Source organism: Microbulbifer sp. SE14 (assembly GCF_059834885.1).
Genome location: NZ_JCBAJA010000033.1, coordinates 1 through 55,619 on the forward strand (window position 1 = coordinate 1; position 55,619 = coordinate 55,619).

General features: G+C 61.9%; 46 protein-coding genes and 2 pseudogenes. 18 read left to right on the forward strand and 30 right to left on the reverse strand.

Going from position 1 to position 55,619, the window contains the following annotated elements; all coding sequences use genetic code 11:
- The 3 genes and pseudogenes from AC6R19_RS18930 to AC6R19_RS18940 form a co-directional block, all read right to left on the reverse strand.
- A pseudogene (locus tag AC6R19_RS18930) lies at positions 1 to 148 on the reverse strand (transposase); the annotation flags it as partial.
- Between the two features lie 168 nt (positions 149 to 316).
- Entirely contained in the window at positions 317 to 565 is a 249-nt protein-coding gene (locus AC6R19_RS18935; RefSeq protein ID WP_500581419.1) for a hypothetical protein, read from the reverse strand.
- Between the two features lie 134 nt (positions 566 to 699).
- The gene (locus AC6R19_RS18940; protein WP_230438157.1) at positions 700 to 942 is read right to left on the reverse strand and encodes a hypothetical protein; all 243 of its coding nucleotides are present in this window, start codon (positions 940 to 942) and stop codon (positions 700 to 702) included.
- Positions 943 to 1,337: 395 nt separating this feature from the next.
- Here AC6R19_RS18940 and AC6R19_RS18945 point away from each other — a divergent pair, with 395 nt between their 5' ends.
- Positions 1,338 to 2,276 carry an integron integrase gene (locus tag AC6R19_RS18945; protein WP_500581461.1) on the forward strand — a complete coding sequence of 313 codons (939 nt, stop codon included), beginning with the start codon at positions 1,338 to 1,340 and terminating at the stop codon, positions 2,274 to 2,276.
- A 227-nt stretch (positions 2,277 to 2,503) separates the two neighbouring features.
- On the opposite strand, the gene AC6R19_RS18950 is transcribed toward AC6R19_RS18945, so the two are convergent.
- Positions 2,504 to 3,280 (reverse strand): ferredoxin--NADP reductase, encoded by a 777-nt coding sequence (locus AC6R19_RS18950; RefSeq protein ID WP_500581420.1) that lies wholly within the window; start codon positions 3,278 to 3,280, stop codon positions 2,504 to 2,506.
- Between the two features lie 124 nt (positions 3,281 to 3,404).
- Here AC6R19_RS18950 and AC6R19_RS18955 point away from each other — a divergent pair, with 124 nt between their 5' ends.
- Together AC6R19_RS18955 and AC6R19_RS18960 are read left to right on the forward strand one after the other, a co-directional pair.
- Complete coding sequence (locus tag AC6R19_RS18955; RefSeq protein ID WP_500581421.1) at positions 3,405 to 4,286, forward strand: LysR family transcriptional regulator; 882 nt, start codon at positions 3,405 to 3,407, stop codon at positions 4,284 to 4,286.
- 260 nt (positions 4,287 to 4,546) lie between these two features.
- Positions 4,547 to 5,311, forward strand: a complete 765-nt coding sequence (locus AC6R19_RS18960; protein WP_500581422.1) for a FadR/GntR family transcriptional regulator — start codon at positions 4,547 to 4,549, stop codon at positions 5,309 to 5,311.
- 276 nt (positions 5,312 to 5,587) lie between these two features.
- Here the strand turns inward: AC6R19_RS18960 and AC6R19_RS18965 are convergent, their stop codons facing one another.
- Positions 5,588 to 8,623, reverse strand: a complete 3,036-nt coding sequence (locus tag AC6R19_RS18965; protein ID WP_500581423.1) for a TonB-dependent receptor — start codon at positions 8,621 to 8,623, stop codon at positions 5,588 to 5,590.
- A gap of 519 nt (positions 8,624 to 9,142) precedes the next feature.
- Here AC6R19_RS18965 and AC6R19_RS18970 point away from each other — a divergent pair.
- The 8 genes from AC6R19_RS18970 (at position 9,143) to AC6R19_RS19005 (ending at position 22,314) form a co-directional block, all read left to right on the forward strand.
- On the forward strand, positions 9,143 to 11,419 hold the full coding sequence (locus tag AC6R19_RS18970; protein WP_500581424.1) for a chondroitinase-B domain-containing protein: 2,277 nt from the start codon (positions 9,143 to 9,145) through the stop codon (positions 11,417 to 11,419).
- Positions 11,419 to 13,671 (forward strand): heparinase II/III domain-containing protein, encoded by a 2,253-nt coding sequence (locus tag AC6R19_RS18975; RefSeq protein ID WP_500581425.1) that lies wholly within the window; start codon positions 11,419 to 11,421, stop codon positions 13,669 to 13,671. Before AC6R19_RS18970 ends, AC6R19_RS18975 begins: the two co-directional genes overlap by 1 nt.
- An 11-nt stretch (positions 13,672 to 13,682) precedes the next feature.
- Positions 13,683 to 14,024: a cupin domain-containing protein gene (locus tag AC6R19_RS18980; protein ID WP_500581426.1), complete on the forward strand. Its 342-nt coding sequence runs from the start codon at positions 13,683 to 13,685 to the stop codon at positions 14,022 to 14,024.
- Between the two features lie 15 nt (positions 14,025 to 14,039).
- On the forward strand, positions 14,040 to 15,341 hold the full coding sequence (locus AC6R19_RS18985) for an MFS transporter (RefSeq protein WP_500581427.1): 1,302 nt from the start codon (positions 14,040 to 14,042) through the stop codon (positions 15,339 to 15,341).
- A gap of 62 nt (positions 15,342 to 15,403) precedes the next feature.
- Entirely contained in the window at positions 15,404 to 16,153 is a 750-nt protein-coding gene (locus AC6R19_RS18990) for an SDR family NAD(P)-dependent oxidoreductase (RefSeq protein WP_500581428.1), read from the forward strand.
- Between the two features lie 55 nt (positions 16,154 to 16,208).
- On the forward strand, positions 16,209 to 17,189 hold the full coding sequence (locus AC6R19_RS18995; RefSeq protein ID WP_500581429.1) for a sugar kinase: 981 nt from the start codon (positions 16,209 to 16,211) through the stop codon (positions 17,187 to 17,189).
- Positions 17,190 to 17,355: 166 nt separating this feature from the next.
- A complete protein-coding gene (locus tag AC6R19_RS19000; protein ID WP_500581430.1) occupies positions 17,356 to 20,241 on the forward strand; it encodes a TonB-dependent receptor in 2,886 nt (961 codons plus the stop codon).
- Between the two features lie 318 nt (positions 20,242 to 20,559).
- Complete coding sequence (locus AC6R19_RS19005; protein WP_500581431.1) at positions 20,560 to 22,314, forward strand: polysaccharide lyase family 7 protein; 1,755 nt, start codon at positions 20,560 to 20,562, stop codon at positions 22,312 to 22,314.
- Between the two features lie 75 nt (positions 22,315 to 22,389).
- Here AC6R19_RS19005 and AC6R19_RS19010 read toward each other — a convergent pair whose 3' ends face one another.
- Entirely contained in the window at positions 22,390 to 23,862 is a 1,473-nt protein-coding gene (locus AC6R19_RS19010) for a RimK family ATP-grasp domain-containing protein (protein ID WP_500581432.1), read from the reverse strand.
- A gap of 147 nt (positions 23,863 to 24,009) precedes the next feature.
- On the opposite strand from AC6R19_RS19010, the gene AC6R19_RS19015 reads away from it, so the two are divergent.
- Positions 24,010 to 25,161, forward strand: coding sequence for a peptidase C39 family protein (locus tag AC6R19_RS19015; RefSeq protein ID WP_500581433.1), 1,152 nt, complete (start codon positions 24,010 to 24,012; stop codon positions 25,159 to 25,161).
- Positions 25,162 to 25,268: 107 nt separating this feature from the next.
- On the opposite strand, the gene AC6R19_RS19020 is transcribed toward AC6R19_RS19015, so the two are convergent.
- From AC6R19_RS19020 to AC6R19_RS19065, 10 genes are all read right to left on the reverse strand, one after another.
- The gene (locus tag AC6R19_RS19020; RefSeq protein WP_500581434.1) at positions 25,269 to 26,891 is read right to left on the reverse strand and encodes a M28 family metallopeptidase; all 1,623 of its coding nucleotides are present in this window, start codon (positions 26,889 to 26,891) and stop codon (positions 25,269 to 25,271) included.
- A 106-nt stretch (positions 26,892 to 26,997) separates the two neighbouring features.
- Complete coding sequence (locus AC6R19_RS19025) at positions 26,998 to 28,344, reverse strand: SLC13 family permease (protein ID WP_500581435.1); 1,347 nt, start codon at positions 28,342 to 28,344, stop codon at positions 26,998 to 27,000.
- A 73-nt stretch (positions 28,345 to 28,417) separates the two neighbouring features.
- Complete coding sequence (locus AC6R19_RS19030) at positions 28,418 to 29,161, reverse strand: hypothetical protein (protein WP_500581436.1); 744 nt, start codon at positions 29,159 to 29,161, stop codon at positions 28,418 to 28,420.
- Between the two features lie 20 nt (positions 29,162 to 29,181).
- The gene (locus AC6R19_RS19035) at positions 29,182 to 29,592 is read right to left on the reverse strand and encodes an ACT domain-containing protein (protein WP_500581437.1); all 411 of its coding nucleotides are present in this window, start codon (positions 29,590 to 29,592) and stop codon (positions 29,182 to 29,184) included.
- A gap of 30 nt (positions 29,593 to 29,622) precedes the next feature.
- Positions 29,623 to 30,345 carry a hypothetical protein gene (locus tag AC6R19_RS19040; protein ID WP_500581438.1) on the reverse strand — a complete coding sequence of 241 codons (723 nt, stop codon included), beginning with the start codon at positions 30,343 to 30,345 and terminating at the stop codon, positions 29,623 to 29,625.
- A gap of 66 nt (positions 30,346 to 30,411) precedes the next feature.
- Positions 30,412 to 30,900, reverse strand: coding sequence for a hypothetical protein (locus AC6R19_RS19045; RefSeq protein ID WP_500581439.1), 489 nt, complete (start codon positions 30,898 to 30,900; stop codon positions 30,412 to 30,414).
- Positions 30,901 to 31,114: 214 nt separating this feature from the next.
- Positions 31,115 to 31,579, reverse strand: a complete 465-nt coding sequence (locus AC6R19_RS19050; protein WP_500581440.1) for an ecotin family protein — start codon at positions 31,577 to 31,579, stop codon at positions 31,115 to 31,117.
- Between the two features lie 53 nt (positions 31,580 to 31,632).
- Positions 31,633 to 32,826: a hypothetical protein gene (locus AC6R19_RS19055; protein WP_500581441.1), complete on the reverse strand. Its 1,194-nt coding sequence runs from the start codon at positions 32,824 to 32,826 to the stop codon at positions 31,633 to 31,635.
- A 216-nt stretch (positions 32,827 to 33,042) separates the two neighbouring features.
- A complete protein-coding gene (locus AC6R19_RS19060; RefSeq protein ID WP_500581442.1) occupies positions 33,043 to 33,741 on the reverse strand; it encodes a thiol:disulfide interchange protein DsbA/DsbL in 699 nt (232 codons plus the stop codon).
- Positions 33,742 to 33,979: 238 nt separating this feature from the next.
- On the reverse strand, positions 33,980 to 34,639 hold the full coding sequence (locus tag AC6R19_RS19065) for a c-type cytochrome (protein ID WP_500581443.1): 660 nt from the start codon (positions 34,637 to 34,639) through the stop codon (positions 33,980 to 33,982).
- A gap of 142 nt (positions 34,640 to 34,781) precedes the next feature.
- Here AC6R19_RS19065 and yihA point away from each other — a divergent pair, with 142 nt between their 5' ends.
- The gene (gene yihA / locus AC6R19_RS19070) at positions 34,782 to 35,408 is read left to right on the forward strand and encodes a ribosome biogenesis GTP-binding protein YihA/YsxC (RefSeq protein ID WP_500581444.1); all 627 of its coding nucleotides are present in this window, start codon (positions 34,782 to 34,784) and stop codon (positions 35,406 to 35,408) included.
- Between the two features lie 236 nt (positions 35,409 to 35,644).
- Here the strand turns inward: yihA and AC6R19_RS19075 are convergent, their stop codons facing one another.
- The 6 genes from AC6R19_RS19075 to AC6R19_RS19100 form a co-directional block, all read right to left on the reverse strand.
- Complete coding sequence (locus tag AC6R19_RS19075; protein WP_500581445.1) at positions 35,645 to 35,833, reverse strand: hypothetical protein; 189 nt, start codon at positions 35,831 to 35,833, stop codon at positions 35,645 to 35,647.
- A 16-nt stretch (positions 35,834 to 35,849) separates the two neighbouring features.
- On the reverse strand, positions 35,850 to 36,296 hold the full coding sequence (locus tag AC6R19_RS19080) for a hypothetical protein (protein ID WP_500581446.1): 447 nt from the start codon (positions 36,294 to 36,296) through the stop codon (positions 35,850 to 35,852).
- A gap of 560 nt (positions 36,297 to 36,856) precedes the next feature.
- On the reverse strand, positions 36,857 to 38,674 hold the full coding sequence (locus tag AC6R19_RS19085; RefSeq protein WP_500581447.1) for an adenosylcobalamin-dependent ribonucleoside-diphosphate reductase: 1,818 nt from the start codon (positions 38,672 to 38,674) through the stop codon (positions 36,857 to 36,859).
- Between the two features lies 1 nt (position 38,675).
- Positions 38,676 to 39,644, reverse strand: coding sequence for a ribose-phosphate diphosphokinase (locus AC6R19_RS19090; protein WP_500581448.1), 969 nt, complete (start codon positions 39,642 to 39,644; stop codon positions 38,676 to 38,678).
- Positions 39,622 to 40,302: a dienelactone hydrolase family protein gene (locus tag AC6R19_RS19095; RefSeq protein ID WP_500581449.1), complete on the reverse strand. Its 681-nt coding sequence runs from the start codon at positions 40,300 to 40,302 to the stop codon at positions 39,622 to 39,624. Before AC6R19_RS19095 ends, AC6R19_RS19090 begins: the two co-directional genes overlap by 23 nt.
- On the reverse strand, positions 40,299 to 40,955 hold the full coding sequence (locus AC6R19_RS19100) for a phosphoribosyltransferase (RefSeq protein ID WP_500581462.1): 657 nt from the start codon (positions 40,953 to 40,955) through the stop codon (positions 40,299 to 40,301). Before AC6R19_RS19100 ends, AC6R19_RS19095 begins: the two co-directional genes overlap by 4 nt.
- 77 nt (positions 40,956 to 41,032) lie before the next feature.
- On the opposite strand from AC6R19_RS19100, the gene AC6R19_RS19105 reads away from it, so the two are divergent.
- Positions 41,033 to 42,043, forward strand: coding sequence for a hypothetical protein (locus tag AC6R19_RS19105; protein ID WP_500581450.1), 1,011 nt, complete (start codon positions 41,033 to 41,035; stop codon positions 42,041 to 42,043).
- Between the two features lie 279 nt (positions 42,044 to 42,322).
- Here AC6R19_RS19105 and polA read toward each other — a convergent pair whose 3' ends face one another.
- Positions 42,323 to 45,058: a DNA polymerase I gene (gene polA, locus AC6R19_RS19110; protein ID WP_500581451.1), complete on the reverse strand. Its 2,736-nt coding sequence runs from the start codon at positions 45,056 to 45,058 to the stop codon at positions 42,323 to 42,325.
- 257 nt (positions 45,059 to 45,315) lie between these two features.
- Here polA and AC6R19_RS19115 point away from each other — a divergent pair, with 257 nt between their 5' ends.
- Positions 45,316 to 45,729 (forward strand): hypothetical protein, encoded by a 414-nt coding sequence (locus AC6R19_RS19115; protein WP_500581452.1) that lies wholly within the window; start codon positions 45,316 to 45,318, stop codon positions 45,727 to 45,729.
- A gap of 9 nt (positions 45,730 to 45,738) precedes the next feature.
- On the opposite strand, the gene AC6R19_RS19120 is transcribed toward AC6R19_RS19115, so the two are convergent.
- Positions 45,739 to 46,608: a metal ABC transporter solute-binding protein, Zn/Mn family gene (locus tag AC6R19_RS19120; RefSeq protein ID WP_500581453.1), complete on the reverse strand. Its 870-nt coding sequence runs from the start codon at positions 46,606 to 46,608 to the stop codon at positions 45,739 to 45,741.
- Positions 46,609 to 46,673: 65 nt separating this feature from the next.
- Between AC6R19_RS19120 and AC6R19_RS19125 the strand changes: the two genes are divergently transcribed.
- The 3 genes from AC6R19_RS19125 to AC6R19_RS19135 all read left to right on the forward strand — a co-directional run bounded on the left by AC6R19_RS19125 (position 46,674) and on the right by AC6R19_RS19135 (position 51,142).
- Positions 46,674 to 47,489: an ATP-binding cassette domain-containing protein gene (locus AC6R19_RS19125; protein ID WP_500581463.1), complete on the forward strand. Its 816-nt coding sequence runs from the start codon at positions 46,674 to 46,676 to the stop codon at positions 47,487 to 47,489.
- Positions 47,490 to 48,299: an iron chelate uptake ABC transporter family permease subunit gene (locus AC6R19_RS19130; RefSeq protein ID WP_500581454.1), complete on the forward strand. Its 810-nt coding sequence runs from the start codon at positions 47,490 to 47,492 to the stop codon at positions 48,297 to 48,299. It begins immediately after the preceding gene.
- Between the two features lie 224 nt (positions 48,300 to 48,523).
- On the forward strand, positions 48,524 to 51,142 hold the full coding sequence (locus tag AC6R19_RS19135) for a TonB-dependent receptor (RefSeq protein WP_500581455.1): 2,619 nt from the start codon (positions 48,524 to 48,526) through the stop codon (positions 51,140 to 51,142).
- A gap of 320 nt (positions 51,143 to 51,462) precedes the next feature.
- Here the strand turns inward: AC6R19_RS19135 and AC6R19_RS19140 are convergent, their stop codons facing one another.
- From AC6R19_RS19140 to AC6R19_RS19165, 6 genes and pseudogenes are all read right to left on the reverse strand, one after another.
- Positions 51,463 to 52,419, reverse strand: a complete 957-nt coding sequence (locus AC6R19_RS19140) for an alpha/beta fold hydrolase (protein WP_500581456.1) — start codon at positions 52,417 to 52,419, stop codon at positions 51,463 to 51,465.
- A gap of 107 nt (positions 52,420 to 52,526) precedes the next feature.
- Positions 52,527 to 52,847, reverse strand: coding sequence for a heavy metal-binding domain-containing protein (locus AC6R19_RS19145; protein WP_500581457.1), 321 nt, complete (start codon positions 52,845 to 52,847; stop codon positions 52,527 to 52,529).
- Between the two features lie 26 nt (positions 52,848 to 52,873).
- Positions 52,874 to 54,100, reverse strand: coding sequence for a dipeptidase (locus AC6R19_RS19150; RefSeq protein WP_500581458.1), 1,227 nt, complete (start codon positions 54,098 to 54,100; stop codon positions 52,874 to 52,876).
- Positions 54,101 to 54,151: 51 nt separating this feature from the next.
- On the reverse strand, positions 54,152 to 54,589 hold the full coding sequence (locus tag AC6R19_RS19155) for a nucleoside deaminase (RefSeq protein ID WP_500581459.1): 438 nt from the start codon (positions 54,587 to 54,589) through the stop codon (positions 54,152 to 54,154).
- A gap of 118 nt (positions 54,590 to 54,707) precedes the next feature.
- On the reverse strand, positions 54,708 to 55,061 hold the full coding sequence (locus AC6R19_RS19160; protein ID WP_500581460.1) for a hypothetical protein: 354 nt from the start codon (positions 55,059 to 55,061) through the stop codon (positions 54,708 to 54,710).
- A 14-nt stretch (positions 55,062 to 55,075) separates the two neighbouring features.
- Positions 55,076 to 55,495, reverse strand: a pseudogene (locus AC6R19_RS19165) (AAA family ATPase); the annotation flags it as partial.
- Positions 55,496 to 55,619 lie beyond the last annotated feature (124 nt).

The window sequence follows — 55,619 nt, forward strand, 5'->3', positions numbered from 1 at the left end:
TGTACTTGTTGTAGAAGGGGGAGAGATCGATATGGCCATCGATCAGACGATGGAGGGTGAACTCGAAAGTGCCGGGCTGGAGCTGGTCTTCGAAGTTGATGACGACCATCGCGTCCTGGCTATAGCTGTATTTTCTGAAATTTGGCATATACCCTCCCTTTGAGGGTCAAATTTTACCAAAAAACGCTGGGTTTTAAGAGTTTTTCTACAGCCTGAACGTTGCCAGCAGGGGCGGCCTACGCTGTTTATGCGCGCAGCGCATAGCGTAGGCCGTCCCGCGGAGGCGCGCAGCGCCGGAGCGAACTGCCTGGCCTTGTTATACATCTTTGGCCGCTTTGAGAGCTGCTTTAAGCTTCTCTTTGGAAGCACAAATTTCCATCAACTCTTTCCACTTGATTCTTGTGCCTTTCGCTTTTCCGGTTTTACCTTGACACCACACAAGCCCTGTCATGGTTACGTAGCAATCACCATGAAAGTTTTTACCATCAGGGCTCCTTACTTCGAGCTCGACTCCCTTTTGCTTAACTTCCATTGCTACGTCAAAAGACTTGATGTTCACTTTCATGATGTGATTCCTATTGTGATGTATAACGCCCAGCGCAGGCGCAGCCAGCGCGGAGCACATTTTGTGTTAATGTTTGAGCGCCAGCGAGTAACACAAAAGGTGCGTAGCGTTGGCTGTCGCTCTGCCGCTGTTTGTTAAGCATTGGGCACGCTAGAAGCTACCTGATACGCAAAATAGCCCAAAGCTACCACTAGAATCCAGAATATAACACTTACAAAAACTACCCAGAACCCGCTTGGCTCCTGCCCCTGCTTTGTGAAGGGTTTGCACAGTAGTTGGCCGGGTATCTGAAACATTACTTCAGCCGCTGTAGTGAAAATAATTTCAAAGATAAAGCGACCGAGAACTCGAAAAAAACCACCAACTATTTCTTCCATGAAAAAACCTAAATACTCAAGATGCTTAACATTTATATCGTAGCCCTGAAGGCCGATTTCCCCGCGCCCCATATTTCAAGGCGCAATTGACGCCAGCATGCTCTGAACCCCTTTGAACGTCAACCCTGAGTCCAACATGGTTCGATCGTACAATTTTTGGCAAACGATCCTCGCGACTCATATCCGCATTTTCAACGTCCCTCTATAACCCTTTGATTTTGCTCGGCCCTTCGACCATTTCCAGCGCCATTTCATAAATATCGGCCCCGACGACCGAAATCTTTCCGGCTATTTGGTCACAAAGATAGAATACTGTATAAATACACAGCTTTTCGAGCGAGGGACTGCCCGTGAATGATATACCCGTACCAATTCCCGATCGCCCTACCCGGTTTATGGACCGCTTCAGGGCCTTTATACGCTCGCGGTACCTGGCCTATCGAACCGAGAAAACCTATTGCTTCTGGGTTCGGGACTTTATTCGCTTTCATCAGATGCGCCGCCCTGAGGAAATGGGGCCGGCGGAAGTGGATGCCTGGCTGGGGCACCTGGCCACCCGGCGTTCGGTGTCCCTCAATACCCAGAAGACCGCACTCAATGCGGTTGTGTTTCTCTACAAGCAGTTTCTGGGCATAGACCTCGGCAATCTGCAGTTTGACAAGACCACCAAGGGGCGGCGCTTACCGGTGGTGTTTACACATGAAGAGGCCATGGCTGTGATCGAGCAGCTGCAAGGGCACCATAGGTTGGCGGCGTCATTGATGTACGGTTCCGGCCTCAGGGTCATGGAGGCAGCGCGGCTGCGGGTTCAGGATGTGGATTTTGCCCAGCAGTGTCTTTTCGTAAGGGAGACGAAAGGGGAGAAGTGGCGGCGAACGTTGCTGCCCAAGTCTCTCATCCAGCCCTTGCGGGCGCAGATAGACCTGGCCCTGGCCTTACACCAGCGGGATCTGGAGGAGGGTTTTGGTGAGGTGTACCTGCCCTATGCCCTGGCGAAAAAGTATCCCTCCGCGGCCCGCAGTCCCGGCTGGCAGTATGTATTCCCGGCCCCGGAGCGGTCGGTGGATCCCCGCAGTGGCACAGTCCGCAGGCACCACATCGGCGAGCAACAGATCCGGCGCGCTGTCGCCAGGGCATTGGCGGCCATCGGCATTCGCAAGAAGGCGAGCTGTCACACATTCCGCCACTCATTTGCCACCAATTTACTGGCTGCGGGAACGGATATCCGCAATATTCAGGAGTTACTGGGCCACAATGATGTGAGCACCACAATGATTTACACCCATGTGGTCGGCGCGCATGAGCGAGGCGTAACCAGTCCCCTGGACAGTTAAAAAAACCACCCGGGCGGGTGGTTGGAAAAGGTAGAAGACAACTTCACTGGAAATGTGATTGGCGCCTGTGGGGTGACAAAACACCGGGGTCGACACTCCGAAAACGCGCGGCACCCGTGCCTTTCCCTGTGCGCAGTCCCTGGCGCAGGCGCTCTCGAAGTACCGACTCCGGTGTTTTGTCGAGGTGGGCAGAGCGCGAGCCAGTGTCGCGCTCCGCGAGGAGAGGGTTACTTCTCTACAAAAGCCCGCTCGATCACGTATTCGTGCGGGATACCGGCACGGGTCTCGCGGAAGCCCCAGTCGTCCAGTATCGCAGTCAGGTCCTTCAACATCGCCGGGCTGCCGCAGAGCATAAAGCGGTCTTCCTCGACGTTCGGCTGGGGCACGCCCAGGTCTTTGAACATCTTGCCGGACAGCATCAGGTCGGTCAGGCGGCCGTTGTTGCGGTAGGGCTCGCGGGTCACGGTCGGGTAGTAGAGCAACTGGTCGCGCACCATCTCACCGAAGTACTCGTGGTTCGGCAGTTCGTTTTCGATATGGTCCTGGTAGGCCAGTTCGGACTTGAAGCGCACGCCGTGGGTCAGGATCACTTGGTCGAAGCGCTCGTAGACGTCCGGGTCCTTGATGATGCTGAGGAAGGGCGCCAGGCCGGTGCCGGTGGACAGCAGCCACAGGCGCTTGCCGGGCAGCAGGTGGTCCGCCACCAGGGTGCCGGTGGGCTTGCGGCTGACGAAGATCTCGTCGCCGGGCTTGATCTTCTGCAGCTGCGAGGTCAGCGGGCCGTCCGGCACCTTGATGCTGAAGAATTCCAACTCGTCCTCGTAGTTGGCGCTGGCGATGGAGTAGGCGCGCAGCAGCGGGCGGCCGTTTTCCTGCTGCAGGCCGATCATCGTAAAATGGCCGTTCTCGAAGCGGAAACCCGGATCGCGGCTGGTCTTGAAGCTGAACAGGGTGTCGTTCCAGTGGTGGACTTCGAGCACCTTCTCTATATTCAAATTAGACATAAGTTTAGAACCACTTATTCCTGAATTCTCTTAATGGTTGAATTTTAGCCCTGGAATATCTATTGGCAAAATGGGATATTTCGATATTCGTTATCGATTTTATCAATCGACCTGGGAGAGGATTTTGCGCTATTCCCTTCGCCAGCTGGAAGTCTTCCTCGCCTGCGCCCACTACCAGAACGTGAGCCGCGCGGCGGAGAGCCTGAATATGTCCCAGTCCGCCGCCTCCAGCGCGCTGAAGGAGTTCGAGCAGCAGTTCGAACTACGCCTGTTCGAACGCACCGGCAAGCGGCTGCGCCTGAACGAACTGGGCCGCCAGCTGTGGCCGCGGGCGGAGGAGTTGCTGGAGCGGGCACGGGAGCTGGAGCAGGCCCTGGCCGCACACCGGGACCTGGGGCGGCTGAAGATAGGCGCCACCCTGACCATCGGCAACTACCTGGCCGCCGGGGTCATGGCCCGCTATATGGAGGAGCAGCCGGGGGCGCGGGTGGAGCTGGAGGTGGCCAACACTTCGGCCATCGCCGAGGGGGTGCTGAACTTCGAACTGGACCTGGGCCTGATCGAGGGGGAACTCAATCACCCGGACCTGGAGATGATCCCCTGGCGCGACGACGAACTGGTAGTCTTCTGCGCGCCAGGGCACCCACTTGCCGGACGCAGGCGCCTGTCCGACAAAGATCTGGTCGAAGCCACCTGGATCACCCGCGAACCCGGCTCCGGCACCCGCCAGACCTTCGAGCGCGCCATGGCCGGCCTGCTGCCGCAGCTGCACATACTGCTGGAGCTGCAGCACACCGAGGCGATCAAGCGCGCGGTGGAGGCGGGGCTCGGAATCAGCTGCCTGTCGCGGGTGTCGCTGACCGATGCGCTGAAACGCGGCTCGCTGGTGGAGCTGCCGGTGCCGCAGCGGGATTTCAGCCGCGAATTCTACTTCGCGCTGCACAGGCAGAAATACAGAAGTGCCGGTATCGAGCGCTGGCTGGAGTTGTGTCGGCAGGTGACCTGACACCGGCACGAGAGGTTCGCTGGCCCCCACGTCGGGCATCCGGGCTTCGGAAGCAGTGGTCGACAACCTGCCACCATCAGTCATCAGACCAATGGAAATTGCCTGTAAGACCAATCGTGGTAATATCTTGCCCTATATCCGCCGCTGCCGCTTCCATCGAAGCGGCCGGATTTCAGTCGCCCGGCGTTTCCAAGGGATTGTCGTCCGCTTTCCGGCTGCGCTTTTTAACTGCCAATTTGCTGATGTTCCGGACAGAAACCATGAAAACTGAACCTATCGGTAACGGCCGCCGTATTTATCAGCAGGTGGTCGAGAAGATGCTGGCCCTGCTCGACAGCGGCGAATACCCGCCCGGCGTGCGGCTGCCTTCCGAACGCGAGCTGTCGGAAATGTTCGACGTCAGCCGCCCCAGTATCCGGGAGGCGATCATTGCCCTGGAGGTCATGGGCCGGGTTGCCGTGCGCACGGGGGCCGGCGTGTACGTTACCAAGCCGGTCAGCACCTTCGATGACGCCAAGGATTTCAGCCCATTTGAACTGACCGAGGCACGGGTACTGGTGGAAGGCGAAGCGGCGGCCCTGGCCGCCACCATGATCACCGAGGAGCAGCTCGAAGAGCTGCGCGAAGCCTACCGGGACATGGTGCGCGAGAACGAAGCGGGCAACCTGACGTCGGAACGCGCCGACCGGAAATTCCACGAAGCCATCTCCAAGGCCACCAACAACCGGGTGCTGATGAGCACCATCGATAAACTGTGGGATATCCAGGAACATTCCCCGGATATCCTCACGGTGCACAAATCCGTTTGCAAAAAGGACGGGCAGAAACGCCTCACGGAACACAGGGCCATCCTGCAGGCCCTGGAAAACCGCGACCCCCAGGCCGCCCGCCAGGCGATGCGGCGGCACTTTTCCCGTACCATCGATGCCCTGCATGAAGCCACGGAAGCCAAGGCCGTCGAGGTGGTGCGCCGCGAGGTGTACGAGCGCCGTAAGCGTTTTTCCATCGATCGCCTCGGAGAGTAACTCTCCGCCTTACCACCTTCACAGAAGGTAGCTGCTCACCCCGAAGCCTGGAGAAGAAAGCCGAACTCCAATACAAAGCCCCTGATGTCGGTGGCCATTTGGGAAATGTCTGCCGATGAGGCTTTTTTCCAGATGGCCACCGACAGCAGGGCCGCCCCAGCCTCGGCTTAGTGCCACAGGGATGGGCAGTCAAGTAAAAAAGCCCGCATGAAGCGGGCAAGTTCGTACCGGCGGAAGGTAACGCTGCCGGCGGAGAAGAGACAACGGGAAACCGACTCAGAACTTTGCCTGCAGCCCCAGGAAGACGCGGGGGCCGTAACTGTTCACCTCGCCCAGGTAATCCCTGGTATAGAAGTACTGCTTCTTCGGTTCATCAAACAGGTTGATGGCCTCCAGGCTCAGCTTGAGATTATCGCTGATGCGATAGGAGGCGCGCGCCTCCCAGACACCCACATCGCCCACGTAGCGCAGCCGCGTGCCGTTGCTGGTATACGGCTGGAAGTACTCACTGCGGTACTTGTAGATCAGGCTCGTGTCCAGTTCGCCGATCTGGTAGTAGATCTGGCCGGAGAAAACATGTTCGGAGAAACCCGGCACATTGCCCGGTGCAATGATGCCCCGGGTCTGCGAGTGGACAGAGCCATCATCGGCCAGGACGGTGACGCTGCCGTAGTTGCTGTCTTCAAACTCGAAGTCAGAATCGGCCAGGTTGTAGCTGGCCTTGACACCGAGACCGCTCAGGTAACCCGGCAGATACGAGAAGCGGTGTGTACCGGTGATCTCGATACCGTTCAGGTCGTTGGTCTCTTCATTGGCCCGGGTAATGGTGAAATCCGCTTCAACAGTCTGGCCGTCAACGATAAAGCTTTCGGTGGTGCGCGCCTGCTCGAAGCCGCCCTGGAATTTCTTGTGGTACACACCGAAGGCGAGCATGGTGTCATCGTTGGGATACCACTCGATGGCGGCATCGAAATTCCAGGAGGTCAGCGGTTTCATGCCCGGGTTGCCATCCCCCTCGACATCCTCGATCAACTCACTGATATCGGTGATTTCTTCGGATGAATTGGTGTCGAAGGTGCGCTTGTAACCCAGGTCGCTGGGATCTGGCCGCGACAGGCCGCGGTAGATGGCACCGCGCAACAGCCAATTTTCATCGATATCGGCCACGATATTGAAGCTCGGCAGTGCCTCAACATAGTCGCCGCCGGAGGCAACGCGCTCCAGTTCGTCCCCCTCCACAGCCTGCATGGACAAGGCACCTCCGTCGCCGCTGACGATTTTATAGGGCGTGCGGTAACCAACTGACTCCACTTCCGTCTGCACCACGCGCACACCGAAATTACCGTGAACCGGCTTGTCCATCAGCGCACTTTCGAAGTTCGCCATCACATAGGCGGCCTTGGTGGTTTCGGTCACATCGGTGACTCCGGCACTTCTTTCGTCCAGCTCGGGATAGGCGAAGTCGGCACCTTCCGCGGCGAGAATCATATTTGTCACGCACATGGTGTCGAAGGTGGCCCAGCTGTTGCCGGTTCCGGAGGTCGCCGAACCGGTGGAGGAGTCGACGTTGGTAATCAGGTTGCCGTCACGCTCAGCGCCCATGAAGTCGCTCTCCGGGAATGCGATGGCACAGGCCTCATTGATATCGGCGATAGTTGCGGCACCCGCGTCAGATCCCCGGCTTATGCTGTACTCGGCCCGGTCGGAACCGAGATCGAGATATTCCAGCTCGGAGAAACGCAGGCCTCCCTGCAGGCTTGTGACAAAGCCGCCGTCCAGTTTCCAGTCAAAATCGGTGCGGAAGGCATTCACGGTGTTGCGGCGGTCGACGTCGTTGTCGATGCGCGTGCGGTATGCATCGGAGAACAGGGCGTGGTCGGTAACATCGAAGTCGTTGATCGCATACTGGCGAATACCGGAATCCATATTCCAGCTCACCAACGGCCGATAACCCCCGGCCGTGCTTTCACCTGCGATATTCTCCTTGTCCGACTGGGTACGTACGGAAACCTGCAGTTCTTCCCTCGTGGTTTCAGAGAATGAAACGTCTGCAGATACGCTCAGGTTGTCGGTGAAATCGTAAGAGACGTTGAGGCCGTAACCCAGGTATTCCTCGGTACGGGAGTAGACCTCGCTGTTGGACTCGATGGCAGTCTCCCCCGCCCAACCGAGAACCGCGCCGTTTTCGCTGACCACCAGGGATTCCGCGGTTACGCCCGGGGTGACCCGGCGCATATTGGCAAAATTCAGGTCGTGGCGCTGCTCCGCCTGTATCCGCTCCGACTGCTGCAGATCAAAGTTGATGTCGGTCCTTTCGTTAGGCTGGAACTGCAGGGCCACGAAGACCGAGTCCCTTTTGTCCGACGTATCGTTTTGCCGGTAGCCGTTGGAACTCGGGGCGAACGCAAAGGCGCTGCCATCGCTGTAGGCCCTGCCGGTCTCCGGATCGACATCGGTGTCGTATTCACCACCGGATTTGTGACAGTCGTTGGCGTCTTCACGATAGAAGCCGCTGGTAACCTGGGGATCATTCAGACAGGCATAGAGAGAGCTGCCACTCGGGCTGGAAGAGCGCATCTCCGATTCCGGCTGGGAGATGTCGCTCTTCTGGTAACCCAGGGACACTCCCAGTGCCATGCCGTTGTCGAACTCGAACTGATCCACATAGCTGGCGGTACCGCGGAAGCCGTAATCACCGGCCATGGGGTCGTCGATATTGGATTGATTCGGATTGTAGTTGGCCTTGGTATCGAGCTGGATGCGCTGTTTGCCGTACTCGAGCGGCTTCAGCGTTTCCAGTGCAATCACACCCGCAACACCACCCTCCACGAGGCTGGCGTCCTGGGTCTTATAGATGGCCACCTTGTTCATCAGCTCCGAGGGAAACTGGGAGAAGTTAACCGAACGGTCACCGCTGCCGTTGGTGGCTTCGCGGCCGTTGAAAGTCGAGGCGCTCAGGTATGGCCCCAGGCCGCGGATGGAAATTTCCGTGGCACCGCCATTCTCCCGGTGAGACGCCGCACCGGTCACGGACTCCAGAGCCTCACCGATGGAGAGAGCGGGCATCTCGCCGATCTCTGTGGCCGAGAGGCCGTCGACTATCGTGATCGAGTTGCGCTTGATATCGATAGTGGTCTGGATGGTGGCCCGTGAACCGGTCACCACTATCTCTTCCAGCTCCTGCTGCACGGAGTCCTGGGCCTGGACAGCACTCATATAGGGCACTGCCGCGATTGCACTCACCAGGACCGATTTCTTGAATTTTCTCTCGATCGCCAATAGATCTTTCGCGTCTTTATTATTATTACGCATTGATACCCCCAAGGAAGTCTGCGTTTACGGGTGTGGATATAAATTAGTCCCCGTCCGGGAATGGGACCTACTGCGTGCCCAGAATGCTCTCACTGCGGTTCCATTCCTGGATGTAGACCAACCAGCGCCGCACTCGGGCAACATTTTCTGCACTGCGGGTACGCACATTTCCGGACGACCTCTAACCAATTCCCATCGGCCATCCAGTCCGAACCTACCCTCGGCAGGACCAAACTCTCATCTGCAAACCAGACAGTCAACCAATTTTCCGTTTGAATTCATTTATTGGTCTTACCTCTGAACAAATAATGGTCATTTGTCGCAAAAATATACGGCAGATCGCATAAACTTCACGCGAGACACAAATATTGGTCTGATCTATTGGTTGACAATAAATTATGGCCAATTTACGCTGGCTTCATAACAACAGCGCTGGCCATGGCAATGACCCGGCACCCTGCATATCCGGGCCGGGCCTCGTCCGCATCTGGGCAGGAAAAAAATAATATTCAGGTGATCATGAAAATTTCAGCAACCCAAAAGCTGCTCGCCTCAGCCGTACTTATGTGCGGCCAGGCATCCCTGTTAAGCGCACCGGTATCTGCGGAAGAGTTTTTTGTCAGAACTCAGGAGGAATACGCCCGGGCCGCCAAGGACCTTGCGGCCGGTGATACCATCATCCTTGCCACCGGCACCTGGCGCGACTTCGAGATACTGTTCACCGGCAGAGGTACGAAAGACCAACCCATCACACTCAGGGCAGAGGAAAAAGGCGGGGTAATCCTGTCCGGCCAGTCGAACCTCCGCCTCGCCGGGGAGCACCTGTTGGTATCGGGCCTGGTATTCAAGGACGGCTATTCCCCGAGCAGCGAAGTGATCGCCTTTCGGCGGAACCGGGAGCAGCTGGCCAGCCACTCCCGCGTCACCGAAGTGGTCATCGATGACTTCAGCAAACCGGAGCGAATGGAGTCGGATTACTGGGTTTCCCTCTACGGAAAGAACAACCGCCTTGATCACAGCCACTTGGCTGGCAAGCGCAACAAGGGGGTTACGCTGGCAGTGCGCCTGGACAGCCCGGAAAGCCAGGAGAACCGCCACCGCATAGACCACAACTATTTCGGCCCCCGCCCGGTGTTGGGCTCCAACGGTGGGGAAACCCTGCGCATCGGCACCAGTCACTACTCCCTGACGGATTCCCTGACGGTCGTGGAGAACAATTACTTTGACCGCTGCGACGGCGAGGTGGAGATCATCTCGGTCAAATCCGGCAGCAACCGGATACTCAATAATACCTTCTACCAGTCCCGCGGCACCCTGACGCTTCGCCACGGCAACGGCAACGGCAACCTGGTAGAGGGCAATGTGTTTTTCGGCAACGGGGTCGATCACACCGGCGGCATTCGCGTCATCAACCGCGACCAGCGGATTCGCAACAATTATCTCGAAGGTCTCACAGGCTATCGATTTGGGAGCGGGTTCACCATCATGAACGGTGTGCCCGACTCTCCCATCAACCGCTACCACCAGGTGGTCAACGCGGAGATCGAGAACAACAGCTTTATCAATGTGGAGCATATCCACCTGGCGGCGGGCAGCGACAGCGAGCGCAGTGCGGTGCCGGTGAATTCCCGCATCGCAGACAACATCTTTTATAACGAAAACCGGCGTTCGCCCTTCTCCGTGTTCGATGACATTTCCGGAATCCGCTTCTCGGCCAATGTCTCCAACGGCTTCACAGAGCAGAAAATTCAGAGCGGAATCAGCGCTGGATTGCGCGATCTGCGCCGTGCCGAAAACGGACTCCTTTACCCGGGCGGAACAAAAATGGCGAGTAAAGGCGTCAGTCGCGATTTACAGCCCGTTTCCAAACGTGAAACCGGGGTCAGCTGGTATCCGAAAGCGGACCCGGAAGTGCCTTTCGCCAGCGGCAGGGTCATAGAAGTATCGCCGGGCGAGGATGCCCTGTTCAACGCCATCCAGCAGGCCCGGGATGGAGATACCCTGGCACTGCAACCCGGCACCTACACCGCGCGCAAGCGGCTCAATATCCGGAAAGTGCTGCGTATAGAGGGCACCGAGGCAGCCGAGGTCATTATCCAGGGAGAGCGCCCGGTACTGTTTGAAATTGCCGACGGCGGCAGCCTGGAACTGGAAAGACTGACACTCTCCGGCGCCGCAAGCCCCGACTCTGCCGGCAACACCCTGATCCGCACCGCCCGGTGGGGCATGCTGAAGAACTACCGCTTCACTCTGAGAAACAGCAGCGTACAAGACCTCGACATCAATCACTCCTATCACTTTTTCGACTCCGGCAGCCGGGCATTTGCCACCGATTTTGTGATCGAGAACAGCGTATTCCGGGATATTTCCGGCGACCTGATCAAACTCGACAAGGAACGCGATGATCTAGGGGTCTACAACGCCGAGTATGTACGTATTACCGGCAACCACTTTGAAAGGGTTGGCGGTGCCCTGCTCAACCTCTATCGGGGCGGCAACGATGAAAGCACCTTCGGTCCGCATCTGAACTTTGTTAACAATACCGTGATCTCGTCCGGCAACGGCAGGCGCAATAAATCCGGGGCCCTGCTGTACCTGCATGGCGTGCAGCACACCGGAATAGAAGGCAACAGCTTCACCGACAGCCGGGGAATCCTGGTCGAGCACACGGTGGGCGAACCGTTGACCCGCATTGCCGGCAACCGGTTCATTCGCACCCCGCCAGCGGACGTAAGGGAGCTGGTGGCCGCAGGCCCCCACACCGCCATTCTTGCCAACAACACCGTGACTCAGTAATGCCCGGCCAGAAGAACAGAACCAGATTCAAGCCCGCACTTTCCGCGCTGGCAGTCAGGGTATGCCTCTCCGCCGGTGTTTACGCGGCATCACTGCCATGCGCCGCCGCGGGCGCGCTGGCGGCCTTCCCGAACCTGGTAATCAATGCGGCCGATGTGGATGCCATGCAGGGCGCGATTGCAGAGCCGGGCCGTTTCCGCAACGCGTTCCTCGCCGCCAGGGCCGGTGTGGAAAATGCCCTGTCGGGACCGGTTTCGGTGCCGGTGCCCGTTGATGCCGGCGGTGGCTACACCCACGAGCAGCACAAGAAAAACTATCAGCTGATGTATAACGCCGGTGTGTTGTACCAGCTCACCCGGGACAGCCGCTACTCCGACCGTGTGCGGGATATGCTGCTGGCCTATGCGGAAATCTATCCATCTTTGCCGCTGCACCCGAAACGCCGCCCCGGAGCCAAAAACCCCGGCAAACTCTTCTGGCAGAGCCTGAATGAGGCCGTCTGGCTGGTCTACACCATCCAGGCCTACGATCTGATCCGCCCATCCCTGAGCGATGGCGATGCACAGGAAATCGAGCGCGGCATACTGCGACCGGTGGCCGAATTCCTGTCGGTGGAGTCACCGGAAACCTTCAACAAGGTGCACAACCACGGCACCTGGCTGACGGCCGCCGTAGGTATGGCGGGCTATGTACTCGACGAGCCGGAGTGGGTGGAAAGGGCCCTGCTGGGGCTGGACAAGTCCGGCAAAGGCGGATTCCTTCGCCAGTTGAACACTTTGTTTTCTCCCGACGGCTATTACACGGAAGGACCCTACTATCAGCGCTACGCGCTGATGCCCTTTGTCACTTTTGCCAAGGCCATCGAGAACAACGAGCCGCAGCGGGATATCTTTGCATATCGCGATGGCATTGTGTTGAAGGCAGTGGATACCACCATTCAGCTCAGCTACAACAAGCTGTTTTTCCCCATTAACGATGCCATCAAGGACAAGGGTATCGATACCCCGGAATTGGTTCTCGGCGTGGCCATCGCCTATGGGCAGACAGGCGACGCGCAACTGCTGGATATCGCCGAACAGCAGGGACAGATCCTTCTGACCGGTGACGGCCTCGATGTGGCACGGGGACTGGATGGCGGCAGGCAGGAACCCTATCAATTCAGGTCCAGGCTGTTCCGGGACGGTAAGGACGGCGACCAGGGCGGACTGGTGGTCCTGCGGCAACAGCGGGATGGCGATCAGGCGCTGGTTTTCAAGCCCGCCGCCCAGGGCATGGGGCACGGCCACTTCGACAAGCTCAGCTGGCAGTTCTACGACCGGGGTGCGGAGATTGTTACCGACTACGGTGCGGCGCGCTTTCTCAATGTCGAGGCCAAGAACGGCGGCCGCTATCTGCCGGAGAATGAGAGCTACGCGAAGCAATCCATCGCCCACAACACCCTGGTCGTGGACCAGGCATCACACTTCAATGGCAGCCTGGAAACCGCTGGCGATAAACATCCGGAGCTGTTGTTTTTCCACGCCGACGATCAGGTAAAGATCAGCGCCGCGAAAATCGATACCGCTTATCCCGGAGTTTCACTCAAGCGCACCGTGGCTCTGGTGAACACGCCGGAAAGTCAAAAGTCCTTCGCCATCGACCTCTTCGAGGTGGATTCGGACAGGCCACACCGTCTGGATTTGCCACTGCATTTCAACGGCCAGCTGGTCGACACCAGTTTCGATCTGCGCGTCTTCACCGACACTATTTCAGCCCTGGGAGACGGCAGCGGTTACCAGCACCTGTGGCTGAAAGCCCGCGGAAAGCCGGACTCCGGCCTGGCACAGATCACCTGGCTCAACGACAACGGCCGCTTCTACACCCATTCCAGCCTGACGGACGGCGATACGCACATTTTGTTGACCCAACTCGGCGCCAACGATCCGGATTTCAACCTGCGCCCGGAACAGGCCTTTATCGCGAGGCGCGACAACGCCGGAAAGCACACCTTTGTCAGCGTGCTGGAACCCCACGGGGCCTATAACCCGGCCAGGGAATTCACCCTGCAGGCGGAAAGCCAGGTGACGGCCATAGAGCATCGGAAAGACGCAAGCCTCGAACTGGTTGCCATTTCACTGGACAGCGGCAGCACGCAATTGCTGGCTTTCCACACCAATACCGGAGACTCGGCGGGAGGCGAGCACGCCTTCGAGTTCCGCGGCAAGAGCTATGCGTTCAGCGGCCGCGCCAAACTCTTCACCATTTCCAACTAGAAGGGGACTTTATGCCTGCAAGCGATGCCTTTGTTTTCTCGGAGAGTCGGGAAGTGGAAGACCTCGGCGACGGAATCCGGCGGCAGATTCTCGGCCACGACGACAACCTGATGGTGGTCAAGGTGTGGTTCGAGGAGGGCAGTATCGGCTACCTGCACAAACACCGCCACACCCAGGTGACCTATGTGGAGAGTGGTGAGTTCGAGGTCCAGGTGGATGGGCAGACCAGCACCCTGAAAGCCGGTGACAGTTTTTACATAGCTCCGTATCTCGAGCACGGTGCCGTGTGCAGGAAGGCCGGCGTACTGATCGATACTTTCAGTCCCTATCGGGAAGATTTTCTCAAAGAGTAGACGGGAACAATAAAAATGAAGAACTTGCGCTGGACCATCGTGTCCCTGGTGGCCCTGGCCACGATCATCAATTATATCGACCGTACCGCCTTGTCTGTCATGTGGCCGGGTATCGCCGACGACCTGGGCATGGACAGCCGCGATTACGCCAACATCATGAGCGTATTCCTGATCGCCTACGCCGTGGGCCAGGCGGTGTTCGGGCGCGTCTTCGATGCCCTCGGAACGCGCATCGGTTTCATGCTTTCGATCGTGGTCTGGTCCCTGTCCATCGCCCTGCACGCACTGGCCAGCTCGGTGGCCTCCTTCAGTATTTTCCGCACCCTGCTTGGATTCGGGGAAGCGGGCAACTGGCCGGGCGCCACCAAGGCCAATGCGGAGTGGTTTCCGGCCAGGGAGCGCGCGCTGGCCCAGGGGATCTTCGGCGCCGGCGCCTCGGCGGGCAGTATCATCGCCCCTCCACTGGTTGCTTCCCTGTATGCCTTTCTCGGCTGGCAGGCCACCTTTGTAGTGGTGGCACTGTTGGGCTTCGTGTGGCTGGTGCCCTGGCTGATCATTTACAAGAGCGGCCCCGATGCACACCCCTGGATAACCCCGGAAGAAAGGGAGTTGATCCTCTCCGGACAGATAACGACCCGGAAGGACGACGGCGAAGAGGAATACGTCCCCACCCTGATGGAACTCCTGTCACACCGCCAGAGCTGGAGCGTGATCGGAGCGCGCTTTTTTATCGAGCCCATCTGGTGGCTGTTCGTTGCCTGGCTGCCGTTGTATCTGAATGACAAATTCGGCTTCGACGTCAAGGCCATTGGCGCCTCGGCGTGGATCCCCTACGTCGGCGCAGCCATGGGCGCGCTCTTCGGGGGCTGGCTGTCCGGGCGCCTGATCAGCAGCGGATGGAGCGTGAACAGATCGCGCAAATCTGCCGTGGTTGTCGGCGGTGCACTGATGCTGCCAGCACTGCTCGCCACAACCGTGGCCGCCACTCCCACGCTGGCGCTGGGGTTGATCACGGTGATCCTGTTCGGCTTCCAGGCTGCCATCAACAACATACAAACCCTGCCGAGCGATTATTTCTCCGGCAAGAGTGTGGCCAGTCTGGCCGGTATCAGTGGCGCCGTGGGCGTGGTAAGCGTGATCACCGCCATTCAGCTGGTGCCGGTCATCACCGACGACGGCACCTACTATCCACCTTTTTTCATTCTGGGCGCCTCGCTGGTTCCGATGATGCTGGTTTCGGTGCTGTTCGTGGGCGGTCGTATCGCTCCGGTGCGGAAGAAACAAGATGGCAATCACGCGGTTGAAGCGGTCGGTTGACGGCCACTCAATCGGATCTCCCTATTCATTCATTGATTTTTGAAGATACGTCAGGAGTAGACATGAAACTGAAAGGCAAGGTAGCGATCGTCAGCGGCGGCGCGCGAGATATTGGCAAGGCGGTGTCCCTGAAGCTGGCCGCGGAAGGGGCGAAAGTGGTCATCAACTACTTCAGCAACAGCCAGAACGCCGAAGAAACCCTGCGGGAAATCCACCAAGCCGGCGGCGAAGCCATCATCGTTCAGGGGGATATGACCAAACAGGCGGATGTGGCGCGCCTGATCCAGACGACCCTGGATAGCTACGGGTCCACCATCGATATCCTGGTAAACGTGGCGGGCGGCCTGGTCGCGCGCAAAGCGCTCGATGAAATGGACGAGGACTTTTTCAACCATGTCATCAGCCTCAATCTCAACAGTACCTTCCTGCTGACCAAGGCCGTAGTACCGCATATGGATGGCGGTGCCATCGTCAACCTGGCCTCCCAGGCGGGACGCGACGGCGGCGGTCCCGGTGCCTCCGCCTACGCCACGGCCAAGGGCGCGGTGATGACTTTTACCCGCGCCATGGCCAAGGAGCTGGGCCCGCGGAATATCCGCGTCAATGCGCTGTGCCCGGGAATGATCAGCACCACATTCCACGACACCTTCACCAAGGACGAGGTGCGCAGCAACGTGGCCAATGCCACACCACTGCGCCGGGAAGGGAAGGCCATGGAGGTGGCGGACGTAGTGGCCTTTATGGCCTCCGGAGAGGCCGCGTTCCTGACCGGCGTCAACCTGGATACCAACGGCGGCCTGCTTTTCTCCTGAGGAGGCAACGTATCAAACACAGGTTAACCCACTGAATGGAATGGCGGATCGATCGATGGGAAAAGAATTGGCTGTGCTCGGCGAGTGCATGCTGGAAATCAACCTCGCCGAAGGCATGAACGCCGCCGACAACACGCTGGCGGCTGGCCTGTCCTTCGGTGGCGACACGCTCAATACCGCGCTGTACCTGTCGCGGCTGGGCTTCCCCGTGGACTATGTGACCGCCCTGGGGGACGACCACCTGAGCGACTGGATGTTGCAGCAGTGGCAACGGGAAGGTATCGGCTGCGCCCTGGTCCAGCGGCAAAGCAACGCCACGCCGGGGCTGTACCTGATAGAGACCGATGAGCAGGGCGAGCGCAAGTTTCTGTACTGGCGGGAAAAGTCCGCGGCGCGGCGCCTGCTGGATCATCCCGCGAATGCCAGCGACCTGTTCGCACAGCTTATGGAGTTCCGGGCGATCTACCTGTCCGGTATCACTCTGGGAATTTACTCATCCTACGCGCGGGAATGCCTGTTTGAATTCCTGGATGACTTCCGCCTTGCCGGGGGAAGAGTCATTTTCGACGGAAACTATCGCCCGGGACTCTGGAGCGGGGAGGCCCTGACACGGCAGGCCTATCAGCAGATGTATCGCCGCACCGATATCGCGCTTCCCACTCTCGAGGATGAACAGGCCCTGTTCGGTGACAGCAATGAAGAAGCCGTAATCGAGCGGCTGACCAGCCTCGACGTCAATGAAATTGTGCTGAAGAAAGGCGCGGACGGCTGTGAGGTAATCACCGAAAGAACCAGGGAGGTGGTCGCCACCCAAAAGGTGGTGCCGGTGGATACCACGGCGGCGGGAGACTCATTCAACGCCGGTTACCTGGCACACCGCCTGGGTGGGAGCTCCGCCACCGAGGCGGCAAGAAATGGCCACATGCTGGCGGCGCTGGTGATCCAGTACCGGGGAGCCATCATTTCGCGCACCGCGATGGGGCTCTCAAATGATGTGCCGACATCTTTACATTTACGCGGCGCCGGCGCTGCATAAAAAGGAAACTGGAAAATTAATCCCTTTATGAACTGCTGAATCTGTCTGTGTTGTTGCCAAATGGCTCTTGGGGTGCTGTTGGCAGGTTGTGCGCGATTGGTTTAACCCCGCAGATGCGAGCGAAAAACAATAAAGATCGTCTTTACCACGAGAGGAAAATAATCAGATGAAAAAGTATAAAAGAGTAAGTAGGCAGAGCGCGATGAGAGATATCAGTATGCTGATGCTGTCTGCATCCAGCATGGCCCTGGCGCCGGCGGTCATGGCGCAAGAGGCCATGGAGGAAGTGGTTGCCGTTGGTATCCGCCACAGTCTTGAGGCCGCCGTGGATGCCAAGCGCAACGAAGATAGAATTGTAGACGCAGTGGTTGCGGAAGACATCGGCAAGCTGCCGGACAACAACATCGCCGAAGCCCTGCAGCGCGTGACGGGTGTATCCATCAACCGCGACTTCGGGATCGGTTCCGAAGTATCCATCCGCGGCCTCAAGCAGAACCGGGTGGAGATCAACGGCCGCTCTACGCTGGGAGACGGCCGTAACGGCATCAATTTCCAGGATTTCCCTGCGGACTTCCTGTCCAGGGTAGAGGTTATCAAGTCGCCGACGCCGGAAATGATAGAAGGTGCCCTGGGCGGCACCATTAGCCTGGTAACCACACGCCCGCTGGACCTGAATGCGCCACTGGCATCCGTATCTTTCCAGGGTGAGTATGCAGACAAGGCCGACAACTGGGCGCCGATATTCAGTACATCTGTCGGCGACAGTTGGGATCTGGGCGAATCCGGTACCTTTGGCGCCATGGCCTCGGTCTCCTACCAGGACCGCACTCTGCGCCGGGATGAGTCGCTTCTCCAACTTCAGGTCGGCCCGGTCGACTTCAATAGTGACGGAGAGATTAACGCTGTCGACGATGCAAAGAACACGCCCAGTGGCAACTATGTCTACGGCCGGGAGCATACCTTCAACCCACAGACAGAGCGCCGTGAGCGCACCGCTTTCAACGTTTCGTTGCAGTGGGCACCCGCCTCCGAACAGGGGATGTTTTACCTGGACCTGAACACCACGGAAAGGACGGGAAGCCAGGAGGCCTTCTCACTGCTTCATGTCGGTGGCATACCGGTTACAATACCGGGCACAACTTATGAAGACGGCAACGGCCAGCTGCAAAACTTTACCTATGAAAGTGTCCTCCCCATTCAGACAGCGGCTTCCAGTTTCCGTAATACAGACTCTTACAGCCACGCCTTTGGTGGCGAGTGGAACTTCACCGAACAACTGAAGGTTTCCGCCGAATACGCCACGGCAGAATCAGATACCTACAAGCCAAAATCCGAGTTTCGGTTTCGAGCCATTGATCACGCCCTGGAAGGGGACGGCCATCCAGATGCCAACGAGTGGAAGGTGCCGGTCAGCTTCGAGAACAGCGCAAGCGGTGCACCGGTGGTCGACTTCGCCGATGGATATGTATTCACCGATCAACATAACCAGGCGTTCCGTCGCTACGAAGATACGCGCACCAATGTCACCAACCAGGAAGACGCCTTTCGCCTGGACCTGGAATATTCCGCGCCCTTCGGCCTGGACTGGGTATCCGCCGTAAAGACCGGTGTACGTTTTACCAGCCGCGACTACGAACAGAATCAACGTCAGTTTCGTTTAACCAATATTTATAAAGACCTGACGGATAGTGACGGCAATCCCGACATCATCTGGATGGAGGATATCGCCGCGCAGTTCCCGTCGGCCATCACTGACTATCAATTTGATGACGCTTTCGAGCATACCGGCCAGAGCGGCGTATACGAACTGGCCAGGGTTACGGCCTTTGATGTCGGCCTGCTGCAGGATCAGGAAGCGACTTACAATATTGTCAAACAGCTGGTGGCGGGCACCAACTACGCTGTCGAGGGCGATCTCGCCGATAACCTGGAGTATATGGAAAGCGGCTACTCGGCGATCAGCGAGGAGACGTCCGCATTCTATCTGCAGGCCAACCTGGACTTTGGCAGTGTGCGTGCCGTTGTGGGCGGCCGCTACGTGGAAACTGAAATTGCTTCGAGCGCCTACCAGGATACGAACGGGGTATCGGAAATTGTCACAGATGGCACCAACTACGACGATTTCCTGCCGAGCCTGAATGTTACCTGGGGCCTGAGCGATGACACCCTGCTGCGTTTTGCCGCGGGCAAGGTAATGCGCCGCGCTGATTTCGGCGAATTGAGCCCTGCATATCGGTTCAGGGATGCCTATATCGCGGCCGATCGCGGCAACCCGGCTTTGGAGCCCTACCGCGCAACCCAATATGATATTTCGGCTGAACACTATTGGGGCAACGGCAACATGCTATCCGCGGCGCTCTTCTATAAAGACATTGCATCTTTCCTGAAGAGTACCTCGGAGTGTAAGAACCTGCCTGAGATCGTCAGCACCCTGAGTAACACTGACGACTACGAGAAGATATGCCTGTGGAATGTCGAAGGCCCTATCCAGTATGCCAATGCGAGTACCCCTGTATCGGACATGGGCATTGAGACCGACCTCGTGACCAACGGTGAGGAAGGTAAGGTCCAAGGCTTCGAACTGGGCTACCAGCAGGCCTTTGACTTCCTGCCTGGCGCCTGGTCCGGTCTGGGCCTGAGTGCCAACTATACCTATTCCGACAGTGAAGATCCGGATGGGGTACCCCTGGAAGATATATCCAGGAATACCTTCAATACCCAGCTTTATTATGAGTACGAAGGGTTCGGTATCCGTTTGGCATATACCTACCGCGACCGTTTCCTGGACAACAACGACACCAAACGGGTTCGCCCCCTGGGTGTCACCGTAGGCGCCGATCCTGACGACCCAACCCTGGGTAATGATTACCGCGAAGATCTGCAGCAACTGGATGTGTCAGCCACCTATGACATTAGCGACGACGTCACAGTCGTGGCGAATGTCACCAACCTGACTGCTGAACCGACCATTAACACCGGCGCAAACGGCACAGTTTTCCAGGTAATGGAAACCGACCGCCGCTTCGTTTTGGGTGTTCGCGCCAGGTTCTGATCTGAACCGGCGTTACCTTGGCCCGCCCCGCATTGGGTTTGCGGCTCTCAGACAGGCCAGCCGGGCCCACCAGTAACACAATAACAACGGTGGGCCGGCACCCGGCTTGTAGTTTTTGGAATCCATATTTGCAGTAAGGGCCACGGATCGCGCTCCTGTTGTGCCGAGAATTTCTGTTGCCCGTATTACAACCCTGCTGCTGTGCAGTACCTGCCGCAGATAATTCCACCCCGAAAGACCAAAAATGAGGGTTCAATGAAACGTTTAAAATCATCTCTGGTGGTGAGGACAAGTTGTGCCGCGATACTGAGTGTTTGTATGGCGGGTGCCAATGCCTCAGTGCAAAACCCGGGCTTTGAAAGCGACTGGAATAGCTGGACGGACACGGATCCATCCGCCATTTCCGGAGTTGCCCACAGCGGCAGTAAATCCGCCAAAATTACCGGTAGTGGCGGACGTTTCGAACAGCAGGTGTCCGTCAGCACCAACACCAATTATCGCCTCAGTGCCTATGTGCTCGGTGACGGCACCATCGGCGTCGAGGCCGGTGGCAGCACCTACGATGCGGGCACTTCCAGTTCGGACTGGCAACCGGTTGAAGTGGAGTTCAACAGCGGCAGCGCACAGAGCGTTACCGTATTTGGCGCTTACGGTGGTGGAGAGGGGCGCTTTGACACCTTTGCGCTGGAAGATCTCGGTAGCTCAAGTTCGAGCAGTTCGGGTAGCTCCGGCGGCTCGTCCGGCGGCTGCACGTCCGGCAGTAACCTGGCCGTGGCCGCCGCTTATGACGACGGCACCAATGACGGCCACGGCCCGGAAAATGTACTGGACGGCAGCCTGGCCAGCGAATCCCGCTGGTCGTCCCAAGGCGTCAAGTGGATTACGCTCGATCTCGGCAGCGTAATGACCGTAGAAGGCGTGGACATTGCCTGGTACCAGGGCGACCAGCGCACCAGCTTCTTCTATATCGAAACCTCAACCGACAACAGTAACTGGACCACTGTGCTGAGCAGTGGGCAGTCCAGCGGCACCAGTGCCGATATGGAGCACTATGACGTCACCGACTCCGATGCCCGCTACGTCCGCCTCACCGGCAGTGGCAATAGCTACAACAACTGGAACAGCATCCTCGAGTTCGATGTGATCGGTTGCGGGGATGGCGGCAGCTCAAGTTCCAGTGGCGGTTCCGGCGGCAGCTCGAGCTCCGGTGGCAGCTCGGGTGGCGGCCTGGATCCGTCCCTGCCGCCCTCGGGCAATTTTGAGCTTGTCGACTGGTATCTGAGTGTGCCCACCGACGACGACGGCAGTGGCACGGCGGACTCCATCAAGGAGAACGAACTGAGCGGCGGCTATGAAAACAGCAGCTATTTCTACACCGCCAGCGACGGCGGCATGGTATTCCGCTGTCCGATTGACGGCTACAAGACCTCTACCAATACCTCCTACACCCGCACCGAACTGCGGGAGATGTTGCGGCGGGGGGATACCAGTATCAGCACCAAGGGTGTCAACGCCAACAACTGGGTTTTCGGCAGCGCGCCCTCGTCAGCGCGAGATGCCGCCGGCGGCGTGGACGGGGTATTGCGCGCGACCCTGGCGGTGAACCACGTCACTACCACCGGCAGCAGCAGCCAGGTGGGGCGCGTCATCATCGGCCAGATCCACGCCAACAACGACGAGCCCCTGCGCCTCTACTACCGCAAGCTGCCGGGCAACAGCAAGGGGTCCATCTATTTCGCCCACGAACCGAAAGGCGGCAGCGACGTCTACTACGAAATGATCGGCAGCCGCTCCAGCAGCGCATCGGACCCCGCCGACGGCATAGCGCTGGACGAAGTGTTCAGTTACGAAATAGAAGTGGTGGGAAATACGCTCACCGTGACCATATCCCGTCCCGGCAAGACCGATGTCGTGCAGAGCGTCGATATGAGTGGCAGCGGCTATGACACATCGGACCAGTACCACTACTTTAAGGCCGGAGTGTACAACCAGAACAACACGGGTGACGGTAGCGACTATGTACAGGCCACCTTCTACGCCCTGGAAAACACCCACGACGGCTATGCGTACTGAGGTCTTCCGCAACACCGCCGCGTAGGAGGGAAACTTGTGTTCGCCCACCGCCGAGGGCGAGCACAGGGTTCGCCCCTACGTCTCCTGCCCGGCGCGCCGCGCATCCAGCCGCCGGGCGAATTCCTGCAGTATCAGCCGGTACAGCTCCCGCCCCAGGTACTTGTCCTCGACGCCGCTGTCGATGGACGGGTTGTCGTTCACCTCGATCACATAGCCCCTGCCGGCGGACTCCTTGACGTCCACGCCGTAGAAGCCGTTGCCGATCGGCTTGGTGGCCTTGAGCGCGGCCTGCAGCACGGCTTTTGGCACCTCGAAGGTCGGCAGGGTCGAGAAGCCGCCGCTGATGTTCTTCTTGTTGTTGTGGTTGTAGATCTGCCAGTGGTTCTTCGCCATGTAGTAGCGGCAGGCGTAGAGCGGCTTGTTGTTCAGCACGCCGATGCGCCAGTCGAATTCCGTGTACAGGAATTCCTGCGCGAGCAGCAGGCTGGATTCGGCGAACAGCTCCCCTATCTTGTCCCGCAGCTCCTCCTCGCTCTGCACCTTGACCACGCCGCGGGAGAAGGAGCCGTCGGGGATCTTGATCACCATCGGCAGGCCCAGTTCCTCGAGCGCCTTCCGCAGGCTGGCCTCGTCGCCGCGGCGCAGTATGCAGGTCCTGGGGGCCGGCACCTTGTGGGTCGCGAAGAGATCGGCCAGGTAGATCTTGTTGGTGCAGCGCAGGATGCTGGTCGGGTCGTCAATCACCACCAGGCCCTCGGCCTCCGCCTTCTTGGCGAAGCGGTAGGTGTGGTGGTCAATCGCCGTAGTCTCGCGGATAAACAGGGCATCGAACTCCGGCAGGCGCATATAGTCCGCCGGGGTGATCATCTCCACCGAGAAACCCAGCTCGCGGCCGGCGCTGGCGAACTTCTTCAGCGCGCTCTGGTCCGACGGCGGCAGCGCCTCCTCCGGGTTCACCAGTATCGCCAGGTCGTAACGGCTGTTGGCGCTCTTCTTGCGCGGGCGCCACACCTGGTTGCTGAAACTGTCCAGGGCGTCGGCGAAGCGCGTCTCCTCCTCCTCGTTCAGCTCTTTGTGGGAGCAGATGCGCAGGTCGACGATCTCCCAGGACTTCTCGCAGGCGAGGTGTATCTCCAGTACCGGGCAGGCGAAGCGGTCGAACAGCAGTCTTGAGAGCGGCTGCAGGGCCGGCTCGGCGCACTGGCCGAAGTAGGACTTGACCACCAGGTGGGTGCCCGGCGCCTCGGGCCGGCGCAGCTTGTTCAGGGCCGGCAGCACCCGCGCCAGCTGCAGCTTGTACAGCTGCGGCAACGACAGGTCGTTCAGGGTGCGCACGCTCGGCAGCACATGGTGGCTGCGCGCCTCCGCCAGCAGCGAGCAGTAGTAGCCCTCGGAGCGGTAGTCGTAGTCGGCACAAAGGTTGATGACCCGCACCCGTTGCTGGCGGGGCGGGAGCTGCAGGTAGTCGGCAAAGGTGATCACGCGCTCACTGGGGTAGTAGGGTGCCCAGTCTTCGAGCTGGTCGATCACGATTAGCACCTGGGACATGGAGATAGGCGCCTCGGGAAGGTCATTAAAAGCCTGCGAAAGATAGAAGAAATTTTGTCCAGCTCCTATCTTTTTTTGCGCCTTTTGCTAATGTTGCTCCGCCGCAGCTTCGCGGTGTCCTGAGGCGCCCGAAGGCGGGCCGCAAACATGTCTGTTCAGTCCTTCCCAACCTACACCATTCGCGTCGCCGAGCCCGCGGACGTGCCCACCCTGCACTGGCTGGAGCAGGCCTGTTTCGACGGCGACCGCCTCAGCCGCAGGCGCCTGCGCCACTGGGTGGCGGCGGAGAATCGTGTCTTCCTGGTGGCGGAGCGGGGCGAACAGCTGCTCGGCTATGTGCTGGTGCTGCTGCGCCGCGGCACCCGCCTGGCGCGCCTCTACTCCCTTGCGGTCGGCCCCGCCGGACGCGGCCAGGGCATCGGCAAGGCCCTGCTGGCGGCCGCCGAGGAGGCCAGCAGCCAGAGCGGCCGCCTGTTTATGCGCCTGGAGGTGGCCGAGGACAACCACGCCGCCATCGGCCTCTACCAGCAGCTCGGCTACCGCACCTTCGGCAGCTACCCCAACTACTACGAGGACGACGGCAATGCCCTGCGCATGCAGAAGCGCATCCGCTATCGCCCGGAGCACCTGTGCAGTCTGGACGTGCCCTGGTACGGCCAGAGCACCGACTTCACCTGCGGCCCGGCGGCGGCGATGATGGCCATGGCGGCGCTCTGCCCCGACTACCGACCCTCGGTCAGCGAGGAGCTGGCCCTGTGGCGCCAGGCCACCACCATCTTCATGACCTCCGGCGCCGGCGGCTGCCACCCGGTGGGGCTGGCCCTGGCGATGCGCGCGCGGGGCTTCGACTGCGCCGTCTACCTGAACCAGAGCACGCCGCTGTTTGCCGGCGGCGTGCGCTCGGCCAAAAAGAAGGCGGTGGTACAGCAGGTGGACGCCGACTTCCGCGCGGCCGCCCGGGAACAGGAGATCCCGGTTATCGAACAGGAATTCACCCAGGAGCAGCTGCAGCAGTGGCTGGAGGAAGGCGCCCTGGCGCTGCTGCTGATCAGCACCTACCGCCTGGACGGCAAGAAGGTGCCCCACTGGGTGACCCTGACCGGTATCGACGAGGAGTGCCTCTATGTGCACGACCCGGATGAAGACGACGAGCAGAACCCCCTCGACAGCCAGTACCTGCCGATCGCGCGGGAGGATTTTGCCAGGATGTCGCTGTTTGGGCGGGAGAGGCTGCGCACCGCCGTGGTGGTGCGCAGTTGCGGGGCTGTGGATCCGAAACCGACAAAACCGACAAGTTGAGGGCCGGGCGCAGCACCGTGTAGGAGCCTGCCCTGCAGGCGAATTGATCCGTGCTCCGTAGCCGTTCGCCTGCAGGGCAGGCTCCTACAAAGCTGTGCCCGCGGCGCTCACTGCTTGCTGAACAACTCACCAAAGAAGTCCCCGCTGTACCAGCGCGGCTTGCCATCCGCGTCCGCCACTTCCCGCGCAATTGCGTAGTTCACCTCGGTGAACTGCTTCGCTGCCGGGTAGCTGATCTGTTCGTCGGCCACGTCTGACGGGCGGTGGTAGCGCTCCTGCAGGAACTGCATCTGCATGGCGGTGCCGTCGATTGCCGGGTCCAGTGCCTCGCGGCCGGTGATCAGGTAGATGGCCGGCACCCCCTGGCGCACGAAGTTGTAGTGGTCGCTGCGCACGAAGATCACCTGTTCCGGCATGGGGTCCGGGCTCAGTTTGAGGCCGGTACGTTTGGCCGCGCGCTCGGCGGTCCTGCCCAGGGTGGAATGCTCGGCGCCGAAGGCGATGATGTCCCTGAACGGATACAGCAGCATCGGCATATCCAGGTTGATGTTCACCACCATCGACTGTGACGGCACCGGCGGGTGCCGGGCGAAGTAGTCGGAGCCCAGCAGGCCCTTCTCCTCGGCGGTTACCGCGACGAACATCAGCGAGCGTCGCGGGGCCCGGCCGGACTGGATAAACAGGCGCGCCGTCTCCAGCATCACCGCGATGCCGGCGGCATTGTCCTGGGCGCCGTTGTTTATCTGGCCGTCCTCCTCCACGCCGATATGGTCCAGGTGCGCGGAGAAGACCACATACTCATCCTTCAATTCCGGATCGCTGCCGGGCAGCACGGCGACCACATTGGGGCTGGTGATTTTTTTGTGCGTGGCGCCGCTGGTCAGCTCGGCCCTGTAGGGAAGCGGGAAGCCGCGCGGCGCCAGGCCGTTTTCCATTTCGGTGAAGATGGTTTCCAGGCTGCGCTCGGCGCTCACGAACAACTGGCGCGCCGCGGGAATGTCCAGCATGACGCCCGGGTGCAGGCCGGGAATGGCATTGCCGGGCACATCGTCGGTATCGATCCAGTCGAAGTTGTCGTCACGCAGGTGCTCCAGGGAGCGCTCGAAGGACCAGCGCTTCTCCCGCTGCGGGGTGTTCAGGGTGATGGTGCCGACGGCGCCGTGGCGCGCGGCCGTCTCGCGCTTGGTGCGGCTGGACGAATAGTGGGCGCCCACTTCATTGGGCATATTCTTTGGCCGCCCGGAGAGCATCACGACTATCTTGCCGCGCACATCCAGGCCCTGGTAATCGTCCACGCCGTACCCGGGCGCGTCTATGCCGAAGCCGACGAAGACCAGCTTGGCGGTGGTGACCGTGTCCTCGCTGTGGGTGGGCGGGGAGGCGACAAAGTCCTCGCCGAACTTGAAGGTGATGTCGCCCTCGCGCCCCTGCAGTACCAGCGTCGGCTCGCGCCCGCCCCAGCCGGCGCGCACGAAGGGCACCTGCTGCAGGTAGCCCTGGCTGCCGGCGGGCTGCAGGCCCATGCGCTCGAACTCCCTGGCCACATAGTCGGCCGCCGCGCGGTAGCCGGCGCTGCCGGTCTCGCGCCCGGCCAGTTCGTCCGCGGCCAGGTATTCCACGTGGGTGCGGATATTTTCGCTGTCGGCGCTGGGAATCGGCGCCGGGGAAGTGGTGGCGCAGGCCACCAGGGCACCCGCAAGCAGGGCGCCGAGAAGAGTACGGATTCTCATCGGGAACGTCTTTATTGAGTGGGTTCTTCTTCGATCGCGGTACGAGGCCGCCATGGATGGCGGTCATGCAGACAACGCATGGAGCAGTTGTCTGCCACGGCGCACCCTACGCAAGCAAGCTTACCATGATCCACAGCAGCGGAATCGCGGCCAGGTTGAGTATCAGCCCGGCCTGCAGCATCTGTCCCTGGCGGATCATGCCGGTGCCGTAGGCGAGCGCGTTGGGCGGTGTAGCCACCGGCAACATGAAGGCGCAGGTGGCCGCTATGCCGACACCGAATACCAGCGGGTAGGCGATGGCCGGATTGAACTGCTGCGCCAGGGCGTAGATCACCGGCACCAGTATCGCGGCACTGCCGGTATTGGAGGCCAGTTCGGTGAGGAAGATCATCAGCGCAATGCAGGCCATGATCAGCAGCCAGCCGGGGGCCTGTTCCAGGCCGCCGAGCAGCGACTGCGCCAGCCACAGGGAGGTGCCGGTCTGCTGCAGTATCGCCGACAGGCAGAGGCCGCCGCCGAACAGCAGCAGTATGCCCCAGTTGATGTGCCGCTGCAGGTCCGGCCAGGCGATGAGCCCGAACAGCGGCGCCAGTGCGGTGATGGCGAGGCCCACCACCGCGTCGAAACTCTTGCCCAGGCCCAGCCACTGCGCGATCAGGGAGGAGAAACTCCAGCAGAGCACCGCACCGGCAAACAGTATCACCGCGCCCACCGCGCCCGGGGTCCAGGATTGGGTCTCCACCTCGACCCGCCGTATCTCCGCTTTCTCCCGGTCCGGCCGCAGCACCAGCCACAGGGCCGCCAGCACCAGCGGGAACATGGCCAGGGTCACAGGCCCGCCGACTTTCAGCCAGGAGACGAAATCCAGCTCCAGGGTGCGCGCGGCGATCGCGTTGGGCGGGCTGCCGACGATGGTGGCGAGGCCGCCGATATTGGCCGCATAGGCGGTGCCGAGTATCGCGAAGGCGCGGGTACGCGGGTGCTCGTCGTCCACCAGTGACAGGGCGATGGGCAGCATCATCGCGGTGGTGGCGGTATTGCTCATCCACATGGACAGGAAGGAAACCGTGGCCAGAAAGCCGATCAGCGTCGGCCACAAGCGGCCGCGTCCCAGCTTCATTACCTGCGCCGCCAGGCGGCGGTCTATGCCGTGGGTGTGCAGCACCGCGGCCAGGGTGAAGCCGCCCATGAACAGGTAAATGATCGTGCTGGAAAAGGGTGCCAGCGCCTCGGCTGCGGGCATCAGGTTGCTGAAGTAGGCCGCGGCGGGCACCAGCAGTGCGGTGACCGGCAGCGGTATGATCTCGCTCATCCACAGGCCGGCGGCGGCGAGCAGGATAAACAGTCCCAGGCGCTCGGGCCCCTCGCCGACGAGCGCGGCGGCAAGCAGCTGTGCCAGCAGTATCCAGGCGGCGATGATCATCAACTTGATCGGCAGGGAGAGAGAGTGCAACGGGAGGCTCCATATCTCGGTTATTTTCGTCGGCCTAAGATAACAGACAGGAGCGCCGGCCGACCCGATGGTGTCAGGCCGCGCGCTCTATATCCGGATAGGCCCTGGTCACGGCCGCGGCGACTTTTTCGTGGGCATTGTCTGGCAGGAATTCGCCGTGGGCGCCCAGGAAGTGCAGGAACGGCAGTTCCAGCAGGCGGCGGAAATCCTCCTCCAGCCAGTGCAGCGGATCGCAGCCCTCCGGGGTCATGCGCGCGCGCCAGGTCGGCGCCACCTGCATGCCCCTGCGGAAACCGGCGAAGCGCAGCAGGTTCCTGCCCCACCAGTTGCAACCGCGCCAGGCCTGCCAGTACTGCAGCGCGTCGCAGCACAGCAGCAGGCCGCCGCTGTAGGGGACCCACAGCGCCGCCTCCGGGTAGCGGCTGCGGGAGAATTCCACGAAGCGGCCGCCGGGCACCGGGCAGTCGCCGCCCTCGCGCAGCAGTTGGTCCGCGGTCGGCGGATAGTAGTCGGAATCGGCCTGGCGCCAGAAAGTCAGGGCAAAGCGGTCGCGGTAGTAGAGGTCGTCGCAGCCGTGGTAGTAGCCGAGACGCACCGCGTGGCGGACACTGCCCAGGTCCCGCAGTTTTTCCTCCTGCTGCGGGCGCAGGCGCACCGGATTGACCAGGGTCAGCTCGTCGCCCCAGCGCACTATGCCCATGTTGCGGTTGATCACCACCGCCGGGGCCAGCCTCACGGTGCCGGGTACGCAGAAAAAATCCGGCAGCAGCCGGCGGATTTCTCCGTGAGGTTGGGGCGGGGGATAATCGATCTGCATAGCCGCGCAGCCGTCGCGATTCAGCTGTACTGCGCCCGGTTGCCGATCCCTCGCAAAAGCAGCAGCGCCTGCTGCGCTCTTTCCTGTGGCACAAATACATGGTCATGGCGCAGCGCCGCCACCACGTTGGCGCTGATGCCGCTGTTGGCGAGCTCGGTGGCGATCGCGGCGGTGAGGCCGACGGCATCGAGACCGGAGTAGACCCGCAGGGTGATCTGGCGGAAGCCGCCGCTCGCCTCCAGTCCCTCCCGCTCGGCCAGGGACTGCGGCAGTATCGCGGAGACGCCCTCGCGCTCGCGGAAAATGCACAGGCAGTCGCCGAGGATATTTTGCAGCCGTGACTCCGGTAGCTGGCAGAAAACGTAGACCTCATCCTGCAATTGCGGATCGATATTCTGCAGCAGTTTTTCCAGGCACACTTCCGCGTTCATAGATGGGTATCGCCACCGCCTTTTTCATGTTCAGTTGCTTCTTGTTTTGCGCGCGCTGCGACCGGCACTGCCGGCCGGGCTCTCGGTAAACTCCTCCCCTTCAAATTCAGGCTCGCCCTCGGCGGGCGTCGTGTCCACATCGATACCGCGCTGCGCTTCTGCCTCCCAGCGGTCGAGGGCCAGGTCTATGTCCTTTTCCAGGCTCAGGCTGGGGAATTCCGGGCAGGGGGCATCCTTCACCGGATCGTGCCAGGCGGACAGGGGCGCGACGAACACCACCAGGGATTTGTGCAGGTGATTCCGCCCTATGCTGGCCTCGGTCCAGGTGGTCTGCCAGGCGAATCTCCCCTTCACTGCATAGTCGCTTTCATAGGACTTGAGGGTGAGGAAATAGGGGTAGACCTTGCCGCCGCGACAGACGAGGCGCCGTCCGGTTTTGATATTGGCCATCTGCGTGAAGGGGTCGAAATACCAGTTGATGTCGTAGCCGTAGGCAAAGCGCATCTCGCCGTCCCGCTCGAGAAAAGCGTAGGAGCGGCCGCTGCCGTCGGCCCGCAGGCTCCACACGTGGCGCGCCTCGCCGTCGCGGGAAATCAACCAGGAACCAACCCACTGTTCGGCCTCCAGGCGCGACTCGGTGCTCCAGCCCTGGCCCCCCTCACTCTCTTTGCCCTCATCGGAAGGCGGTGTGGCCGCTGCTGCGCTGCACGCACAGAAAAATACCAGCGCGAGAATAAAGCGTCGCTGTATCACAGCTTCTCACTCCGGGTCCGCTTTACTCTTCCCTGAAGTTTTTTCCGTTTGTTTCGCCGATTCACATCAGCCTGCCAGGTCAGGACATTCGCTGCCCGCCCTGGGGGTATTCCAGCTGCTCAGGCGGCGCTGAAAACTCAGCAGGCCGCCGCCTTCCTGCAACCAGTGGCGTCCGTCCACTATTGCGAAGTCTAAGGTGACGGGGCTCCAACCGGTAAAGGCGACGGCCACCACACCGCCACTGCAGCGCAGGGAGGCACCGGTGCGCACTCGCACCCGGTCGCCCTCCAGCTTCCAGTTGATGGCGAAGCCGTGGGACAGGCGGCCGCCGGAGTGGAAGCCGTAAGCGAAGCCGGAGCCGTCGGCGTGCAGTTGCCACACCAGCTGCTCGTCATTCTCGCTGACCACCAGCCAGTTGCCGGCCCATTGTCGCTGCGGCGATTCCGCCGCCGCGGCCGTCAGGGGCAACAGCAGGAACAGCAGCAGTATCAGTGCGTATGTTTGGAGGAAGGAGATAAGGAGACGGTGGGACGAGGGGTGACGCAAAAACTTCATGCGCGGCTCTCTGAAGCTGGGTTACTGCGACTGGCGGCGGTGGCCGCCGGTTTTCCTGTGCGCCGCGCGGCGGAAGCATCACGCGGCGGCATGAAAAATCGCTCAGGCGCTATTTTTCACGTCCCTTGTTCATTAAAGGCTAGACGCAAAAACCCACCTTGGCAGGAAAAGCCTCAAAAATATTTATTCAAACGCCAATTTGAAGAGATTGGCGCTATTCGGTGCGCGCATTGGAGAGGGTCTTGTCCGCACGCCAGACGCGGTATTTCAGCTGCAGGTCGGCGGGTAGATAGACCACCAACGGCAGCCGGCTGTTGTACGGCAGCATCAGGCCCTCGCCGCGCACGCGCACGAAACGCCGCGATTCCGAACCCGGCGGGCAGGCCTTGAGGGTGGTGGGGGCCGGCTCCGGATGCGCCAGCACATAGTAGGGGTAACCCCAGCCGTCCAGGATTTCGCGCCTGATGGCCGCCCGGTAGCCGCGCAGATTGCAGTCCACCAGTTCTGTCTTGCCTGGCACCAGCTCCACCATGAAGCGGCTCTCGTCCACCACCTTGGGTAGGCGGATCACCTGGCGCACCTTGCCGTCCACCGTGGAAGGAAAGGCCTCCAGGTCGGAGGCCTCTGCGGTGGCGGCGAGGCAACAGAGGGCGAGGATCAGGGCGCAGCGCAGCGGCATGAAAACCTCCGTCGGCGGTTGGCGCGAAAATCTTTTTTCAGTCTAGCAGGCCGCTAGACAGATTTTCTGCGCCGCAGACCGAACCAGAGCAGCAGGCCCAGGGCCGCGGCGGCGGCGAACAGCAGTGCGGCCCAGAGGGTGTAGCGGTTCCGCTCGGTGGGGGGTTCCAGGCGCGTGCGGGCCTGGCCGAGGGCGGTGCGCAGGCGCTGGAAGGCGGCGATCACTTCGGCGTTGGGGGCGTTGCCGAGAATCGCGGTGCGCAGCGCCTGCCATTGTTCCGACAGCTGCGCCGCCAGGGGCGCGTCGCGTTTCTCCAGCTGTTCGCGCAGGGGGGCGTAGCCCTCGCGGAAGGCCAGCATCAGTTGGTGGTAGGCGCTGGCGTTGTCGCCGGCGCGGTAGGCGGTCTCGGACAGCCGCAGCAGGCCGTCGGCGCGGGCCAGCGGGTGCTCCAGGGCGCGCACCCGCTGCGGGTGGCCGCGCCACCACATCAGCGCCCCGGCCCCGTCGGCGGGCAGTTCCACCGGTCGCGCCGTGGCCATGCCCGGCAGGCCGATCAGCGCCGGGTAGCGCTGCGCCAGTTCCGATGGCGGCGGCAGTTCGCCCTCCACGGCGAAGTTGGCCACGGTCACCGCCAGGGCCCAGCGCTGGCGGCTGCCGAGGTCGCCGTCGATAGACTGACCGTGCACCGAATCCACGGTGGGGTCCAGGGTGTTGTAGAGGTCGTAGAGGCTGAAGCTGGCCATACGGCCCGGGTCGCGCAGCCCGGGCGCCCTGTCGCCGCCCTCCCCTCGGGCGCCGTGGCAGCTGGCGCAGCGCTCCCGGTAGAGGGGCCTGGCGAAGTCGGCGGAGGGCAGCATTTCCGCCGGCGAGCGCTGCAGCTGGTAGAGGGCGGCCAGGCGGTCGGCGGCGGCATTGGCGCGGCGGCGCACCTGATCGCTGTCGCGCTTTTCGACAATGGCCGCATCCAGTTCCAATACACTCCTCTCCAGCGCGGCGCGGCCCGGCTTGTCCGGCAGCTGGCGCACCAGTTCCAGCGCCTGCGCCAGGTAGCGGCGCTGCTGCTGGTAAAGGGACTCGTCGACAATTTCGCCCTTCTGCACCGAATCGCCGTAATCCACAGAGATATAGGACAACAGGTTGCTGGCCTCGGCCGCCAGGGGTTCCCGCGCCAGCGACTCCTGGGCCGTCGGCGCAACCGGCAGCCACAGCAGGAGGAGGAAAGCGAGGAGGAGCCAGCGGATTTGCATCGGGAATTCTTTTTCTGGATTCGGCACAAGATTAGCAGCCGCGCCCCAAGCGCGGACGTAGGGGCCGAAGGCGCCGTGAATACCTGGAGCGGCCGGAACGAGCCTTGTGTTCGCCCGAGTCAGCGGCGCCCTGCTGCCGGCAGCAAATACAAAAAACCCCGCACACGGCGGGGCTTCGGGAGGCTGAACCGGACTCAGCCGCGCTCGGCGCGCTGCTTACCCCCTCTCCGCTCGCTCTTTGGCGATCAGGTAGTCGGCCACCTCGAGCATCAGCTCCTGGCCGTTGCTCTTGCCCTTCAGGCCCGGCAGGGAGGTGCTGATGCGGTACTTGCCGGCTACCACCACTTCCGGGGTGCCGGACAGCTGGTAGGCGCGCTGGTTGGCCTGACCCTGCTTGATCCGGCTGTTGATGGCGAAGGAGTTGATCAGCTTGGCGGCCTTGGCACCGTCGGCACCGTGTTCATTGAACAGCTCCTCGATGGCCTTCAGGTCCGGGTTCCAGTTGCGGCCGTCGCGGTTGGCGAACATCTTGCGCTGGTTGTTGATGGCGTTGAAGATGGGGGCGTGCATCTTGTCCAGCACGCCCATGGTCTCCGCCACATAGTACATGCGCGCGTGTACTTCCATAACCGGCTGCCAGACGGCCGGGATCTTCAGCAATGCCACGTCTTCCGGCATCTCCTTCTTCCAGCGGTTCAGGGCCGGCTCGAAGTGGTAGCAGTGGCCGCAGCCGTACCAGAACAGTTCGGTCACCTCGATCTTGCTGTCGTCCTTCTGCGGCACCGCCTGGGGCAGTACCTGGTAGTGCTGGCCGGCCTTGAACTGGCCGTTGTCCTGGGCGCAGGCGACCAGGCTGAACAGCAGGGCAAACACCATGGCGAATCCCTTGGACAGGGGGGCGACGACGGCTCTCATAGTCTTCTCCAACATTATTCTTTCGGGGTCCAGTACAGCAAATATACTGGCGCCACTCGGGTACTCAATAGACAGCGCAGATTATTGAAGTTCCCGCGCGCGGAAGCAAGGAAACCGGGCAATAAATGCACAATTGGGCAGAACTTTACGGTCAGCGGGATCCGAAGCCGATTGGGATTGCGGCCGGAAACGAAAAAGGCCGGTCTGGGACCGGCCTTTCGCAGCTCTTGTGGGGCTATCAGTCGGTCAGGCCCGCCACATAGTTGGCCAGCGCCTTGATCTGGGCGTCGGACAACTGCTTGGCCACGGAGCGCATCACGCGGGTGTCGCCGTCGTTGGTGCGGCTGCCCTCGCGGAAGGCCTTCAGTTGGGTTTCCACATACTGGGCGTGCTGGCCGGACAGGCGCGGGTAGCCCGCCGGGGCATTGCCCACACCGGTGGGGGAGTGGCAGCCCATGCAGGCGGGTACGCCGGTCTCGCTGTCGCCGGCGCGGTACAGCTCGCGACCCAGCACCAGGCCGTCCACGCTCTCGCCGCTGTTCAGCATCACCGAGATGGCCTCGGAACCGGACAGCTGGGTTTGCTGGGAGGCGAAGTAGGCGGCGATATCCTGCAGGTCCTGCTCGTTGAAATTGTCCAACTGGCCGATCATCTGCGGCACACTGCGCGCGCCGCTCTTGATATCCATCATCTGCTTGAGCAGGTACTTCTCCCCCTGACCGGCCAGTTTCGGGAAGGTGGGCGCCGGGCTGTTGCCGTCGGCACCGTGGCAGGCGGCACAGGCCGTAGCCTTGGCCTGGCCCGCGGCGGCGTCCCCGGCCGCTATCGCAAACGGCGCGGCGGCCAGGCCAACAGTCAGGCCGAGGGCCAGAGCGGTGTTCTTTATAATGCTGTTCATACGTCGTCCCATTGCGCGCTGAATTGGTCATCAGTCTCCGCCCGGGAGACTAACTCGCGTCGCCCCCATCATCCTGCGACGCAAAAACCGCGACATTATATACTTGCGCGCCAATCGAGTGTACCGAATCAGCAGAGCAACCATGTCCGAATCCAGTCCCGAAAAACTCAACTTCCGCGCCGTACAGTTTCTCACCAGCGCGCCGACCCTGGCGGAGTGCCCGGAGGACAGCGGCGCCGAGGTGGCCTTTGCCGGGCGCTCCAACGCCGGCAAGTCCAGCGCCATCAACGCGCTCACCGGCAACAGCAAGCTGGCGCGCACCTCCAAGACCCCCGGGCGCACCCAACTGATCAACTTCTTCCGTGTCGGCGACGAGCAGCGCCTGGTGGACCTGCCCGGCTACGGCTACGCCAAGGTGGCGCGCTCGATGAAGGACGAGTGGCAGCGTCACCTGGCCTTCTACCTGGAGCAGCGCAAGTGCCTGCGCGGCCTGGTGCTGCTGATGGATATCCGCCAGCCGCTGAAGGAATTCGACCTGCATATGCTGACCTGGGCGGTGGAGTCCGGGCTGCCGGCGCACATACTGCTGACCAAGGCGGACAAGTTGAAGAACGGCCCCGCCAACAACACCCGCTTTGCGGTGGAGAAGGCGCTGAAGGAGCAGGGGCTGGACAAGGGGGTGAGCGTGCAGATTTTCTCCTCGACCAAGAAGACCGGCCTGGACAAGCTGGAGCGCAGGCTGAACGAGTGGCTGGCGCTGGGGGAATAGTGGGTTCTTCTCCCTGGCCAGACCGGACATTGATCGCGGCCAACGGCCGCTCCTACAAGGTTCTTTCGTCATACCGGCGCAAGCCGGACTGCGTAGGCATGGATGCCGTAGCGAGCATTCGCGGAGCGAATGGCCCGAAGGGCGTGGCGCAGGAGCGCCACCTAATCCAGGTGGCACCAAACTGGATACTGGTCTGCGCCGGTATGACGACCGAATTGGTATTCGGAACAGAGTATTTACAGACCGTCATTCCCCCCGGGGGCGGACAGCAGCGACTGCAGCAGCACCCGCCGCAGCTGCCGCCGTGCCCGCGGCGTCAGGCCACGCAGGTCCTCCGCCCTCAGGCGCCGCTGGGCCAGCAGCGATACCAGGGTTTCCTCGCGGATCTTTATTTCCAGAAATGGCGATGAATTGGCGGCATCCATGCTGAGGGGGATCGGGTCAGTGCAGGCTGACGACGCCGGCGGGATTCTGTTGCCACTGCTGCCGCGCCGGTGGATTCGGCTCACCGGCATAGAGGGTGCGGATGCAGTCGGCGGTGATCCGGTAGTTGTCCCTTTCCTTCAGCTCCCGCGCCAGTCGGGAGCTGGCCCCCACCAGTATGTAGTTGCAGTGGCTGTCCTCGCCCCGCTGGCGGTAGGCCTCCATCAGCTCGCGGGCGCTGTTGGAAAAGCGCATGGCGGCGACGGCGTAGCCGGGCCAGCGGGCCTCCAGCAGGAAATTGGCCAGTTCGAAGGCACAGCCCAGGTAGGGGATGGCCTCGCCATGACTGCCCTCCTCGCACAGGCTGGCGCCCCGCTCCATCCAGTCGAGCCATGCCTGCTCGGCGCGGATCGTGTCCGCGGTCAGCCACTGACGGTGATTGGCACAGAGATAACGTAAGTTCACGGCGGACTCCTCGGTTGCAGTTACAATCATGCTAATGCGAATCATTATCAATTGCAACAAGTAAAGAAGGAATCCCCCCGCCCGCAAGGGGCAACCACAATCATTCGAGAGATAAAAAAAGCCGGCAGATGGGGACTGCCGGCCAGGGGTCGGTGCCCTTGGGGATGGGCACCTTACCAGACGCACCCAGGGGGACGGGCGCGCCTGTGGGTTCTCACCCATTAACCTGTCTTTTTTCCTTCCACTGTGAAGGATAGGGTCGTCGGGCCGACTTCCCCAGCCCGTCGGTGACCGGAGATATTCACAGAGGATAAATTCTATTCCTACCCCAGCCGGGTTTCCGGAAACAGATTCCAATTGCGTCGATTGGCGCTCGCAAGGAAAAAAAAGCCCCGACTTTTGGGGAGGTATCGGGGCGGGGTCAAGCTGATTGTGTTGGGTGAGGAGCAACAGTGATTTGTCTGTTTAGAGAGGCTCTGTTCGGGTTGGTTCCACCGCCGAGAGTAAAGAAGCGTTAACGCGGGCGAACACAGGGTTCATCCCTACACAATCCCGTCGGGTCATTCGCCCTCGCGCTCGATATCGCAACAGTGGCTGGCCGGCACTTCGCCGCCGCTGGTCAGCACCGCCTCGGTAACCGGGTTGGGGCGGAAGGTGGTGCAGCCCTTCAGGCCCAGCTCGTAGGCTTCCCGGTAGAGGGATTCGAATTTATCGAAGGGATAGTCCTCGGGAATATTCACCGTCTTCGAAATGGCGTTGTCCACATAGGGCTGCAGCGCCGCCTCCATCAGCAGGTGGGCCCGCGGCGACAGGCGGCGGGCGGACACGAACGATTCCGGCAGGGCGTCCGGGTTGCCGCCGCCCTCGCACCAGAGGCGGTAGGCGGGATCGGTGATCTCGAAGTGGCGGTATTCGCCGTCGGCGGTCAGCACCCGGCGGTGGTGGTGGAAATCGAACACCGGCTCCACGCCGCTGGAGACACCGTTGGCCAGCAGGCTGATGGTGCCGGTAGGCGCTATCGCGACCAGGTGGCTGTTGCGGATGCCCTGCTCTTCTATGCCGCGGCGCAGAACTTCCGGCAGCGCGCGGATATCGGCACCATCCAGGTAGGCGTCGCGGCGGAAAAAGGGGAAGCTGCCCTTCTCTTTCGCCAGCGCTATCGAGGTCCGGTAGGCGCTGTCGCGCAGCGTCCGCATCACCCGCGCGGCCTGGTTCCGCGCGGCATCGCTGTCGTAGTGCAGGCCCAGCGCAATCAGCGCATCGGCGAGGCCGGTGATGCCGATGCCGATGCGGCGGCTGCCGCGGGCCTGCTGCTCCTGGGCCGGCAGGGGGTACTGCGAAAGGTCGATCACATTGTCCAGCATGCGCACTCCCAGGGCGGCGCAATCGGCGATGCCGTCCCAGTCAAGGCACGCGCGGTCGCTGAAGGGCTCCAGCACGAAGCGCATCAGGTTCACCGAGCCCAGGTTGCAGGCGCCATAGGACGGCAGGGGTATCTCGCCGCAGGGGTTGGTGGCGCTGATATGCTCGCGGTAGTAGAGGTTGTTGTGGCGGTTGATCTGGTCCACGAAGAGCACGCCGGGCTCGGCGTAATCGTAGGTGGCGCGCATGATCTTCTGCCATAGCGCCCGCGCCGGCACCCGCCTCAGCACCCGGCAGGGCAGGGCCTCCTGTTCACCGCTCCAGCGGCGCTCCAGTTGCTCATTCCCCTCGCCCTCCAGCTGCTGTTCGGGGAAGACCAGTGGCCAGTCGCCGCCGGCTTCCACCGCCTGCATGAAGTCGTCGCAGACGAGTACCGACAGGTTGAAGTGGCGCAGCTCGCGGGGATCCCGCTTGGCCTCGACGAAGCGCTCTATGTCCGGGTGGTCGCAGCGCAGCGTGGCCATCATGGCGCCGCGGCGGCTACCGGTGGACAGCAGGGTCGCGCACATGGCATCCCAGATTCGCATAAAGGACACGGGGCCGGAGGCGATGGTGCCGGTGTGGAGGGCGCGGCTTCCGGCCGGACGCAGGGTGGAAAAGTCGACGCCTATGCCGCCGCCCTGCTGCATCGTCAGGGCGCCCTCCTTGAGGCGCTCGAAGATCGCATCCATCGAGTCCTCGATGGTGCCCATTACGAAGCAGTTGAACAGGGTTACCCGGTGGGCGGTGCCGGCGCCTGCGAGGATGCGCCCGCCGGGCAGGAAGCGGAAGCCGGCCAGGTTGTAGTAGAAGCGCTGCGCCCACAGTTCGCGCTGTACCGGTTCCACCGCAGCCAGGGCGTTGGCCAGGCGGCGCCAGCTGTCCTCGATGGTGGCGTCGTAGACCCGCTCGCCGTCCCTATGGCGGTACTTGGTGTCCCAGATAAACTCGGAGATCTCCGCCTCGAAGCGCGACATATCAGCTGAGACTCAGCTGGGCCGCCGGGCCACTGTCGTGCAGGCGGCGGATGGCCTCGGCCAGCAGGGGCGCGCAGTCGACGATTTCCAGCCCGGCGCCAGATTCCTGCGGCAGTGAATTGGTTACGGCTATCGCCCCCAGCGACAGCTGGCCGAGTTTCTGCAGCGCATCGCCGCAGAACTGGCCGTGGCTGGCGAGCGCCCAGATGCGCGCGGCACCACCCTCTTCAATCGCACTGGTGGCGCGGGTGATGGTGCCGCCGCCGGCGATCAGGTCGTCGACGATCAGCACGCTGGCGCCCTCCACCTTCCCCACCAGCGTACCGCCGGAGAGCCGGTCGGCGCTGCGGTACTTCTCCACGAAGGCGCGGCCTATCTCCCGCTCGAGCCGCTCACCCAGGGCCTGGCGGAAGGCCTCGGCGCGCTTGACCCCACCCACGTCCGGCGAGGCCACCACTATGGGTTTGTCGTCACCCTGCAATTGCTCGGCGGCAAAATCCACGAACAGCGGCTGCGCCGGCAGGTGCAGGGTGCGGCAGCGGAAGGCGTTCTCGAAGGCAGACTGGTTGTGGGCGTCCAGGGTCAGCACCGCATCCGTGCCCAGGGATTCGAACAGGCTGGCCAGGTAGCGGCTCGACAGGGGGTCGTGCAGCTTGGTGCGGCGGTCCTTGCGCCCGTAGCAGAGGTAGGGAATGACTGCGGTGGCGCGCGCGGCGCCAGCGTCCTTCAGGGCGCCGATGAAGAACAGCAGCCGTATCAGCTTGTCGTCGACGCTGCTGTGCTCGTCGCTGTAGAGGGACTGCACCAGGTAGACGTCGGCGCCCTCCACGTCGTCCAGCGGGCGTATCTTGTGCTCGCCATCGACGAAATCCCGTTCCTCGTGGGCGGCCAGGGGCTCGCCGAGGGCCGCGGCGACGCGACCGGCGAAGTCGGCGCCGGCGTCGAGGCTAAACAGCTTCAGGCGGCTCATTGGCGGCGATACCGGTTGAAAGGTGCAGGTTGAACCAGTCGATGGCCAGGCGCACCACCTGGTCCAGGGTGCCCGGTTCCTCGAACAGATGGGTGGCGCCGGGGACTATCTCCAGTTGCGGTTCATTGACCATGCGCGCCGCCGCCTGCTCGTTCAGTTCGATCACTTGGTGGTCTTCGCCGCCGACGATCAGCAGGGTCGGCGCCCGCACCAGCGGCAGGTCGGAACCGGCCAGGTCCGGCCGGCCGCCGCGGGACACCACCGCCTTGACCAGCTGCGGCCTTTCGGCGGCGGCGATCAGCGCCGCGGCGGCGCCGGTGCTGGAGCCGAAGAGACCGCAATTCAGTTTGGCGGTCGCCCCGTTGCCCGCGGCCCAGTCCACCGCTGCCGCCAGGCGCCGCGCCAGCAGGTCGATATCGAAGCGGTACTCGCGGGTGATCTCGTCGACGCGGTTCTCCTCCGCGGTGAGCAGGTCGAACAGCAGCGTACCCATGCCGGCGTCGTTCAACTGCTCGGCCACCCTGTTGTTGCGCGGGCTGAAGCGGCTGCTGCCGCTGCCGTGGGCGAAGAGCACCAGTGACCGGGTATCGGTGGGCAGGGTCAGGAAGCCCTCCAGTCGCTCGCCGGCCGCGTCTACCACTACTTCCCGCTTGTTCACCGGCCACCCCCCGACAGTGCTTCCGCCTCGGCCATCATTGCGATCACCTGCTCGTCGGTCAGTTGGGAGAAGTCGCGGTACCAGGCCCCTATGGCCCAGAAGGACTCCGGGGTCATCAGGCACTCTATCTTGTCCACCAGGGGGGTGAATCTGGCCAGGGAGGACGGCGGTGCCACCGGCACCGCCAGCACAATCGAGTCCGGCCCCTGTTCGCGCACCGCACGCGCCGCCACCTCCATGGTGGCGCCGGTGGCGATACCGTCGTCCACCAGTATCACGCAGCGGCCCTTTAGATCCGGCCAGGGTTTGTCACCGCGGTAGCGCCTGGCGCGGCGCTCCAGTTCCGCCTCCTCCTCGCGCGCCACTGCCTCCAGGGCCTCGTCGCTGATACCGGTGCCGCGGATCACGTCGTCGTTCAGCACCCGCGCGCCGCTGGCGATCGCGCCCATGGCCAGTTCCTCGTGGCCGGGCACCCCCAGCTTGCGCACCAGCATCAGGTCCAGGGGGGCCTTCAACACCCGCGCCAGCTCCAGCCCCAGGGGCACGCCACCGCGGGGTAGCGCCAGGATGATCGTATCTTTGCGGTCCGCGTATGAACGCAGCGCGTCCGCCAGCCGGCGGCCCGCCTCCACGCGGTTCTCGAAGGGCGTCATCACAGCTTGTACCTCGATGACTTCGGCGAAATGGTAATAAAACTAGACTAGCAAACAGAGACGCCGACGAATCGCCTATGACTGACCCCTGCGCCAAGATACCGGGCCTGGACGAGAAGACCCGCTTCCTGCTCTCGCCCGCCAGCTACCCAGAGGGCACCGGGGCAGTGTGCCTGGTGGAGACCCATATGGCGCGGGTCTTCCTGACCGACCACTTCGCCTACAAGATGAAGAAGCCGGTGCGCTCCAGCTACCTGGATTTCAGCAGTCTGGACAAGCGCTACGCGGTCTGCAGCGAGGAGCTGCGCCTGAACCGGCGCCTGACCGACGGCGTCTACCTGGACGTGGTCGCGCTGAGACTGGATGCGCGCGGCAGGCTGACCCTGGAAGAAGGCGGCGTACCGGTGGAATGGCTGGTGAAGATGCGCCGCCTGCGCGAGGACGCCGCCCTGCCCCAGCTGATCGACAGCGCCACCCCCCAGACACTGGCGCCACTGCTGCAGCGGCTGTGCGACTTCTACCGGGACGCCGAGGTGATCGCCCTGGGCGCAGACCAGTATCTGGCGCATCTGCGCAGCCAGTGCAGCGAATGGCGCGAGCGGCTGCTGGACCCTGAATTGGCGCTGGACGCGGGCGAAATCAACGAAGTGGCGGAGGCGCTGCTGGACTTCAGCCGCCGCCGGGCGGAACTGCTCGGCGGGCGCGCCGAGGCCGGGCGGATCGTCGAGGGCCATGGCGACCTGCGCCCGGAGCACTGTTTCCTGACCCAGCCGCCGCAGGTGATCGACTGCCTGGAGTTCAACCGCATCCTGCGCTGCGTGGACCCGGTAGACGAGCTCAGCTACCTGGCTCTGGAGTGCGAACTGCTGGGAAGAAAGGATCTGGGCGAGACGGCCCTGGAGAGCTACTACCGCTGCTGCGACGACCGCCCGCCGCAGCCGCTGTCGCGCTTCTACCGCGCCAATCGCGCCCTGCTGCGGGCCCACTTGGCGGCGACGCACCTGCAGGACGGTGAGATCCCGGAGCCGGAAAAGTGGCGGGAAAAGACGCGGCTCTACCTGGAGGCGGCGCGGCGCTACTGTATCTAGCGGCAGAAGGCGGGAAGCCGGACGGCGGGCACAAAAAAATGCCCCGGACTTGGGGGAGCTCCGGGGCAAACATCTGACTTCCTTGGGGGATGATGACGCATTCCAACGATCTTGCTTAGTTAGAGCGGCCACCGGCGTGACGGTTCCCCCAAAAGCGATAAAAAATGTTAAAAAATTGATCGGCGTCTCGGGGCGGTCGCCGGATTCATCCACAATAGGCGCGAGACTTGGATTCAACCGTCATCGGGACAGACCGCACACCCCCGGTGGGCGCGGCGCTCAGTGCGCCTCGTCCCAGTTGGCCCCTTTGCCCAGATCGACGATCAGCGGCACATCCAGTTCCGCGGCACCCTGCATCAGCTCGGTGATGCCGGCGCTGACCTTGTCGACCTCCCCCATCGGCACCTCCAGCACCAGTTCGTCGTGCACCTGCATGATCAGCTTGCTGGCCAGTTTCTGCTCCGCCAGCCAGGCGTCCACGGCGATCATGGCGCGCTTGATGATGTCCGCGGCGGTACCCTGCATGGGCGCGTTGATCGCGGTGCGCTCGGCGGCCTGGCGCAGCATGGCGTTGCGGGAGTTGATCTCCGGCAGGTAGAGGCGGCGGCCGAAGAATGTTTCCACGTAGCCCTTCTCCGACGCCTGCTTGCGGGTGTTGTCCATGTAGGCGCGTACCCCCGGGTAGCGCTCGAAATAGAGGTCGACGTACTGCTGCGCATCGGCGCGGGGTATGCCCAGCTGCTTGGCCAGGCCGAAGGCGGACATGCCGTAGATCAGGCCGAAGTTGATCGCCTTGGCGCGGCGGCGCTGTTCGTCACTCACGTCGTCCGGCGCCACCTGGAACACCTCGGCGGCGGTGGCGCGGTGGATATCCTGGCCGCGGGCGAAGGCGTCCACCAGGCCCCTGTCACCGGACAGGTGGGCCATGATGCGCAACTCTATCTGCGAGTAGTCGGCGGCGATGATCACGCTGCCGGCAGGCGCCGCGAAGGCCTGGCGGATACGGCGGCCCTCCTCGGTGCGGATGGGGATGTTCTGCAGGTTGGGATCACTGGACGACAGGCGCCCGGTGGCCGCGACCGCCTGGTGGTAGGAGGTGTGCACCCGGCTGGTGGCCGGATCGATCATCAGCGGCAGCTTGTCGGTGTAGGTGTTCTTCAGCTTGGCCAGGCCGCGGTACTGCATGATCAGCGCCGGCAGCTCGTGGCTGTGGGCCAGCTCCTGCAGCACCGGCTCGGCAGTGGAGGGGGCGCCCTTGGGGGTCTTCTTGATTACCGGGATCTGCAGCTTGTCGAACAGTATCGCCCCCAGCTGCCTGGTGGAACCCAGGTTGAACTCCTCTCCGGCCACGGCGAAGGCCTGCTGCTCCACCTGGCGCATCTTCTGCTCCAGTTCGGCGCTCTGCGCGGCCAGCATCCCGGCGTCGATATAGGCGCCGTTGCGCTCCATCCGCGCGAGCACCGGCAGCAGCGGCATCTCAATGTCGTCCAGCACCTTCTCCAGGGACGGTTCGCGGGCCAGGCGCGTGCTCAGTTCATTGTGCAGCCGCAGGGTGATATCCGCGTCCTCGGCGGCGTAGACTCCGGCCTTGTCCACGTCTATCTGGTTGAAGGTCAGCTGCTTGGCGCCCTTGCCGGCGATATCCTCGTAGCGCACTGTGTGCTCGCCCAGGTATTTGAGCGCCAGGCTGTCCATATCGTGGCGGCTGGCGGTGCTGTCGAGCACATAGGATTCCAGCATGGTGTCCCGGGCCATACCGCGAAGCTGTATACCGTAGTTTGCGAGGATATGGCTGTCGTACTTCAGGTTCTGGCCGACCTTCTTCTGTTGCTCATCTTCCAGCAGCGGCTTCAGCTTCTGCAGCACCTCGTCGAACGGCAGCTGCTCCGGCGCGCCCATATAGTCGTGGGCCATGGGCACATAGGCGGCCTTGTGCGGCTCCACCGCGAAGGACAGGCCCACCAGCCTGGCCTGCATATAGTTGAGGCTGGTGGTCTCGGTGTCGAAGGCGAAGATTTCCGAATCCTTCAGTTTCTGCAACCAGGCGTCGAACTCGGCCCTATCGGTGACGATGGCATATTCACGCTCGACCGCCTCGGCCGTGGCTTCTTCCCCCAGGTCGCCGGCCCCATTACCGGACAGCTCCTCCAACCAGCCGCGGAACTCCAGTTCGCCGAACAGCTCGATCAGCCTATCCTTGTGCGGTTCGGCGTTGTGCAAATCCTGTGGATGAATCGGCATATCCACATCGGTCTTGATGGTGGCCAGCTTGTAGGAGAGTTCCGCGGCCTCGCGGTGCTCGGCCATCTTCTTGCCCAGGGTCTTCGCGCCGCGAAAACCTAACAACGCTATCGCGTCCAGGTCGGCGTAGATGTCTTTCAGGCTGCCGAGATTCTGCAGCAGCGCCAGCGCGGTCTTCTCGCCGACGCCGGGCACGCCGGGGATATTGTCGGACTTGTCGCCCATCAGGGCGAGGAAGTCGATGATCAGCTCCGGTCCCACGCCGAATTTCTCCCTGACACCCTCCTCGTCCATCTCGGTATTGGACATGGTGTTGACCAGGGTGATGCCCGGGCGCACCAGCTGCGCCATGTCCTTGTCGCCGGTGGAGATGATCACCTCCCGCCCTGTCCTCTGGGCCTCCAACGCCAGGGTCCCGATCACGTCGTCCGCCTCGACGCCCTCCACCACCAGCCGCGGCAGACCCATGGCGTCGACGATGTCGTGGATCGGCTTGATCTGCTCGCGCAGCTCGTCCGGCATCGGCGGGCGGTGGGACTTGTAGTCGGCGAAGAGTTCGTCGCGGAAGGTCTTGCCCTTGGCGTCGAACACCACTGCCACGGTGCTGTCCGGGTGCTCCTTCAAATGGCGGCGCAGCATGCTGATCACACCGCGTACCGCGCCGGTGGGCCTGCCGCTGCTGGTGGTCAGCGGCGGCAGGGCGTGGAAGGCGCGGTACAGGTAGGAGGAGCCGTCCACCAGGATCAGCGGGGCTTGGGTGTTCTCTTTACTCATAAATCTTTGGAATCAGTGATTGGATATTAATTGCGACAGGCAAATCGGCGGATAGCATAACGCCCTCCGTCGTTTTTTTCCCGTTCGCCGCAGGCGCTTTGTTTCTCGTCGCTGCTTCTGCGGCAATCACCGCAGCCCGCCGGGCAGATCCGTAAGCGGCTTCTAGGCTTTTAGGGAGCGGCGCCCATCGTCCGGCGACCGCCGCAGACAGAGAGTTGTTAGAGAGCTGTATCATGAGTTGTAGGATTTTTTGCCGCTTGCTGCTGTCAGCGGCCGTTGTCGCCGCGCCGGCGCTGGCGGACTCTATCGAGCGCGACCACCGCGGGACGGTGCGGGCGGGCGAGATGGAACACATAGAGGTCATCGGGAAAAACTACGCACCCGATGCGACTGCGGACAAGGGGCAACAGGATGGGGGACTCAGGCAGACACTGAGGCAGAACCTGTTGGAGCAGGTGCAGTCCCTGAGACTTCTACAGCGGCGGCAACTGGAAAAATTCCACGCGCGGAACCGGCAGGCGCTGGACACAGAACAGAGGCGCGAAGCATCGCAGGACGCCGCGCGCGCCGAGGCACTGCGCCGGGAACGGAAGCGCGCCGACGAACTGCGCCGGCGGGAGGAGGAGCGGCTGCGTATGGAGGAGGCACGGAAGCAGCAGGAGCCCTCCTGAACCGAGCTGCTAGCCCTCCACCCCGGCGCGGTCCGGAATCTCAGCCAGACAGGCCCGCGCCTGCGCCAGCAGCTGCTCGATCAGGTCGCGGTAATCGGCGCCGGCCGGCAGCCGCTCTGCCAGCGGGTCCAGCACCGCGTAGCGCAGACCCAGGTTCTCCGCCATCTGCCGGTCGCGGTCGTTCTCCGGCACCTCCCCGAACAGGCAGCCATCCCCGGCACCGCGCAGTTCGAGCATGGCCCGGGCGCCGTGGCCGCCGCGGCCGCTATCACTGAGCGCCCTGGTCTGCACGCCCGCGGAACCGAAGAAGTGGCCGTAGGCGTCGTGGGTCACCACTACGGGCAGGTCCCGGTAGGCCCAGAGGGCGCGGTCCAGCACCTTCTGCAGGTTGGCCATCTCGCGGGAGAAATCCCGCGCGCGCTGGCGAAAAGTTTCCGCCTGTTGCGGCTGCAGTTCCGCCAGGCGCTCGGCGATATGCGCAGCCATCACCGCGGCGTTGCGCGGGCGCAGCCACAGGTGGGGGTCCGACCCGCTCGCGCCCCGGAACTCGTAGCCGTCCGCGCCCAGCAGGCCCAGCTGGCGCTCCGCCGGCAGCAGCGCCATCTGCTTCGCCAACACCGATTCCATCTCCGGCCCAAGCCATACCACCAGCTGCGCCCGCTCCAGCGCCGCGCGGTCCGACACACTGGGCGCATAGTGGTGGGGATCGCCGCTGCCGATCAGCAGCCGCAGCGGTAGATCGTCACCGGCAATCTCCCTGGCGATCAGCGCCAGGGGGCGCACACTGACCACCAGTTCCCTCTCTTTCGACGGTGCTGGTTTGCCACAGGCGAGGGCGAGAAGGATCGGCAACAGGAGGAAAAGCTTCGGGCGATACATGTGGGGCACGGGGCGGCAAAAAACTGCGATATAATCACACCCGGCTTTTGCCCGCCAGTCAATCAATCCCCCACGCCCTTCGCGGAGATACCACCCTGAGCCATTCCGAGCCGCTAATCACCGCCGACAATCTCGGGCTGGAAATCGCCGGCCGGCTACTGCTGCAGGACATCTCCCTCGAACTGCAGGAGGGAGAAATCGTCACCATCATCGGCCCCAACGGCGCCGGCAAGACCACGCTGCTGCGGCTGCTGCTCGGCCTGGCCAAAGCCAGCAACGGCAAAGTGTGGCGCAGGCCGGGCCTGCGCCTCGGCTATATGCCGCAGCGGCTGCAGATAGATCCGTCCATGCCCATGTCGGTGCAGCGCTTCCTGCTGCTGGGACAGTCGCACCTGAACGCGGAGCAGGCGCAGGCCGCGCTGCAGCGGGTCGGCGCCGGACAGCTGGCCGGGGCCAGTCTCTCCGAACTCTCCGGCGGCGAGATGCAGCGGGTGCTGCTGGCCCGCGCCGCCTCGCGCAAGCCGCAGCTGCTGGTGCTGGACGAACCCACCCAGGGCGTGGACGTGGGTGGCCAGGGCGAGGTCTACCAGCTGATCGCCGCACTGCGGGACGAACTGGGCTGCGGCGTACTGCTGGTCTCCCACGATCTGCACCTGGTGATGGCCGCCACTGACAAGGTGCTGTGCATCAACCAGCATATCTGCTGCGAGGGTCACCCGGAGCAGGTCAGCCGCGACCCCGCCTACCTGGAACTCTTCGGCGACAAGGTGGCCCCCTATACCCACTCCCACGACCACGCCCACAAACTGAGCGGCGACATAGTCCACGAGCGGGGTTGCAATCACGATCACCCGCACACCGCAGGCAGAGAGCACAGATAAGTGGTGCAATTCAACGAACTGCTACAGAGCCAATTTCTCTGGTACGCACTGGCGGCCGGCCTGCTGGTCGCACTGGTCAGCGGACCCCTGGGCTGCTTCGCGGTCTGGCGGCGCATGGCCTACTTCGGCGACACCCTGGCCCACTCGGCGCTGCTCGGCGTCACCCTCGGCTTCGTGCTGCAGGTGATGCCTACGCTGGCGGTCGGCGCCACCTGCTGCCTGTTGGCGATACTGCTGGTCTACCTGCAGCGGCGACAGAAGCTCTCGGTGGATACGTTGCTCGGCATTCTTTCTCATTCCATGCTGGCGCTGGGTATCGTCACCGTCAGCCTGTTCAGGATCAAAGTGGACCTGCTGTCGCTGCTGCTCGGCGACCTGCTCGCCGTGGGCGGCCGCGACCTGGTGCTGATGCTGGCGGCGGCGGCACTGATCGCCGCGCTGCTGTATTTCCTCTGGGAAAAGCTGCTCGCCTTTACCCTGCACGAGGAACTGGCCGCGGTGGAGGGTGTGCCGGTGGAGCGGGTGCGCCTGGCGCTGATGCTGATGCTGGCATTGCTGATCGCCATCGCGATGAAGGTCGTCGGCGTGCTGCTGATCACCGCGCTGCTGATTATTCCCGCGGCCAGCGCGCGCCGGCTGTCCAATACACCGGAGCGCATGGCCGCGCTGGCTTCCGCAATCGGCTGTGTGGCGGTTGTACTCGGGCTGCTGGCGTCGATACTCTGGGATACGCCGGCGGGGCCTTCGATAGTGCTGGCCGCGGGGCTGGTATTTCTCGCCAGCCAGGCTGCTCCGAACAAAAGTGCCTGACCGATTTATTTTTTTGTCGCGGCTTTGAATCCCGCACCGGCACGCCAGTACAATTTTTTGTACATGTCATCGCAGCATTATTGCGACCCCTTTCACCAATCGGCGCAATAAAACGCCTTTCTATCGCCAGCCAATTGTCTCGCCTATCGCGCATTGCTAGCGTTGAATCCGGACCGATTTCTGGTCACTTATCAATAATCAAAATAAATGGATGAGCAAAGATCATGGAAAAACAACTTTTTCGCCGTAACGTGTTGGCTACCGCCATACTCACCGCGGCCGCTGCAGCCGCACCCCAATCGCTTTTCGCCGCCGACGAGGAGGCCGTGGAAGAAGTCGTAGTCGTCGGCTCGCGCATCCAGCGCAATGCCGAGTTCGAAACGGCCACGCCGATCCAGGTGATGGACCGGGAGGCGATAGAGAAGTCCGGCTACACCAACCTGCAGCAGATGTTCGAAAAGAACCCCGCTGCCGGTAACGGCACCTTCTCCACCCGCGGCAACAACCAGGACTCCACCGCCAACGGTGCCGCCGCGGTGAGCCTGCGCGGCATGGGTGCCGACGCGACCCTCGTGTTGGTCAACGGCCGCCGCGTGGCCATCAGCGCCTTCGCCGAGGGCATCACCACCAATTTTGTCGACATCAACACCATTCCGCTGGCGGCGGTGGAGCGGGTGGAGGTACTGAAGGACGGCGCCTCCGCGATCTACGGCTCCGACGCGGTGGCCGGGGTGGTCAACCTGGTACTGCGTGACGATTTTGAGGGGGCGGAAGTATCCGTCGACTACGGTGGTGCCGACGGCTACGACGAGCAGTCGACCTCCGCCATCTGGGGTATCAACGGCGAGGACTCCAACCTGACCCTGATCTTCGACCACCACAAGAACAGCACCCTGGCCAGCGTCGAGCGCAAGGGGCTGGACACCGCCAACCAGTCCTTTCGCGGCGGTATGGATTTCCGCTCCTCGCGCGGCTACCCGGGTTATTTCGTCGTGGACGGCGTTTCCACCATAGATCCGGGCTGCCCGGAGGACAGCACCATCGGCCAGATCTGCGCCTACGACTACGGCCCCTGGACCCTGCTGACACCCGAAGCCGAGCGCACCGGCGTACTGCTGCTGGGCAAGAACCAGCTGACCGAGAGTGTGGAGTTCTTCACCGAAGTGGCCTTCCAGCACAACACGTCCATCGCCCAGGGTGCGCCCACACCGCTGGATGAGAGCGCGGCGCTGACGGTGCCGGTGGACCATCCGGACAACCCCTTCACCGGTGCCGGCAGTATCGATATAGGCCGCTACCGCACCGTGGATGCCGGCGCGCGCCAGTGGGATATTGAGACCGACAACCTACGCGGCGTCTTTGGCCTGCGCGGCAGCGTTGCGGACTGGGATTGGGAGGCATCGGTGCAGCGCTCACGCAGCGAGTCCACCCAGACCGGCGACCGTTCCCAGGGCTGGGTGCGCACCGACCTGCTGCAGCAGGAAATCGACGCGGGCCGCTATAACCCCTTCGGCGGCGTGCAGAATCCACGGTCGGTGATCGACGCCATCACCACCAGCCTGGTGCGCCAGGGCAAATCGCAGCTGACCAGTGTGGACTTCACTATCAACGGCGAGCTGTTCGACACCGCCAACGGCGCCATTGCCATGGCCGCCGGTGTCGAGCACCGCGAGGAGGAGGCCTCGGATATTCCCGACGACCAGTTCCAGCGCGGCCTGATCTTCGGCACCGAATCGGTGTCCGCCTCCGCCAGCCGCGACATCACCTCAGCCTTCGTGGAGTTCGCGATTCCGCTGCCCGCCAACCTGGACCTGACCCTGGCCGGCCGGTTTGACGACTACAGCGATTTCGGCACTACCACCAACCCCATGGCCAACCTGTTGTGGACCGCCAGCGATATGTTGTCCCTGCGAGCCTCCTGGGGCACCGGCTTCCGCGCGCCTTCCCTGGCGCAGATAGGTCTGGGGCCGTCGCAGGAGTCCATCTTCTTCGCCGACAGCTACGGCTGCGCCGTCAACGATGCCTACTGCGCCAGCACCGACTATAACATCGTCTTTGCCGGCAACCCGGACCTGGAGGCGGAAGAATCCGAGTCCTTCAACCTGGGTGCGGTGATCAAGCCGATCGATGGCATGCAGCTGTCGCTGGACTACTGGAGCGTCACCCAGGAGGGCAAGATCGACGAGGTGCCCTTCGGCTACCTGTACAGCCAGTTCTGCAACGACCAGGACAGCACTGTATGTGTGCGCTCCACGCCCCTGCCGGGCGAGTCCCTCGGCTCGCTGCAGTCCATCAACAGCGGATTTATCAATATCGGAGAGCAGACAGTCTCCGGTGTCGATTTGAGCCTGGTGTACTCAGGAATGGAACTGGCGGGCGGCGATCTGGGCCTGCGCCTGGATTACTCCTACCTGGCCGAGTTTGAGCGGGTGGAACTGGACTCGTCCGGCGAGAACTTCCTGACCCGCGACCTGGCCGGCGAGTACGAGTACCCGCAGCACCGCTGGGCGGCATCTGCAGACTGGGCGCAGGATACCTTCGCGTTCACGGTGGGCCTGAACTATATCGGCGAGTTCGAGGACACGCCGGATATCGATTTTGACGGCACCCTGGACTACGACACCAACAAGTCGCGCATGGTGGATTCCTTCTTGACCATGAACCTGCAGGCGCGCTATACCGGCTTCGAGAATATGGTGTTGAGTCTCGGCGCCGACAATGCCCTGGATGAAGAGCCACCCTTCGCCATCGGCGATGGCGATTCCGACCTCTACGGCTATGTGCAGAGCCAGCACGATCCGCGCGGCCGCTTTATCTACGGCAAGATGGTTTACAGTTTCTAGCAAACCGGCCGCCCCGGATTACCACAGCATCCGCTGCGGTAATCTGTCCGTGCCCCGTAACCATCGAAAAGGAAGGCGTGAGCCTTCCTTTTTTTGATTCTCGCAGGAGAAGCCCCGGGGTTTCTCACGGTGATTGCAGCAAGTCCACGAGGGACACAAGTGACACCCCCGCCGCGGACAGGCTTTCCTGCAGGGCATTCCGGCCGCCCTCCGTAAAGATCCAGCCCATCAAACCGCAATTTATCAATACCGTCAGCCAGAAAGTAATCCTGAAGGACCGCTTTTGCTGGTTTTATGCTTGAATAGGTGTTGTGCCAGCTTTATCGGGCGCCGAGAAATTCCCCGATCAGTTGCGCGGTCAGCTCGGGGTAGCGGCTTTCCCCCTGCGTTGCCACGGCCTCACCGATATAGTCCCCGTGCCCGCCGGGCAGGATCAGCAGGCGCGCATCGGGCATCAGGCGGGTCAGTTCGATGGCGTGTTCGGGCTTTACGATATCCCGGTCGCCGAGCATGATCAATGCGGGTGCGCGAATGGCGCGCACCAGTTCATCCGGAACATCCTCGAAATTCCGCACTCTCTCGGCGTCCTTGTCGTGCATGGTCCTGAGCTGACGGCGGTCCGGGTTCACGCGCAGGAAGGCATCCTTGAGCGGCTGGGGCATATTGGCGAAGTTCGCCTTTTCCATAAACTCCCAGAGCTGCGGATGGTAGCCACCCCTCCTGGTCGCGGCGGAGGCGAATACCAGCTTTCGCACCAGATGCGGATGCCGTATCGCAACCTGGAGCGCGATGCTGGCACCGTTGCTGAAACCGAAAATATCCGCCTTTTCCACTTTCAGGTACCGCAGTAGCGCGGCGACGTCGTCCGCGGAGGACTCGAAGGTGACCGGCCCGTACCGGCCGCTGCTGCGACCGTGACCCTGCTCTTCCAGCGCAATGACCATGCGGTTGCGGGCAAGGCCCGGAAGCACCCTGCTGAAGGTCACCTCTATGGTGGACCCGCCGCCATGGAGCAGCACCAGCGGCACGCCCTCTTTGCGCCCGTGCACTTCGTAATACATATCGATGCCGTTGACCTGCGCGTGGCCGCTCTCGAGCGGTTTGGATTGAGCAGTCGACACCCGATCCTCCGGTTTCTCCGTTTTCGCCGATGCGTAACCACAATCCATCAGCAAAATGGCGATGACAAGGACGGAAATGCCTCTATGTATTCCTATGTCGATATGTTCTCCCAGTGCAAGGCAGGTCACCTGGGTCTTGATGCAGCTGATCTTCATGCCTATTCCTCGTCCGGCTAGCTGTTACCTGCAATAGTCGAACGGGCGAGCGGGATATCGACAGTGCATCGGGGAGTGATTTGCTGTGTCGTGGCGGCTCCAGTCCGTCAGCGGAACTTGACTGCAGTGCCGCTCACACTGACCATCATCATGCCGCCCTGCTGGCCGACCACCTCGTAGTCGATATCGATACCCACAATGCCGTCCGCGCCCAGCCTCCTCGCCTCCTCTTCCATCTCCTCGAAGGCCACCTTGCGGGCCTTGGCCATCTCCCGCTCGTAGGCGCCGGCGCGGCCGCCGACGATATCCCGCACAGCGCCGAAAATATCCTTGAAGATATTCGCCCCCAAAATGGCCTCGCCGACCACCACATCCAGATAGTCCCTGATTTCCTTCCCATCCACTACAGAGGTTGTCGTCTTTAACATAATGTCCTACCTGTTAATTATGTTTTTTACAATTGGGCTTTTTCCGGCTGCATTTGCGTCTGCGCGTAGGCCTCGCTGGCGCGCCAGACGCGTAGCAGGTTGCCGCCGAGAATCTTCTCGATATCCGCCTCGCTGTAACCGCGCTGCAGCAGGCCGCGGATCAGGTTCGGATACTGGGACACGTCTTTCAGGCCAGTGGGCAGGCTGTCGCCAACGCCGTCGAAGTCGGAACCTATGCCGATATGCTCCACGCCGACCAGGTCGCGAATATGGTCGAAGTGATCCAGCACATCGTCCAGGTCGGCGTAGACGAATTGTTCCGCGCTGAGGCGGTCGGAAAACTGCTTGACTTCCTCACTGTCTTCTTCCAGTCCCTTCTCGCGCCTGAATTTCTCGGTGGCGTCCTTGATCGCCTGATGAGACTGGCGCGACTTCTCATTGATAAAGGTCGAGCCGAAGTTGATCATGATCACCCCGCCGTTGTCGGCCAGAGTGCGGATCATCTCGTCGCTCATATTGCGCTCGAAACCCGGGGTGAAGTGGCGCGCGGAGGAGTGGGAGGCGATCACCGGGACTTTTGAAATGCCCATCACCTGCCAGAAGGCATCGTCGGAGATATGGGATACATCCACCATCACGCCGGCGCGATTCATTTCCGCCACCAGCTGCCTGCCGAAATCACTGAGCCCGTGCCACTGGCGCTCGTCGTCGTAGGAGGAATCGGAGATATGGTTGCTCATGGAGTGAGCCAGGGTGATATAGCGCACGCCGCGTCCGGCGAAGTGCCACAGGTTGTCCAGGTCCCCTGCGATTGCGGCGCCGTTCTCCATGCCGAGCGGCAGTGAAACCCGGCCATCGGCCACCTGCTGTTCCATCTCGGCGACCGAATGCGGAATCGCAAACTTGTCCGGATGCCGTGCGACCAGCGCCTCCACTCCATCGATCAGATGGTCCGCGTAGTCCCTGGCGGTACCCTCGGCCTCCTTCTCCGCCGGAATATAGATCGACATAAAGGGCGCATTCAGCCCGCCCTCCAGCGCGCGCGGAAAATCGAAATCGCCGTCCTCAGTGGCCGCGCCGATATCGGCGGGCTTCTCCGACAGCCGGTATGGCACATCGATATGGGTGTCCACCAGCAGGTACCTGTTCGCAAGTTGCCGCGCCAGTTCTCCGTTGTGTACCTGGCGGTCCGGCTGTGCATCCTGGCCACAGGCGCTGATCGCCAGCGCGACAGCGATTGCGACTCTTTTCATCTGATCTGCCCCGGTTGTTGAATCAACGCCACAGCCTACCCCAGGCGCGCACTACTTTCCTATATCCTCGTTCCAGAGTTCAGGCTTTTCCCGGATAAACTCGCGCATCAGCGATTTGCACTCGTCGCTGTCCACCAGCACCAGCTCCACACCCCTGGAGCGCAGGTAGTCCTCCGGCCCCATAAAGGTCTCATTCTCGCCGATGACAACTTTGGGGATGCCGTACAGAAGTACGGTGCCGCTGCACATATCGCAGGGCGACAAGGTGGTGTAAAGGGTGCATTTTTTGTAATCGGCTGCGCTGAGGCGGCCGGCGTTTTCCAGGCAGTCCATCTCGGCGTGCAGTACGGCACTCTTTTTCTGCACCCGCTGGTTGTGTCCGCGCCCGATGATCCTGCCCTCACAGACCAGTACCGAGCCTATGGGTATGCCGCCCTCGGAAAGCCCTTTCCTGGCCTGCTCGATGGCGGCCTGCATAAATTTATCCATAAAAAGCCCGTTTCACGGTTACGCATCGCTTTCAAGGAGGTTTTTCAGTGCCTTCAGGTCCCGCTCGACGGCCGCCCTGTCTTCGGCGAACTAATCGTCGGACATGCCCGGCTGCCACTCAGTGCTCCTTACCATCTACAGAGGATAGAGTCTCCCTTCCCGGTATATCCGTGTCGCCCTCCTCCGCTATTTCCACGAAGGATTCCCTGCCTTTGGTATAGTTTTCGAACTCCAGGCCTTTGTACAGGGTAATGGCAATGATCGCCGCACCGAAGACCGCAAAAAAGGTGCCCGGAGCTGCCTCCTTGATAACCAGTCTGTTATTACCCAACCCCGTTTCCAGCCCGCCGGCGTGCCCCCAGACACCCGCCATAAACAGTCGGTAGCCCATATAGGCAAAGATGCTACCCACCAGCAGCGAGGCCATCTTGTAGGAGATCAGGGAAAGAATAATGTGAGAATCCAGTTCCATTTTCTGTCCAATTTTTATTTTCGATGCTCTTCTTGCCACTCTTCCACGTTAAATTTATCGCCCTCTATCGACACGCGGTACAGCTTGTCAAAGCCTTCCGAGTAGCCGGGCGGCTCGAGCCTGCTGAAAGTCGCCCTTATGCCGACTTCGGGAATACGCTCCTTTCCCTCTCGTGATGCATTCCTGCGCAGGCATTCCTCCGGGCTGGAGGTGAAATAGTAACCGGTCACCTCGAATCCGTGATTCTTGAAACCTTCAATGTACTTTTTGCGGCAGCTTCTTGTCGGGTTGGTATTGTCGATCACCACCGGTTGCTTGGACTCCAGGCAGGCAGAGAAGAGAATCCTCTCCCGGTGCCTGGTTCTCAGCATATCCAGGTTCAGGCGGATATGAGACCGGTAGAAGTTTTCCAGGTAAAAGGAGGATTTGCCGCTGGCTTGCGGGCCGAGAGACTGTAAATTAAATTGTGTAACTGCTCATGCCCCCGTACTCTGCACCGGAGGATACCATGAGCAGAACAATGGACAACAAAGATCTCGAACAGCAACTCCAGGCTCA

What these genes read in the sequence shown, in the direction of transcription:
- AC6R19_RS19035 (WP_500581437.1), bottom strand. Translation starts at nt 29,592, where the DNA reads ATGAACGCGGAAGTGTGCCTGGAAAAACTGCTGCAGAATATCGATCCG.
- yihA (WP_500581444.1), top strand. Translation starts at nt 34,782, where the DNA reads ATGTCCGAATCCAGTCCCGAAAAACTCAACTTCCGCGCCGTACAGTTT.
- AC6R19_RS19150 (WP_500581458.1), bottom strand. Translation starts at nt 54,100, where the DNA reads ATGAAAAGAGTCGCAATCGCTGTCGCGCTGGCGATCAGCGCCTGTGGC.
- AC6R19_RS19005 (WP_500581431.1), top strand. Translation starts at nt 20,560, where the DNA reads ATGGCGGGTGCCAATGCCTCAGTGCAAAACCCGGGCTTTGAAAGCGAC.
- AC6R19_RS18995 (WP_500581429.1), top strand. Translation starts at nt 16,209, where the DNA reads ATGGGAAAAGAATTGGCTGTGCTCGGCGAGTGCATGCTGGAAATCAAC.
- AC6R19_RS18965 (WP_500581423.1), bottom strand. Translation starts at nt 8,623, where the DNA reads ATGCGTAATAATAATAAAGACGCGAAAGATCTATTGGCGATCGAGAGA.
- AC6R19_RS19060 (WP_500581442.1), bottom strand. Translation starts at nt 33,741, where the DNA reads ATGAGAGCCGTCGTCGCCCCCCTGTCCAAGGGATTCGCCATGGTGTTT.
- AC6R19_RS18980 (WP_500581426.1), top strand. Translation starts at nt 13,683, where the DNA reads ATGCCTGCAAGCGATGCCTTTGTTTTCTCGGAGAGTCGGGAAGTGGAA.
- AC6R19_RS18985 (WP_500581427.1), top strand. Translation starts at nt 14,040, where the DNA reads ATGAAGAACTTGCGCTGGACCATCGTGTCCCTGGTGGCCCTGGCCACG.
- AC6R19_RS19105 (WP_500581450.1), top strand. Translation starts at nt 41,033, where the DNA reads ATGACTGACCCCTGCGCCAAGATACCGGGCCTGGACGAGAAGACCCGC.
- AC6R19_RS19020 (WP_500581434.1), bottom strand. Translation starts at nt 26,891, where the DNA reads ATGAGAATCCGTACTCTTCTCGGCGCCCTGCTTGCGGGTGCCCTGGTG.
- AC6R19_RS19000 (WP_500581430.1), top strand. Translation starts at nt 17,356, where the DNA reads ATGAAAAAGTATAAAAGAGTAAGTAGGCAGAGCGCGATGAGAGATATC.
- AC6R19_RS18970 (WP_500581424.1), top strand. Translation starts at nt 9,143, where the DNA reads ATGAAAATTTCAGCAACCCAAAAGCTGCTCGCCTCAGCCGTACTTATG.
- AC6R19_RS19120 (WP_500581453.1), bottom strand. Translation starts at nt 46,608, where the DNA reads ATGTATCGCCCGAAGCTTTTCCTCCTGTTGCCGATCCTTCTCGCCCTC.
- AC6R19_RS19140 (WP_500581456.1), bottom strand. Translation starts at nt 52,419, where the DNA reads ATGAAGATCAGCTGCATCAAGACCCAGGTGACCTGCCTTGCACTGGGA.
- AC6R19_RS18975 (WP_500581425.1), top strand. Translation starts at nt 11,419, where the DNA reads ATGCCCGGCCAGAAGAACAGAACCAGATTCAAGCCCGCACTTTCCGCG.
- AC6R19_RS19090 (WP_500581448.1), bottom strand. Translation starts at nt 39,644, where the DNA reads ATGAGCCGCCTGAAGCTGTTTAGCCTCGACGCCGGCGCCGACTTCGCC.
- AC6R19_RS19160 (WP_500581460.1), bottom strand. Translation starts at nt 55,061, where the DNA reads ATGGAACTGGATTCTCACATTATTCTTTCCCTGATCTCCTACAAGATG.
- AC6R19_RS18990 (WP_500581428.1), top strand. Translation starts at nt 15,404, where the DNA reads ATGAAACTGAAAGGCAAGGTAGCGATCGTCAGCGGCGGCGCGCGAGAT.
- polA (WP_500581451.1), bottom strand. Translation starts at nt 45,058, where the DNA reads ATGAGTAAAGAGAACACCCAAGCCCCGCTGATCCTGGTGGACGGCTCC.
- AC6R19_RS19145 (WP_500581457.1), bottom strand. Translation starts at nt 52,847, where the DNA reads ATGTTAAAGACGACAACCTCTGTAGTGGATGGGAAGGAAATCAGGGAC.
- AC6R19_RS18940 (WP_230438157.1), bottom strand. Translation starts at nt 942, where the DNA reads ATGGAAGAAATAGTTGGTGGTTTTTTTCGAGTTCTCGGTCGCTTTATC.
- AC6R19_RS19055 (WP_500581441.1), bottom strand. Translation starts at nt 32,826, where the DNA reads ATGCAAATCCGCTGGCTCCTCCTCGCTTTCCTCCTCCTGCTGTGGCTG.
- AC6R19_RS19085 (WP_500581447.1), bottom strand. Translation starts at nt 38,674, where the DNA reads ATGTCGCGCTTCGAGGCGGAGATCTCCGAGTTTATCTGGGACACCAAG.
- AC6R19_RS18935 (WP_500581419.1), bottom strand. Translation starts at nt 565, where the DNA reads ATGAAAGTGAACATCAAGTCTTTTGACGTAGCAATGGAAGTTAAGCAA.
- AC6R19_RS18960 (WP_500581422.1), top strand. Translation starts at nt 4,547, where the DNA reads ATGAAAACTGAACCTATCGGTAACGGCCGCCGTATTTATCAGCAGGTG.
- AC6R19_RS18950 (WP_500581420.1), bottom strand. Translation starts at nt 3,280, where the DNA reads ATGTCTAATTTGAATATAGAGAAGGTGCTCGAAGTCCACCACTGGAAC.
- AC6R19_RS19155 (WP_500581459.1), bottom strand. Translation starts at nt 54,589, where the DNA reads ATGGATAAATTTATGCAGGCCGCCATCGAGCAGGCCAGGAAAGGGCTT.
- AC6R19_RS19065 (WP_500581443.1), bottom strand. Translation starts at nt 34,639, where the DNA reads ATGAACAGCATTATAAAGAACACCGCTCTGGCCCTCGGCCTGACTGTT.
- AC6R19_RS19030 (WP_500581436.1), bottom strand. Translation starts at nt 29,161, where the DNA reads ATGCAGATCGATTATCCCCCGCCCCAACCTCACGGAGAAATCCGCCGG.
- AC6R19_RS19100 (WP_500581462.1), bottom strand. Translation starts at nt 40,955, where the DNA reads ATGACGCCCTTCGAGAACCGCGTGGAGGCGGGCCGCCGGCTGGCGGAC.
- AC6R19_RS19135 (WP_500581455.1), top strand. Translation starts at nt 48,524, where the DNA reads ATGGAAAAACAACTTTTTCGCCGTAACGTGTTGGCTACCGCCATACTC.
- AC6R19_RS19045 (WP_500581439.1), bottom strand. Translation starts at nt 30,900, where the DNA reads ATGAAGTTTTTGCGTCACCCCTCGTCCCACCGTCTCCTTATCTCCTTC.
- AC6R19_RS19075 (WP_500581445.1), bottom strand. Translation starts at nt 35,833, where the DNA reads ATGGATGCCGCCAATTCATCGCCATTTCTGGAAATAAAGATCCGCGAG.
- AC6R19_RS19050 (WP_500581440.1), bottom strand. Translation starts at nt 31,579, where the DNA reads ATGCCGCTGCGCTGCGCCCTGATCCTCGCCCTCTGTTGCCTCGCCGCC.
- AC6R19_RS19010 (WP_500581432.1), bottom strand. Translation starts at nt 23,862, where the DNA reads ATGTCCCAGGTGCTAATCGTGATCGACCAGCTCGAAGACTGGGCACCC.
- AC6R19_RS18945 (WP_500581461.1), top strand. Translation starts at nt 1,338, where the DNA reads ATGGACCGCTTCAGGGCCTTTATACGCTCGCGGTACCTGGCCTATCGA.
- AC6R19_RS19015 (WP_500581433.1), top strand. Translation starts at nt 24,010, where the DNA reads ATGTCTGTTCAGTCCTTCCCAACCTACACCATTCGCGTCGCCGAGCCC.